Raw genomic sequence first — 57,671 nt, 5'->3', positions numbered from 1 at the left:
ATCGCCCGCTCGACGTCAGCCGTCTCCCCGAGCTGGAGGGCCGCGTCGGCGTAGTCGACGGCCCATAAGAGCTGCTCGAGATCGACCATCCCGGTGCGTTCGAAGATGGCCGCCACCTCCCGCAACGGCTCGATCGCGGCCTGCCAGTTCCGCGCGGAGGCCTCGACGAACCCGAGCTGCGCGAGGAATGCCGCACGCCAGTAGGTCGAGGCCCGGATCTCCGGGTCGTTCGCGGCGTTGCGAGCCAGCTCCCGCGCCTCGTCGAGGTTTCCGGCGTACTCCTGCACGAAGATCCGGACGATGTGTTCCTGCTGGCCCTGCGAGGGCGCCCAGGCACCCGCGCGGTCCGCCTCTGCCAACGCCAGCTGGGCATCGAGGATCCGGGACGCCCGGACGAGAACGACGACGAGCGCGGTGTAGAGGCCGGACAGGTCGCCGTACCGGCCGCTCTCGATCGCAGCGGCGATTCCGCGTCGGACGTACGTCTCGGCGTCGGGGTCGTCCCAGCGCGCATGGAATCCTCTGATCCAGGCCAGCTCGGCAGAGCGCGCGTCGAGACCCATCGTGATGGCGAGGCGGTCGATATCGCCAAGGGTGCTCTCCACGTCCCCGGTTCCCCAGTGACGCTCCGCCGACAGGCGTCCGGAGAGCGCCGCCAGACGGACCTCGTCGAGTCCCATCGCGGCTGCCTCTTCGACAGCTGCCCCCGACATCTCCATGGCCCGGCGACCTTCTCCCTGTAGTCGCTCCACGGAGCCGAGGAGGTGCTGCAGCCGCGGCCGTACGGCGGTCCCGACCGGCGCCACGGCCAGCGCCTCCTCCGCAAGGGACCGGGCCACGGCGACGTCGTCGGTGAGGGCGATCCGGCGCACCGCCAGTTCGGCCTGCTCCTCTCCGGACAGCGTCAGCGTCACGAGGCTGCTGTCGATGACCGCCTGCGCCGCCAGCCCGTCGCCGGCGGCCAGGTAGCAGTCGATGGCAGCGAACCAGCGGCCGAACGCGGCGCGACCTTCCCCCGGGGTGGCTCGGGCGGCCGCCTCCCACAGTTCGCCGGCGAGTGCCTGCGCTCCCCTGCTACGGGATGTCTCGGCGGCACGCTCGAGCTCCTCGGCCACAGATTCCAGCGGGGTCGTCACCGTCCGCGCCCGGTGTCGGGCGCGCTCGACGGGATCGCCGATCAGGTCGGCGAGAACCTTGTGCGCCCGCCGCCGCTCAGCCGGGGAAGCGGCGTCGTAGATGGCCGACGCCAGCATCGGGTGGGTGAACCCGACCACGGCACCCGGGCCGACGGTGGCGACCTCCCAGTCGGCGGCGGCGTCGAGGGCGTCGACCAGTTGCTTCTCGTCGAGGACGGCGGCCAGCTGCGCGACCGTCAACCGTCCCGCGGCCGAGACCAGGAGCAGCACCTCGCGGGCCGTGGCCGGCAGCAGCGAGACCTTCTCGCCGAGGATCTCGGCGAGGCTCGGAGGCACAGGGAAGACCGGGTCGCTGCCGTCGTGCGGGTTCCACCACCATTGCGACAGGTCGGACTGCATCGCCTGGGCGATCATCAGGCCCAGGAACGGGTTGCCACCGCTGGCTCGCGTCACGCCCCTGCTCATCGGCGGCGTCCAGCGCGCGCCGAGGTGCTCACGAAGCAGCTGACCCATCGCCCAGTCCTCCAGCGGCGCGAGCCGGATGTCGTTGACGGGCCCGGGAAGACCAGAGGTCAGCTCCGTACCGATCCCCGCGGCCGGCCGCGTCCCGACCAGGACGCTGAGCCGAGCGGCCTCCACGGCGAGCCGTCGCATCGCGAAGCCCAGGCTGGCGGCGCTCGCCGAGTCGAGCCATTGCAGGTCGTCGACGATGAGCGTCACCGAGCCGGAACCGCACAGCTCGGTAAGCAGCGTGCGCACCGCCAGCTGCACGGCGAGCGGGTCGGCCTCGTGCCCCTCGGAATCCTGCTGACGCAAGGCCACAGCGAGCGCGCGACGTTGCGGCTCGGGCAGTGCCCGGTCGACGCCCTTGGGGATCTGGGCGACGAGCTCGGCGAGTCCGGAGAACGGCAGACCGCGGTCGAACAGGGTCGGGGTGACCGCCAGGACCCGATGCGCGGCGCGCTGAGCCAGTTGGTCGGCGACCTTGAGCAAGCTGCTCTTGCCCAGCCCCGGCTCGCCGGTGACGACCACGCTGCCGCCCTCGAGGAGCGTCCGGTGCAACGACCGCAGCACCTCGTCCCGACCGAATAGCCCATAGGCGGCTGCCGACACGTCGTCCACCTCCGCATCATCCACCACTCCTCGCCCTGCGGGGAGGGTTTCGAGGGTCCTGGCGAGGGGTTCCCCCGATGCCTCGAGGGTCCCTCCCTTCATAGCTTCCTACCTGTCAACACCGACACCCCGAAACCAGGAGGAACCATGAACACCACACCGTCCGACACCAACCGGCCCGCCGTCGTCCTGATCCACGGTGGCTTCGTCGACGGATCGGGCTGGCGCGCGGTCTACGACCGGCTCCGTGCCGAGGGTCACCGAGTGGCGGTCGTCCAGCACCCGACGGTCTCACTCGCCGGTGACGTCGACGCCGTCAAGCACGTCCTCGACGAGATCGACGGCCCGGCCGTGCTCGTCGGCCACTCCTACGGCGGCGTGATCGTCACCGAAGCCGGCAACGACCCCCGCGTGACCGGCCTCGTCTACATCGCAGCGTTCGCCCCCGACAAGGGCGAGTCGGTCAACACCCTCATCGCCGACCCGGCTCCCGGAGCTCCGGTGCCGCCGATCCTGCCTCCGCGCGACGGCTTCCTGCACCTGGACCGCGACAAGTTCCACGAGTCCTTCGCCGGCGACCTGCCCGCCGACGAGGCCGACTTCATGGCCGACTCGCAGCTTCCGTGGGGCCTCGACGCCCTCGGTGGTGCCGTCAGCGACGCGGCCTGGCGCACCAAGCCGAGCTGGTACCTCGTAGCCGGCGACGACCGGATGATCCCCCCGCCGGCCCAGCGGGCCATGGCCGAGCGCGCCGGCGCCACCGTCCGCGAGGTCCCCGGCAGTCACTCCGTCTACGTGTCCCAGCCGCAGGCCGTGGCCGACCTCGTCGAGCAGGCCGTCGCCGCCGTCACCGCCTGATCCCGCCCCGTCCTCACCTGTCATCCCCAAGGAGAATCGTCATGCGCACTCTCATCCGGAGCCGGTACTCCGTCATCCCCACCCTGCTCGCCGCACTCTTCGCGGCCCTGTTCCTCACGACCGGCCCCTCGACCGCGGCGGGCCACGTCGCTCGCACCGCCCAGGCGGCGGAGTCCGGCACCAAGCCCACGATCGTCTTCGTCCATGGCGGCTGGGCCGACTCCTCCGGCTGGAACGCCGAGGTGGCCGCCTTCCAGGAAGCGGGGTACCCGGTGATCGCCCCCGCCAACCCCCTGCGAGGGCTGGCCTCCGATGCGGCGTACTTGCGCAGTGTCCTGGAGACGATCGAAGGCCCGATCGTGCTCGTCGGCCACTCCTACGGCGGCGCGGTGATCAGCAACGCCGCGACCGGCCTCGCGAACGTCGAGGCACTCGTCTACATCGCGGCCTTCGCCCCGGACGCCGGTGAGTCGCTGGCTCAGCTGGTCACGAAGTATCCCGGCACCCAGATCACGCCCGACGCCCTCATCGAGCGGCCGTACCCGACCGCCGACGGCGGCCAGGGTGTCGACCTCTATCTCAAGCCGGAGATCTTCCGCCAGGCCTTCGCCGGCGACCTGCCGCGCAGGGTGACCACCCTGATGCAGGCAACCCAGCGCCCGTTCTCCGTGGCAGCGTTCGGAGAGCCCTCCGCCGAGCCGGCCTGGAAGACCATCCCGTCCTGGTACCTCGTGGCCACCGCGGACCACGCCATCCCGCCCGCTGCCCAGGAGTTCATGGCCGACCGCGCCGATGCCACGGTCGCCCGAGTCAAGTCGTCCCACGTTCCGATGCAGTCACAGCCCGACGCGACCATCCGGATCATCCGTCAGGCGATCAGCTCGGTCGACTGACCCGCACCGCCGCGAGTGTCCCCGCCCGAGGGCGGGGACACTCGCACGTCCACAGCAGCCGTCGACGAGCTCGTCGACAAGTTTCCCAGCGCGTCCTTCAGCTCGCTCTCTCGTTCACCGCTGGCATCAGTAAGGGCGCAAGGGTCCCTCGCTCCTACCCCTTGTCGAATCTGCGATAGCACCTGGATCAGGGCGGATGTGCGATATTCCGATGCATTGAAGTATCGATATTGCGGTCAGCCGACAGCCTCGGCATCACTTTGCACAAGACGCAGCGGCGGGCGGACCTGCTGTCCCTTCAGCACTATGTCGACGATGTCAGCGATCAGCTCGTCGCCCGCCGACAGCAGGTGACCGTAGGTGTCGATGGTCGTGGTGATCGACTCGTGCCCGAGCCGCGCCTGGATGTGTGGGAGCGGGGCGCCGCGGGCGATGAGCCATGAGACATGGGTGTGGCGCAGGTCGTGGAACCGGAAGGGCGCCATCCCGTCCTCGCCAAGGTCATTCATCAGCGGCTGCCACACCCGGGTGTAGAAGTCGGCGTTGTGGATAGGCAGCCCCGTCGGAGAGACGAACACGAAGTCGTTGGCAGCCTTGCCCTCGATGAGTTTCTCGAGGATGGCTGCGATGCCGGGCGAGATGGAGACCGTACGCCGCGACTTCGGGGTCTTCGGGTTGCCCAGGTAGTGCTCCCGCATCGTGTGCTTGTCCCGCACCTGCTTCTTCAACCACGAGGGGATCTCGGTCTCACCGTTCTCCCCCACCCGCTTCCAGGCCTTGCTGACCCGGACTGTGCGGTTACGCAGGTCGACATCACTGACCCACAACGCGGTCACCTCACCGAACCGCAATCCAGTGCCGGCGGTCACCCGGATCAAGTCGGCGGCGTCGTACCCGTAGCCCACCGCCGTCACAGCAACCGTTCCGAACTCGTCCTCAGCCAGGAACCGCAGCTCGGCCTGCGATTGCTTGACCCGGCGCCGCTTCGGAGCAGTCCGCGCGCAGGGATTGACGGCAAGGAAGCCCTGCTCGACGGCATAGTTGAAGACGCCATACATCAAGCCGTGGTAGTTCGCCTTCGTCTTCAGCGCCCGGTCCCAGTCGATCAGCCATGCCTTGACATGCTGCTCCCCCACTGTCGTCACCTTCTGAGCGAACGGCATCGCGCCACGGATCTCTGTTGTCGCTAAGGTCGAAATCTGAGCGAGGTAGCGCTTGCGCTGGCCCGGCGTGATGTCGACGATCTGGCGTACGTACTCCTCCCCGATCACCTGAAACGTCGGCGCTTCCGCCATAGGGCCACCACCCGTCGTGCGCACGAACCCCTCACCCTTGACCCACCCGTCGGGCCAACGCTGCCCCGCGGACACGACCATCTTCAGGAAGCCTTCGGCCCGGGCGACGTTCTCCTCGCTCTTGCCCGCACTGAACGTCTCGATCTGACGCGCACCCGCGCGCCCACCGCCTAGCCGCCAGATCACATGCGCCGAGACGACCCCGTCCCCGCGCTTCTTCTTATCGATCCATGCCACGATCTGCACCTCCACCGGATAGGTGGGGATGCGTGCCCAACCGATGGGCACATCACCGGTCAGAACCGGAGGCAACAGTGCGCAACGGGAGCCTCATTCACGCCTGAAACCGCAGAATCTAGGCCTGACCTGGGCCGTTTGATCCGGTTCAAGTCCCCCCTCGCGCACAGAGAGAAACCCCAGGGAGACCTGGGGTTTCTCGCATTTCCGGGAAATCCCTCAGAGCTCCAGGGGAGCACATCCGGTCGAGCGGAGAGACGCGAGCTCACCGGCAAGAAGTCGAGTCGAAATCTGATGGCAGTACGACAGGGTTGGTGCCAATCTCGGTGCCATGAACGTCGAGGTACGCACCATCACCGCCGATGACTGGTCTCTCCTCCGCGACGTCAGCCTGCGCGCGCTGGCCGACTCACCCGATGCCTTCAGAACGACGCTGCCCGAGGCCAAGGCGTTCACGGACGACCTCTGGCTGCAGCGGGCCGAGGGGCCATCACCGATCCGGATGGTCCTCGAGGACGGCCGAGGAGTCGCGATGGGCGGCGCCTTCACTCCCCCGGACAGCACCGTCGCCTACATCTGGGGCATGTGGACCGCACCCGAGGCACGCGGCCGTGGGTACGCCGCCGGGCTCCTCACCGATCTCGTGAACTGGTGCCACGCCCGCGATCTCGGCGTACGTCTGCACGTGACCGAGGGCAACGACGCCGCGCGTCGGCTCTATGTCGTCCACGGCTTCAAGCCCACCGGTGTGTGGGAGCCGCTTCGGGAAGGATCCACGCTGCGGGTCGAGGAGCTACAGCTCGTGAAGTGACAACGTGCTTCGACGCCACGGCCGTGGGCGAGCCGACTCTGCACATGAAGAAGACCCCGATAGCGTCTGGGGGTGGCCAGTCCTCGCCGATCCAGTGCTCGTCGCCGCGGCGGGCGTCCGCGCCGGAGCGGGACGCGACAACCGAAGCGGCCGTTGCCGGCCGTCGGTCCGGGCGAGCGGCTGTGGGTGCTCGACGTCCCTTACGGCACCCAGGTCGAGGGCGCCACGTGGCACCCGGGGGTCAAGACCCATCTGTACGTCGGGCGCGCTGTGCCGGCGCATCTCGCGCCCTACGTTCCGGGTCCATACACGCTCGGTCGGTTCATCGAGAGCACCCTCAATCCCGACATTCCGACGCAGAGCCTCTGGGCGACCGACGCGCTCGAGCCGCGGCAGATCCAGTACGAGGCTGCTGACGCTATCGCGGCGCGCGCTACCGCGGGCGGACGGCTGTTCCTGCTGGCCGATGAGCCCGGCGTGGGCAAGACGATCTCGGCGGTCCTCGGGGCGACGGCGGTCGGCGACCTCCGCGGTGCGCGACGGGTGCTGGTCGTAGCCGACCGTCCCGCCGCGATCACGATCGGCCACTGGTGCCGCACGATCACGGCGCTGGGCGACGGCGGTCTCGAATGGGTCGTGATCACCTGGGACCGCCTGGAGAAGGTCAAGGATCACGCGTGGGACGTCATCATCGCGGACGAGGCCCATGCGCTGCGACGTACGACGACGAAACGGTGGAAGCTCTGGGCGCGGATCTCGGGCCACGGGCGGCCGCACGACAAGGCACCCTTCGTCATCGCGACGACCGCGACGCCCGGACACACGCCGCTCGACCTGCCATACCTCGCCCCGGCCTATGCACAGGTCCTCGGCGAGCCGATGCAGGAATGGACCTCGGCGACCCAACCCGGCGCAACGTTCGCCACCGCGCTCGAGCGCAACGGCGTCGGGGTCGAGCGGGGACGCTACGGCGCAACGTGGACCACCGACCCGGCGCGGCGCGCCGCGGACCTCAAACTGGTACGCGGCTGGCTCGAGGACGAGCGGCCGCCCGCGATGCTGCACCGCGCGGCGCCGTGGGGGCCGGTGCCGATCTCCGGCATGCCGGTGGCACTCACGCCGTCGGAGCGGGCGGCGTACGAGGCCGAATGGGGAGAGTTCTGCCGCGAGATGGACATCGCCCGGCGTGGCCGCAATGTCACAAAGGGGCGGGCAGCGCTGCTGCGCTTCCGGCAGAAGGCCGGGCTGATACGCGTCGATTCCACGGTCGCCTGGATCGTCCAGCAGGTCGAAGCCGAGCGACAGGTGGCGTGCTCGGTCGAGTTCGTCGCGACCGCCGCCGACCCGATCGCCGACCGGCTGCGTGAGTCCGGCCTCGAGGTCGCCACGATCTACGGCCGCGACCGATTCGACGCAGAGGCCGAACGGCTCCGGTTCCAGACCGGGCAGGCGAAGGTCTGCGTCTTCACCACGGTCGCCTCGATCAGCCTGCACGCCGGCGAAACCCTCGCCGACGGTCGCCGGGCGAGCAGCGAGCCGCGGGTCGGCGTCTTCCACCAGGCTCGCTTCTCGGGTATCGCCGGACGGCAGGTGACCGGCCGCACCCACCGCGACCACCAGCTCTCGCCGTGGCACATCGCCTACGCCGAGGGCACCGTCGAGGAGCAGGTCGGCAGGGTGATGGTCGAGCGGATCGCTGCGGCCTCTGCCACCGTGGGAAGCGACACCACCGGCCTCACCGCCCTCGCCCAGCTCCTCGGCGCCGACTGGCTTCCCTCCACGACCCTGACCGAGGACGGCGCCTGACCTCAGGCACACTGCAGGAGTGTCCGACCCTCTGCGCAATCTGCTCGCCGCGCCGCCCGATCTCCCGGTCACCGCCGGCTTGGCCGCTCTCGACGAGGCGCTTCGTGCCCGCGGAGTCGCGGTGGTCCACGCACCGCCGGGCACCGGCAAGACGACCTTGGTCCCGCCGGCGGTCGCCGAGGTCGTCGCCGGACGGGTCCTCGTCACGCAGCCCAGCCGCATCGCAGCCCGTGCTGCGGCCCGTCGGCTGGCGCACCTGCTGGGCGAACCGGTTGGCGAAACGGTCGGATACTCCGTGCGCGGGGACCGACGCACCAGTCGACGTACCCGTGTCGAGATCGTCACGACCGGCGTGCTGCTCCGGCGGATACAGCACGATCCCGAGTTGGTCGGCGTCGGTGCCGTCGTGCTGGACGAAGTACACGAGCGCCACCTCGACGCCGACCTGACCCTGGCGCTGCTCATCGACGTCCGGGCCCACCTGCGTGAGGACCTGTCCCTGGTGGCGATGTCGGCCACCATCGAGGCCGAACGGACCGCCGCGCTGCTCGGTGGGGTCGACACCGCTCCGGTGATCCGCGTCCTGGGTGCTCTACACCCGGTCCGAGCGGTCTGGTGCCCGCTGCCTGCTGGGGTGCGCCGCACCGACGACCGGGGCATCACCCCGGGCTTTCACGACCATGTCGCAGCGACCGTACGTCGTGCGCTCGTCGAGCACGAGGGTGACGTCCTGGTCTTCGTGCCGGGTGTCGCGGAGGTCGAGGCGATCGTACGCCGCCTTGCCGGCGTGGAGGCGGCCGTGCACGCCCTGCACGGACGGCTGTCCGGCGCCGAGCAGGATCGTGCGCTCACCGAGGGCCCGCGCCGACGAGTGATCGTCTCGACCGCGGTCGCCGAGTCTTCGCTGACGGTGCCCGGCGTACGTGTCGTGGTGGATGCCGGATTCTCACGCGAGCCGCGCACCGATCACCGTCGCGGACTGGCTTCTCTGGTCACAGTCGCGGTGAGCCGGGCAGCGGCCGAGCAGCGGGCGGGTCGGGCCGGCCGGCTGGGGCCGGGCGCCGTGCTGCGCTGTTGGTCCGAGGCGGAGCACGCGCACCTGGCCGCGCACCCGGAGCCCGAGATCGCGACCGCCGACCTGACGGCCTTCGCCTTGGAGGTGGCGTGCTGGGGCAGTCAGGAAGTACAGGACCTGGCGCTGCTCGACCAGCCGCCGGTGCACGCGATGGCGGCGGCCAAGGACGTGCTGGTGGATCTGGGGGCGATGACCGCCGACGGGAGAGCCACCTCGCGGGGCCGGGTGATCGCTGGCGTGCCGGCCGACCCCAGGCTGGCGCGTGCCCTCATCGACGGGGCTGGTCTCGTCGGGGCCAGGCGGGCCTCAGAGGTGGTCGCGATGCTGAGCGATGACGTACGCGCTCCCGGCGGGGACCTGGTTGCTGCGCTTCGGTCGCTCCGTGGCAACCAGCGCGCGGGCTCGTGGCGCAGCCAGGCCACCCGCCTGGAGAAGATCGTCGAGAAGCAGGGCCCCACGGGCGGCCGGAGCAGCGCGTCGGACCATACCCACGCAGCCCGAGCACTCACCGATGACGTGGCGGTGGGGCTGGTGGTGGCGCTGGCGCATCCGGACCGGATTGCGCGCAAGCGTTCGAGTGCCCCGAGCTACCTGATGGCGTCTGGGACGGGCGCGGCGCTCGACCCGCGTGCCCCGGGGCCCTTGGTCGGACTGGAGTGGCTCGCGGTCGGAGACGCGGAGCGGCGGCCCAGGCAACGTGACGCCCGGATCCGAGCGGCGGCCCCGCTCACCGAGGACCTCGCGCTGGAGGCGGCCGGGTCCCTGTGGACCGAGGTGGACGAGGTCACCTGGACCGAAGGGAGGGTGCTGGCTCGCCGACGTACGCTGCTGGGCGCGATCGAGCTCCGCTCCGTACCGCTCAGCGATCCACCGGCCGACGCCGTGACCGGCGCGATCCGAGAGGCGGTGGCGAGCGAGGGAATCGCTCTCTTCGCCTGGTCGGAGGCGGCGACGGCGCTGCGCGCCCGCCTTGACTTCCTGCACCGTGCGCTCGGCGACCCGTGGCCCGATGTGAGCGACGTGGCACTGACGCAGAACCTCCAGTCGTGGCTCGGGCCCCAGCTGGCGCGGGTTCGCTCGGCCCAGGATCTTCGTCGCGTCGACGTGGCTGCCGCGCTGCGGGCGATGGTGCCGTGGCCGCAGGCAGGCAGGCTGGACGATCTGGCTCCTGAGCGGGTGCAGGTCCCCAGTGGGTCGAGAGTGCGGGTCGACTACTCCGCCGAACAACCGGTGCTCGCTGTGCGAATCCAAGAGGTCTTCGGCTGGACCGCAGCGCCGGCCCTCGCGGACGGCCAGGTCCCGCTCCTGCTGCATCTGCTCTCCCCCGCGCGACGCCCCGCAGCCGTCACGGCAGACCTGGAGTCCTTCTGGGACAACGGCTACCCCGGCGTTCGTGCTGATTTGCGCGGGCGCTACCCCAAGCACGCCTGGCCGGAGGATCCCCGCAGCGCACCAGCCACCGCGCGTACGAACAAACCCCGCCGAAGGTGAGCGGCGGGTCGAGAGCTGGTCCTGACATGCTGAGCGCATGGACAACGCCTCGCTCGCTCCCGTCGGCACCCTCTTCGGGGTTCCCGCCCGCCCGGCGGACGCAACCAGCTCGGTCGCCGTCATGGGCGTGCCCTTCGACATGGGCTACCACCCGACCCGGGTCGGCGCGCGCTCGGGCCCGGCCCACGTACGCACCCACTCCGCCCTCGTCGCCGAGCACCTGGACGGCTTCGACGTCGACCTGCTGGGCGAGCTCGGCGTCGTCGACACGGGCGATGCGAAGGTGCTGCCGGGCAACGTCGAGCAGAGCTTCGACGCGGTCGAGGCCGGAGTCGCCGCGATCCTCGCCGCCGGCGCGACCCCACTGACCTTCGGTGGCGACGGCGCCGTGACGCTGCCGCAGCTGCGCGCGCTCAAGAAGACCCTCGGGCGCGAGTTCGCGGTGCTCCACTTCGACGCCCACACCGACGCCTACGAGGGCATCTACCCCTACGAGTACAACAACGCCAACACATTCGTGCACGCGGTCCGCGAGGGACTCATCGATCCGGCCGGGTCCCTGCACGTCGGGATGCGCGACACCGCCTACGACGGGCGCCCCGGCATCGTCGGCGTGGCGACCGATCTCGGCTACGAGGTGATCACGATGGACCGGATCGTCGCGATGGGGATCCCCGCGCTCGTCGCCCGCCTCCGGGAGCGGCTCGCCGGTGTGCCGATCTACCTCTGCTGGGACATGGACGTCTTCGACCCCTCGGTCTCGCCCGGCGTCGTCACCCCGTCCTGGGGCGGCATCACCGTACGCGAGGGGCTGACGATCCTGCGCGGACTGCGCGGGCTCGAGTTCGCGGCCTTCGACATCAACACCGTCAGCCCGCCGCACGACCACCTGGGCATCACCGCGAGCCTCGCCGCGCAGGTGGCGATGGAGTGCCTCTTCCTCCGCCACGCCGAGCTCGTCTAATGGCGGTCGACGTAGATGACTTCGATCGCGTTGTTCCCGTAGCCCAGGCGGTTCCACGGCGGTACGTCGGGCTGTACGTTCCCGGCGGCGTCGGTCGCTCTGGCCCGAAGGGTGTGCCGGCCGACGCCGATCCCGTCCCAGGTGAACCTCCAGTCCTGCCACCCGAAGTCGCCCGGGGCGGCCGGCTCGAGCTGAGCCGGCTGCCAGTCGCCCTCTCCCGTGAGGCTGACCTCGACCTTCGTGACCGGACCGGTTCCTGACCACGCCTTCCCACGGACGGTGCAGACGTCACGGGTGAGGACCGAGCCAGGCCTGGGGTCGGTGATGCGCGCGCGGACCCGCATGAGAGTCACCGGCTCATGGGGCCGGTCGGGCCATTCGTAGATGTAGTGACCGGTCTGGAACTCTCCGGTGTACGGCTCGGTGAGGACGTCGAGGCGTCGGAGCCACTTCACCGACGCGACGGCGTACCAGTGCGGGACGATCAGCCGGAACGGGGCGCCGTGGTCACCTCCGAGGGGCCGGCCGTTCATCTCGTAGGCGATGAGGATCCCGGAGTCGGGGTCGGTGGCCTGCGCCAGAGGCAGCGCGCGGGTGAAGGTGAGGTCGTCCTGGTCGGTCTCCGGAAGGACCGCCTGCAGGTGGTAGGGCCCGTGGTCGGCGCCGGTGGCGAGGAGCTCGACCCCGTCGACCGCCGGCTGGACCTTCGCGAGGACGTCGTGGAGCAGGGCTCCGGTCCACCGCGCCGTGGAGACGGCGAAGTCGCCCCACGGCTCCCCGGTCGGCAGCGGCCTCATCTCCAGACGGCCGTTGCCGGCGCACTCGAGGGTGACCGTGCGGTCGTAGGCGGGCATCGCACGAAGGTCCTCGAGCGTCAGAGTCGTGGGCTTGCCGACCGCGCCGCCGATCTCGAGGGTGCCGTCGTGGTCGGGCACCGCGAAGTTGCTGCGCACGTAGTGGAGCTCGGTCGGAGTGACGTCCGTGGTCAGGCCGGCCGGCGGCGCCTCGGCGTTGTACGGCGCGGGGTTGATCATCACCAGCGCGGCGCGGGCCGCCTCGAGCTCATCGGCAACGGTCATGGTGGTTCATCCTCCTTGGGGCGGATCGCGTATCGGGTCAGAAGTCGGAGTCGGCGAAGGTGGGTTCGCGGCCGTCGTTGAAGGCGCCGATGCCCTCGACCCGGTCGGGGTGGACCGCGGAGCGCCAGTGGGCATCCATCATGATCGCGACGGCCTCCTCGATCGGCTGCCCCTCACCCAGGTGCACCGCCCGCTTCACCGCCTGGACCGCGGTCGGCGAGTTCCCGGCGATCTTCTCCGCGATGCCCAGCGCCGCTGAGGCGAGGTCGCCGGGTTCGTGCAGCTCGTTGACCATGCCCAGCCGGTACGCCTCCGCCGAGGAGACCGGATCGCCGGTCATCAGCATCTGCAACGCCTTGCCGCGCGGCAGCAGGCGAGGCAGCAGCGCCGGCGAGCCGCCCCCGGCCGCCAGGCCGAGCATCGCCTCGGGCTGGCCGAACCTCGCGGTGGTCGAGGCGATGATGAAGTCGGTGCTCTGCGCCAGCTCGCAACCTCCGCCGTACGCGATGCCGTTGACCGCGGCGAAGATCGGCTTGCGCAGCTGACGCACGGTGTACAGGGTGCGGTCGAAGGCCTGGCGCTGACGCAGCCAGTCCTCCTTGGTCATCGCCTTGCGCTGTCGCAGGTCGCTACCGACCGAGAACGCGCGGTCCCCGGCACCCGTCAGGATGACGACACGTACGCCGGTTCGCACCGCGATCTCCTCGACGGCCTCGGTCAGCCGGGCGCCCATCTCGGTCGAGATCGCATTGTCGGCGTGAGGACGGTTGAGAGTGATCCGGGCGACGCTTCCGTCGGAGAGATAGTCGAGGAGGACCGGCGGTTCGGTCTCCTCGATGTCGGGGGCCGGTGGGGCGAAGTCGAGTGCGGCCCAGCGGTCGGTGCTCGAGGTGCTCATCTGCTTCCTCTCTGGGTTGCCGGGTCGTCAGGTTGCAGGTCCGCGAGCCAGCGCAGCGCGCTCAGGCTCGGGGCGAAGCAGTACTCGCCGCCGCGGGTGACCACGAACGGCGGCAGGTCCTGGAGCCGGCGCCGGATCGGTCGCTGCGGGATCGTGAACGTCCCGGCCTCGCCGTGAGGGCCGACGAGCGGGTCCGCCTCGAGCGGGGCGCCGATGAAGATCCCGTCGTTGAGCCATTGGGTCTTCACGAACTCGAACTGCCGTTTCAGGTGCGCACCGGCGAACACGAACATGATGCCGCGCTCGGCCCCGTCGTCCTCGAGCACGCCATCGGGCAGTGCCGGGCCATAGCTGGTGCCGCGGCGGATCATCCGGTGCAGCCGCACGTCGACGCTGCCCTCCTGGTCCAAGGCGTCGCGAGGGTTGGCGCGGCGCGCATGCGCACCGACCGGGCACTTGAAGCCGCGCGGGTCGTCGCCGTAGGCGAAGTCGTTGTTGCGGAGCGGGTCGCTCCCGAGCTCCGGGTCGTCGCGTTCCGGGGCGAGCGCGAGCGGGGCGCCGCTCTGCCAGCGACCGACCATCTTCGCCCCGAGCAGATTCTCCTCGGCGCGCGAGTGCGCCCGGCTTCGCAGATAAGACCGGTACGCCGCCACCTTGGTGTGCAGCTTGCGGAACACGACGTACGTCCCGTTTCGCCCCAGCACCTCAGGGAACGGCATCGGAGCGAGCTCGCCCGTCTCGTCGGGGTAGCCGAGGAGGATCTCTCCGGCTTTGAGCGGGGGCTCGCGCGAGTCGGTGGCAGGGCGGCCGCTGCCTTCGACCGCCGGTTGGCCGATGCCGTCCTTGAAGCCGAACGACGTACGTCCCGTCGCGAGCTGGTAGCAGTCCTGGCGCCAGATGAGCTCGATCCCGGGCAGCTCGGCATGGGCTCGGCGGGCCCGGTCGGCGACAGCCCGGAGCCGGTCCTCGTCCGGGGCGAGGACGGAGATGGCGACGTGCACGTCGGCGCTGCCCAGGGGTTTCTCCCAGTGGTCGGGACCACTCTCACCGACGTCGCCCAGGATCTCGGCCCGAGCCGCCATGCCCTGCCGGAACTCGGGGGCGAAGCTGTCGAGGGACTCCTCCGGCACGCCGAGCGCCTTCAGTCCGTGGTAGGTGAACGCGACGGTCAGCGAGGTCTCCCCCGCCTCGCTGGCCTCGCCGGCGGAGGCGAGGAGCCGGTGCAGCCGCCGGACCAGCTCGCGGCCGTCGCGGCCGTCGCGGATGCTGAGCAGCAGGTAGACACCGACGTACGGCGAGGGGCGCTCGAACAGCGCACCGGACTGGATGTCGTCCAGCTCGAGGGAGATCTCGTCCATGTCAGTGGTGCTCCGGAGGTTCAGGCGGGTCCGGGTTCGCCGCGACCAGATATGGGAACGCGACGGTGGCCGGGCGGCTTGCGGAGTCGACGCCGTCGCTGATCGTGGGGCCGAGGCCCGCGTTGACGAGCTGGGTGAAGAGCGCGTCCATCACGTCGTCGTTCAAGGCCCGTCCCCCGCACGTCCGGTGCGGCTCGCCACGTCGGGCGGCCAGCTCGATCTCGAGGAAGGACCCCTGCTCGGCGTACGGGAAGCTGGCGTCGACGACCAGGTAGTCGGCGAGGACGAGGTCGGTGAGCGGGTGGCTCCCGTCTTCTCCGAGAGGCCAGTCCCGCTTGCCGTCGAGGCAGTCCCAGAACGCGAGGTTGGCATCCAGGCGTGCCCGGAATGCCCCGTAGTACGACTCCCCGAGGTGGAAGGCGTCCTCCATGTTGTAGAGATCGCGGATCTCCAGATCCCGATTGACCTGGTCGAAGTCCTTCGGAGCCAGCATCATGTTCTTCACCTCGGGCCGGCCGACCCGCTCGATGCGGACGTTGAACTCGCCGCGGGTCAAGGTCTCGGCGACAACGCCCACGAGCATCCCACCGGGCAGCAGACCGGAGTCGATCTCGACCACGATGCTCAGCACGTTCTTGCCGTCCAGGAAGATCGAACCCTCCTCGGTGAAGGCGAGCTTCCGTGTCGCGATCGTGGCCAGCGCTGCGCGGGCGTCCATGATGAACGGATCCCAGCGCACCCCGGCGAAGACTCGTAGGCCGCCGCCGGTACCTCCGATCTCGTCGTTGACACCGAAGGTGACCGTCTCCCCGGTCGGAGTCACGCAGCTGCCCCGCTGCTCGTGGTCCGGTCGACCGGTATCCGGGTCCGTCACATGTTCCGGCGGGTCGAAGACGCAGTCGAGAACCACTTCGTCGTCGCCCGGGACGAACATCCAGCCGGCGGCAGGTGCGCTCAGCGGCCGCAGTCGGAAGCGGTAGAGCAACCCCGCTGAGAACAGGTCACCGGGCTTCGCCATCGGCAGCGTGTTCATCACGAGTACGAGGCGACCTGGAGAGTCAGGGCTCGGGAAGGCGTAGAAGTCGGTGATGTCCGCGATCGGATCGGCGAGGGCGCGCGGCCCTGAGATGTGGTCAGACACTGCTGCTCCTCGACCGGCCCGCGCGGCTAGTCGGCGGCCTCGTCGAGCAACGGCTGCATCGCGGGGTGCTCGAGGATCTCGGCAGCCTGCGGGTGGTCGAGGACCTCCTGGAAGGCGCTGTTCACGCGTTGCGCCTTGCGGATCTCCTTGACCGTGCCGCCGTAGTTTCGGGCGTACGCCGCGGCGCTCTGCTCGGCTCCCAGGACGAACGAGCGCACGGCCGCCAGGTCTGGCAGTCCGTCATACCCCTCGACGTGGCTGAAGATCACGTCGAAGAGGGCCAACGTCGGACCCGAGGTGAAGAAGTCCTCCATGTAGGCGTCCCACGGCCCGTCGAAGCTGGTGATGAACGCCAGCCGGGTGTCGTCGTCGAACAGGACGAATCGCGCCTCGTGGATCGTCTGGATCGCCATCCCGTAGTCGCCCGGCCGGTAGCCCGGCGTCTCCTGGAGGGCGTGCAACGCCTGGCGCAGGGAGGCCGCCTCACCGGGCTTGACCCGGAAGAACAAGCTGAACTCGCTCGTCGGCCCGACGCTCAGCCCAGGCTTGGGGGCGCTCACGTCTGATGTGGTCACGGTCTCCTCCAGGTCTCCGGCAGGTCGAACTCCAGCCGTCTGACCGTAGGAGCATGACCGCGCCGGTGACGTCACCCTCTGCGGATGAACCGACCCGGGCCCGGGCCACGGCGACGACTCACTGCGGCAGGAGGCCGAGCTCGCGTGCACGCCTGACGGCGGCGTTCCGGCGGCTGACACCCAGCTTGCGAAGGATGTTGCGTACGTGGGTGCGAATCGTGTTGACGGAGATGTACATGACGCCCGCGATCTCCTCGGTGGTGAGGAGGTTCGCCAGGTGACCCAGGACCTCCATCTCCTTCTCCGTGAGCTCTTCGAAGACGGGGGCGGGAGGACGCGCCGGGGTGGAGGCCGCGGCACCCTTCTGGACGGACGGCCTACGCGAGGGCGCCCCCGAGATCTCGAAGAGCCATTCGTGCTCGGCGCTCAGCTGCTTGTCCCGCACGAGCAGCTGTCGCACCACGGATGGCGCCTCGTGGAAAGGTCGTCGCACTCGTTCCGGCGAGGCCAGCGTGAGGGCCCGGTCGAGCGCCGCGTGTGCCCGCGCTGATGGTCCGTCGTGGAGCCGGCGCGCGCACTCCACCAGCCAGCCGGAGACCTGGACCGGCACAGCCGCCCGCTTGGACAGGACCGTGGACATCGCGGCGTCGGCGGCCTTCGCATCACCCAGGTGCAGCTGCATGAGCCCGACGACGAGGGCCGCCTCGGGCTGGTCGCCCAGGCCGTCGACCTCAACCGCCGCCGGCTCACCAGCGGCGACTCGAACGTGGGCGAGCTCGATGCGTAGCTGCTGACCGAGCCAACCACGCTCGTCCTTGGCTCCCGCGACCGCGTCCTCGAGTTTGCCGACCGCGCCGAGCCGGTCACCGTGCGCCACCTGCAGGCGCGCCCTGATCAAGGCCAGGAAGGCATGCGGAATCGGATCGCGCAGCGCCAGGTCCTGTCGCTCGACCGCCTGGACGTGATCGGCTGCGGCGCGCAGGTCGTACCGCTCCATCTCCACCCAGCCGAGCGCTATCCGGGCGGCGGCCGTCCGGTCTGCTGCGTTGACACCGATGCACTCGGCCGCGCCGATCGCTCGATCCCCGAGCCTCGCGGCCCTGGAGAGCTTGCCCCGGCAGCAGGCGATGACGGCCTGGTAGCCCAGACACTCCGCCACCACGGCCTCGGATCCGGCTCCCATGGCAGCTGCGACGCCGGACTTGAACATCGCATCAGCCGCCGCCAGCCTTCCCTGGCGCAGGGCCGCGATGCCCTTGCTGAGAAGGACGAGCGCAATCAGCTCGGGACGGGACGTCCCCTTCGGCCCGCGGTCCGGCGCTTCCAAAGCCTGTTCGGCCGCGGTGGCGAGGGACATCGCTTCGCTCGGGTCCGCCGACGCCCGCGCGCCCACGGCTTCCAGCACCCGGACAGCTACGTTCGTGGCCCATGGACGAGACCCTGAGGACGCACCCGGCTCGGTCCGCACCTGAGCCAGCTCGTTCGTGAAACCGGTGGTGTCGCCGGCGCCCAACGCGAGGGTCGCTCTCACGACGGTGGATGCGGGGTCCTCCAGCTCCGACGGGATCGACCGCAACGACTGGGTCAAGGCGCTCGTGCTGTCGTCGAGCAGCAGCTGGCCGACCGCCAGGTCGTCGACCACCTCTGCGGCCGCCTCTTCCCAGGCCTCGATCGCGACGAAGTGCCCGACGGACGCAGCGACCTGGCCGTCTCGGGCGTACCACTCGGCCGCCGCTCGCTGCAGCCGTCTCATCTCGTCAGGCGACTCATAGGCGAGCACGGCGCGTAGAAGGTCCCGGAAGAGCGGGTTGTAGCGGTAGCACCCAGGACGCTCCGACACCGGCTCGATGAGCACGTTGTCCCGGGTCAGAAGGTTCAGCGTACGTTCGGCCGTGGGACCGGCGAGCGCCTCGGCCAGTCCCGGTTGGATCGTGTCGGGAACGCTCGTCGCCAGCAGCAGGGCACGTACGTCTGGGCTCTGGGCGGCCAGCATCTCGCCCACGAGGTACTCAGCGATGTTTCCGGTGTCGCCGACGATCTCCGAGACGGTGTCATCCGGGTCCTGCCGCATCCGCAGCAGCTGTGCGCCGAAGCGCAACCCGGCTGCCCATCCCTTCGTCCGGAGGTTGAGCGCGTGCACGGACTCCGGTGTCAGAGTCAGTCCCACCCGCTGGGTCAGCTCACCGGCTTCCTCATCGGTGAAGGCCAGGTCCGACATCCGCACCTCGACGACCGTGTCGTCGAGCCGGTACCGGTACATCGGAAGCACCGGATCGGCCCGCGTCGCCAGCACCAGCCGGAGACGGTCGCCGGTATGTCGCAGCAGGAAGTCCAGATCTTCCGCCACCTCAGCAGAGAGCAGGTCGTGTCCGTCCACCACGACCGTCATCCGTGACGGGTGGTCACAGACCGCCTCCGCAACCGCCCGGCGAACCTGGCGGTCGAGCGAGCCCTCGTCCCTGCGGACCGTATCGGGTGACACCGCTACGCCCAGGCTTTCGAGGCACCCGAGGAGACCGGGCCAGAACGCAACATCCGTCTCCTCGAAGGTGATCCACGCTGTGCGATCCTGCTCCCCGCCTGCCGCGACCCAGTCCACCAGCAGGGCCGTCTTCCCGGTCCCAGCAGGGGCACTGACCAGCACGAACGGACAGTCGTCACTGCGATCGAGCATCTCCAGGAGACGGGGCCGCGGCACATATCCCGAGGGAACCGTCGGGACGCCGAACCAGCCATCGCCGGGGTGAGGTCCCATCGCGTCGACGCGCCTCCTAGATCGAACCAGTGCGCAAGAGCGCCCAACGGATTGAACAAGGGGGAACAGCGGACCCGAGGAACTCACCACGCTAGTACGGCATCCTGATGCCGTACATAGCCCGTATGCGTCAGCACGCCTGGGTCAGTGGAGAAGGACCTTCATCCAGGTCAGGCCCAGGCCGAGCAGCCCACAAGCCCCGGACGCGACCAAGGACCCAAACCACGAGCGGCCCGTCCGACGAAGCCAGAAGAGCGGGACCAGAACGAGGAGCACGACGCCGGACCACATGGACCAGGCGATGGCCCGTCCGTCCTCGATCCACCCGATCGCGCCGAGGAGCAGGATGAGCAGCGGAACGAAGACGCCCTCCACGATTCCGATCTCGTGACGCACGCCCGCGATGAGAACGCTGCGCCACGGTGCGAGCTCCGACCCCGATTCGGCCAGTATCGACGCGTAGACGTGCACGGACCAGATCACCACGCTGGAGACCACGGCGAAGGCGAAGACTCGGCCGGCAGAGTCGTCGAAGTGGGACGCTCCGACGATGACGGCGATCACCGAGACGAGACCGTAGACGGCACCGGCGACCGCCCGCGGCCCGCGTCCGAACCGCTGATCCTCGCTCGGGTGCGGCTCGCGGACCTCGCGACCCACATCCTCGCTGTTCATCGGAGCCCGGCCACACGGATGCTCTCCACCGTCAGCCCCTCCGCATCCAGCATGCCCACGAGGTCAGCCACGCCGAGACCCGCGCCGGCTGTGGCTCGAAAGGTGGTTGATGGCTGCCGCTCAACGGCATCCGGTTGCAACGCACAACGGAGCACCGGACCCAGCTCGCCCTCAACGGTCAGCTCGAACACCACCTCTGCGTCGGGCCCAGCCTCACTCATGCGTCACCTCCGGTCGGCTCCTCGTCCGCAGTCCCGGTGATGAGCCGCCGGACCTCCACGACATCGAGACCGAAGGTCCGAAGTCTCGCGAGCAACCCGTGGAGCTCGGCCTGGTCTCGACACCGGCAGATCAACACGGTCCTCATCTCGCGCGAGGAGGTTTCGACGTCGGCGAGCTGCAGCAGGACCCGCTGCGGGACCAGTCCGGCGACCCGTATCTCGAAGGCCTGGGCATCGGCGGCACCGGCGGCTCCCTGCTCCCGCGGGTTCTGATCCATGATCTCAACTCGACTTCCCGCGCTCGGTGCGTCCTCGTCAGCCATAGCTGAACCAAGCCTGGTATGGAAGCACCGATCGGACGTCGTCCGTGGTGGATGAGGACCACGGCACCACCGGTGCGGCTATGCGGTCAGTTCGCTCGCGAAGTACGCGAGCGCTGTCGCGGTCTTGGTCTGCTGGTCGCCCGAGATCTCCAGTCCGCGCCCGGCCAGGAACGCCTTCAGCTCCGCGGCGACCTGGAAGGCGTTCACGGGTGCGCATCTGGAGGAGAGCTCGAGGACTCGCGCGCCATCCGGGTAGAACCACAGCTCGGCGACCAGGCGGCCGGCGTACTCCTGTGGTCTCAGCTTCTGCTTCAGGACAGTGATCGGACCCAGCCGCACCAGATCATCGAGCTCGATGTCCGAGGCGGCGTTTGCCCGGAAGAAGCTCTGCTGTTCCTTCGTGTACAGCTTGTGGATCGGGCGCGTGCCCGCGGCGACCTCCTTGACGTCGGTCCGGCCACGGGTCGCCTTCATCGAGGCCGAACAGACGAAGCCTCCTGGCATCGCATCGACCTCGACGGTCAGGTTCTTGGACTTGCGCGCCGCCGAGAGCTCGGTCGGGTTGACCGGCCGCACCTTCACGACGGAGTCGTCGTTCCGTCCCTGGATCCGACGCGCGCGGACGACGAGCCCACGTTGGTTGAGCGCCAGGTCGGCGGTGTCGAAGAAGTACACCTGCCGGATCTGGGCGTCCAGGGGGTCGAGCCCCAGGGCGGCCACGGCCAGAGGCCGTTCGGCCTTCGGCACGGTCATCTTGAGCTCGACGCTGTCGGCCTGCTTGGTCAGCTCGAGCAGCTCACCGAGCTGTTCGGCGGAGAGCAGTCCCGGTGGCTGGGTACTTGTGGACATGGAATGTCACGTTTCCACGCCGACACGGCCGGGGCATCACCCCGGCCGGACGACTGCGCAGCAGATGTCGGTCAGGTGGCCATGGCCTTCGCCTTGAGGGCGGCGAACTCCTCCGGTGTGATCGTCCCGGCATCGAGCAGCTGCTGGGCCTTGGCGATCTCCTCCGCGGGAGATGAGCCGGCGACCGAGCGGATGTAGTCGTCCTGTGCCGCCCGGACGTCTTGGTACGCCTGGCCCTGACGCTCCGCCATCCCCTTACCCCGGACGATCAGGTAGATCACGGCGATGAGGAACGGCAGGAAGACCAGACCGATCATCCAGACGGCCTTGATCCACCCGGAGACCGACTTGTCCCGGAAGAGGTCGGTGACGATGTTGAACAGGATCATCAGGTAAGCCACGAAGGCGAAGGACACGATGATGAACCAGATGATGTCCCAGAAGCTCATGTGAGTAGTTCTCCTTCATTCGGGATGAGGCAGAGAATGCTGGCCAGCACCCGAGGTCGGCTCAGCAGCATGGACCCATGGTTGGGGTTCGGGCAGGAGTTCCCTTCACCCGCAACGGGTGATAGCCGACTCCGCTCAGTGGCGGGAACGACACGGGTGCCTCACCCGAGTCAGGTGAGGCGGCCCCGCGGCGGCAGCGATGCGATGGTGCGGTGCTGACCTGGCTGCGCGAGCGGGTGACTCTGCCTCGCCATCTCTTCGATCGGCGTACGGCACGACGCGATGCCGCTGCCGGAGCTGTGCTCGGCATCGAGTCGGTCCCGGACGGGCTCGCCAGCGGACTGCTCGCCGGGGTGAACCCGGTCGCGGGGCTCTACGGCTACCTGTTCGGGCTCGCCGGCGGGGCGCTGTTCACCGGGACCGCCGCGATGGCGATCCAGGGCACGGGGGCGATGGCGATCATCGTCGCCGACGTGGACCTCGACGCGTACGACGACCCGGTGCGGGCACTCGCCACCCTCTCGATCCTCACCGGCGTCGTCATGATCGTCGCCGGTGCCCTCCGCCTGGGCCGGCTGCTGCGGTTCGTGTCCAAGTCGGTGATGACGGGGTTCATCTCCGCGGTCGGGATCAGCATCGTGCTCGGACAGCTCGACAACCTCACCGGCTACGACTCCCAGGGAAGCAACCGCGTCACCGCGGCGCTGGACCTGCTCCTGCACCTTCGCGGGGTCGACCTCGCATCCCTGGTCGTCGGCCTGACCACTATCGCGGGCATCCTCGTCCTGCAGCGAACCCGCCTGGGCGCCACCGGGCTGGTGGTGGCCGTCGCCGTGGGCTCCGCGCTGGCCGCCGTGCTCAACGCGCTGGGAAGCGACACCGTGGCGCTGGTCGCCGACGTCGCCGAGGTCCCCGGCTCGCTGCCTCTTCCGGTGTTCCCCGACCTGTCGGCCACGCTCGACCTCCTCCTCCCTGCCGCAGCGCTCGCGTTCGTCGGGATGGTCCAGGGCGCCGGGGTCTCGGCGGGCTTCCCGAACCCGGACGGCACCACCAGCCCCTCGCGCGACTTCATCGGGCAGGGAGCGGGCAACATCGCCTCCGGCCTCTTCCGCGGCGTACCGGTGGGCGGGTCGATGTCGGCCACCTCGCTGGTCGTCGGCGCCGGCGCCCGGAACCGGTTCGCGCTCCTCGTCGCGGCAGCCGTCATGGCCGCCGTCATCGTTCTCTTCGCCGGCGTCGTCGAGCTCGTCGCCATGCCGGCGCTCGCCGGACTGCTGATCGTGGTCGGCGTCAGCACCGTCAAGCCGGCCAAGCTGATCGCGGTCGGCAAGACCGGGCCGGTGCCGCTGACGGTGATGCTGACGACGCTGGTGCTCACCTTGCTGATGCCGTTGCAGTACGCCGTGCTGGTCGGTGTCGGGCTCTCGGTGCTCCTCTTCGTGATCGGCCAGTCCTCACGGCTGGTGACGCGCCGGCTGGTGATGGGCGCGGACAACCGGGTCATCGAGACCAACCCGCCGGGGAGCCTCGGCGAGCGCGAGGTCGTGGTGCTCCAGCCGTACGGGCCGATCTTCTTCGCCACCGCCAGCTCGCTGCGTTCGCAGATGCCGGACCTGACACCGGCCTCGCGCAGGTCCGTGGTGATCCTGCGGCTGCGTGGCGCCGACGATGCCGGTGCCACCCTGCTCGAGGTGCTCGGGACGTACGCCGCCGGGCTCGCCGACCTCGGCAGCAGGCTGGTGATCGTCACCGACAACGAGCGGCTGGTGCGCCAGCTGCAGATCGACGACACGCTCGGCTCGGCAGGTTCCGTCTACCAGGGCACCGCGGTGATCTGGGAGGCGACCCGCGAAGCCTACGACGATGCCGTCGCCTGGGTGGCGCAGGACACCGAGGAGGCCGGCGACCGAGGGTGGCCGTCGACCGGGCGCACCTACCGCGACGCGCACGAGGGCGACTGGCCGCCGGACCAGATGGCCCTCTAGACCGAGCTGTTCGCACGGATCGGCTCGTTCACCCCTTTCCGGCGATCACCGACACCCCCCGGCGTACGCACCATGGGATCGTGACGACCACTGTGGCTCCTGAGCACTCGCGTACGGACTGGCGCGAGCTGATCGCGATCCTGTTGCTGTCCGTGACGGCGATCCTGACCGCCTGGACCGGCTTCCAGGCCAGCAAGTGGAGCGGCGCCATGTCTATCTCCTTCTCCCAGGCCTCGACGAACCGGATCGAGGCCGCCCGGATGGAGGCCACGGCCAACCGCAAGCTGTCGGTCCAGGTCTCCCTGTTCACGCAGTGGCTCCAGGCCTACCAGAGCGGTGACACCGAGCTCACGGAGTTTCTCCAGGCGCGCTTCCCGGAGCCGCTGGCCACGGTCTTCCCGGCGTGGCTCGACGCCCGGCCGCTCAAGGACCCCGACGCCCCCGCCACGCCGTTCGACATGGAGGAGTACGTCATCCCCGAGTCCGTTCAGGCCAGGGCCGCGGACGACACCGCCGACCGCAAGTTCGACCAGGCGCTCCGCAACAACCAGCGCGGCGACAACTACACGGTCCTGACCATCGGGTTCGCCTGCGTGCTCTTCTTCGCGGCCCTCTCCGAGCGCATGCGCCGCCGCCGCGCTCAGTGGGCCCTGCTCTGTGTCGGCGGAGTGGGTTTCGTGATTCTGGCGGTCGTCCTCATGACGTTTCCGAAGATGATCTGAACCCGGTCACCTGAAATAGGTGATCCTTCTCTATTTTTTGCCGTTTACTTTGAGTAGCATCGCAGGATGACCGGACGGGTATGCCGATCATCTACGGCGCTGTGACGCTCATCAGCACTCTCCCCCAACGAGCACACGACGCCGACGTGGTATCTGAGCTCTGACCGAGGGGAGAGGTTGTGCAGCGCAGCAGGCCGGCGCCCGCTACAGACCCGACGACAGCAGGACCCGCACCGATGTCGCGCCGTGAGGCGGCGGTGATACCCGCGGCCAGGGACGGGGACGCCGCGGCCAGCGCCCCCTGGCCCCGCCTCCCGAGGGTCTACGTGCCACGCCGCTCACTGTGGGCCGACCTCGACCGCTCTGCCGATGCCGCGATCACCCTGCTGATCGCACCCGCCGGCGCCGGCAAGACCCTGGGGGTCGCCGGATGGCTGCGGCAGCAGACCGACGACGGAGCTCCCCGCGCCCAGCGCTGGGTGGACGCCGACGGCACGATGACTCCCGACCAGCTCTCCGCGATGCTCGACGAGGCTGCTGAGGGCACGCCCCCTCGCATCGTCATCGACGACGCGCACCTGCTTCGCGCCGCCACGCACCGGATGCTCAACGAGCGGCTCAACAACGACCCCGACTCGATGCGGCTGGTGATGATCAGCCGTTGGGACCTGCCCTTCACCAGGCTCGTGCCCGAGCTGCTCGGCAACTTCTCGGTCGTGCGAGGCAACGTTCTGCAGCTGAGCGATGCCGAGGCCGAGGCGCTCATCGTCGAGCACGCCCGCACCCATTCCAGGCCTGTCATCGACGCCATCGTCCAGCAGGCCCGCGGCTGGTGCGCAGCGGTCGTGCTCGCGGCCCGGTCGGCCCATGTGAGCCCTCCGGGCAGGGCGGGCGAGACAGCCTTCGAGGACGGCACCATCGGTCTCGGTGACCGGGTGGCGAGCGAGGTGTTCGCGTCGCTGTCCGCACGCGCGCGGCATCTGCTGCTGTGCACGTCCGCCGAGACGCTGGTGACCGCCAGGACCGCCGCACACCTCTCCCAGAACCCGAGCGCCGGAGAGACGCTGACCGAGATGGAGAGCACCGGGCTGCTGGTGACCCGGGCGGTCCCGCTCGTCCCCGACGCCGGGGGTGAGGAGGCCTACCGGATCCATCCGCTGCTCGCCGAGGTCGTACGCCGCCGGCTGGTCGCCGGCGGCGTCGACGTCGCCAGGGCGCGATCGACGGTGGTGCGTGCCGTCCGGATCGACCGCACGCGCGGCGAGGCGCAGGGCGCACTGCGCCGCCTCGAGGCCGTCGGTGCCTACGAGGAGATGGCGGTCGTGCTCGCCGACGACGGAGTCAGGACGGCGATACGGGGCGACGGCGACCGCCTCCGCACCTTCGCACGCAACCTCGCCGAGCACGTCGAGACGACCCCGAGGGCCTGGTTCGCGCTCGCGGTCGAGGCCTGGCTCGACGGCGACGTACCCGAGGCCGAGCACTGGCTCGACAGGTGTGTGGCGGAGTCGGCGACGATGTCGGAGGAGGAGCTCGCCTGCATCGGGCTGATGCGGGCACGACTCGGCCTCGAGCCCCTGCGCGCCGCGGCCGACCGGGCGGCGGAGGTGGTCCGGGGCACGCACGGCGCCGGCGGCGAGGCCGACATCCTGCCGCAGCTGCTCATCGAGCTCGGCGTCACCCAGAGCTGGCTCGGTCAGCTGCTGGAGGCCGAGCAGAGCCTCACCTCGGCGATCGGGCTCGCCCGCACCTGGGACATGCCGGCGGTCGGGGCCGACGCCTCCAGCCACCTGGCGATGACCGAGTACATGCTGGGTCGCGAGGCCGCCTGCGGGGAGATCGCCGAAGAGGCCGCCACCCTGCTGGAGCGGGCCGACCACGGTCGGCCGCACGGCGCCCGTAGCAACTTCACCCGCACCCGGACGGCGCTGGCAGCGGCCCTGGCGCGCACCGCACGGCTCCCCTGGCTCGAGCTGGCGCCCGTCGCGGACGGCAAGCTTCATCCGGCAGACCTGTGCACCCGGTTCTGGATGAGGCTCCGGGAAGCACACATCACCCTGTCGAGTCACTCGGTCGTGCGCGCCCGCCAGATCCTCGGCGAGCCGTTGGACCTGCCCGGGGCCTTCCAGCTACCGGACCACCTGCAGGTCACTCTGCTGATCAACCTGGCCGAGCTGGCCGCGCTGGCGACCGACCGACGTTCGCTGAAGTCCGTCGAGGACGAGCTCACCGAGCACGGGATGACCGGCGAGGCGGCCCTGGCCAGGGCGCTGCGCGCGGACCTCGACGGAAACCGGCGCCTCGCCGCGGACCAGTTCGACGTCGCGGCGCAGCACGCGACCTGGTCCCAGCCGATGACCCGGGGGATCGCGCTCGTCGGGCGCGCGGAGCTGCTCCACGAGCTGGGGGACGCCGACGCGGCGGCCGAACATCTCCAGCAGGTCGCGATCGAGACCGAGGTGCGCCAGAACGCGATCCCGTTCCTCGGCTGGACCCGGCAGGGGACGCCTGTACAGACCATGCTCGGGCGGTTCCCTGCGCTCCGGCCGCATCGCTGGGTCGGCCGGATCTCGGCCGGCATCGCCGACATGCCCAGCCTGACGACCTACTTCGACCAGGGCACTCCCCGACCGGCCGAAGCGGTCGACGAGTCGGCCGGGCCGCTCCCCGGCCTGAGCGCCCGGGAACGGGACGTCCTTCGTGAGCTCGCCCGCGGATCGACGTACGCCGACATCAGCGCCGCGCTCTTCGTCTCCGAGAACACGGTGAAGACCCACGTCAGCAGCCTTTACGCCAAGCTCGGGGCCTCACGGCGCAGCGAGGCGCTGGCCGTGGCGCGGAGCCTGAACCTCATCTGAGGCTTGCGCCGGCTTACGCGGCGACTTCGACACGGAGCCGGCCGAGGCGATCGAGCTCGCTCTCGGCCGGACTGCCGTGTTCGCGAGGTCCCGGACCTCGCTCGTGCTGAATCTCAGCTCTTGGCCTCGGAACGGAGGCGGAAGGCCATCACGATGGCGATGATGCCGACGGCGATCAGCCAGATGCAGGAGACCAGCAGGAGCGCGCCCAGCGACAGCTCCGGGTTGATGAGGAGCACGGCGCCGGCGAGGACCGTGATGACACCGGCGGTGATGTCCCACACGCGCCGCCCAGGGGCCGGCCGGAGGATGGCGCCGATGATGTCGACGACGCCTCCGATGACCCACCAGACCCCGAGCAGGATGGTGACGATGAGCAGCGTCTGGACCGGGTCCCGCAGGAAGAGCAGGCCGACGACGATCGCCAGCGCCCCCGAGAAGCCGACGACCGCTCGCAGACCGCCGTCCATGGACCTGCCGGCCACCGCGGCGATGAGCCGGAACACTCCCGACACGATGATCTGGATCGCGACGATCACCGCAACGACGACGATCGTCTGCTTCGGCCAGACCGCCAGGATGACGCCGAGTGCCGTGGAGACCAGCCCGTAGGCCAGGACCACGCCCCAGTAGTCCCCGAGGCCCTCGAACACGGAGCCGGAGCCCACCGGACGCTCCTGGGTCGGTGTGGCCTCGTACGGATCCTGGCCGGCACCCGAGCTCCGTACGTCGGGGCCCGGAGGCTCCGAGCCGGAGACGTCGGGGCCCGGGATGTCGGAGCTGGCCATCTCAGAGCTCGGCACGACTCGACATCAGCTGCGCGAGCGACCAGATGACGAAGATGTAGAGCGCCAGCATCGCGAGCGCCCAGAACGGGTAGTAGGGCATGAAGGCGAAGGCGGAGATCGAGCCGATGACCGCGATCACGATGCCGGCGATACGGGCCCATGTCTGTCCGAGGAGCAAGCCGACGCCGACGGCTATCGCGATCGCGCCCAGGACGATGTGGATCCAGCCCCAGGCGGTGAGGTCGAACTGGTAGACGTAGTCGATGCCTTTGACGTAGACCTTGTCCTCGGCCACGGCAGCGATGCCGGTGAGGATCTGGAAGATGCCGACCGTCGTGAGGATGGTGCCTGCGAAGATCGCGCCGGAGAAGGCGAAGGCGGTCTTGACCGGAGAGTCGTAGCCTCCGCCTTGTGGTGTGGTGGTGCTCATGATGGGGTACTCCCTGTAGTCGTGAGCGGTTTTCTCGTCGACCCGCTTCAGTGCACCAGAAGTTAGGCCGCTTCGGCCCCGGCGGGCTCACCCGCAACGGGCGATCCTCCGGCACCGAAGACGTCATGCAGCGCTGCTTCCTGGCCGTCGGTCAGGTCGGTGAAGATCGGGTCGGACGGCAGTCGCCCTCCGATCGCGTCCCTGACCGAGTCGACGACGCTGTCCGTGGCCAGCACGAACAGGGCCGAGGTCCCCGGGGTGACCCGGTCCCGGACCCTGTTGATGAAGCCGTCGTCGATCCCGACGGCGCTCAGCGCGTCCGAGACCAGCCCGGTGGCGGTGCCCAGGGCGGCGCCGAGCAGCGGCACGAAGAAGATGAAGCCGAGCAAGAGACCCCAGAAGGACCCGCCCAACGCTCCCCCGGCCGCGCCCGAGGCTGGATGCAGCTCGGTCGTCCTCAGCTTCGTGCCGCTCGACGGCCAGGAGAGCGCCGCGGCGTCGTGGACGTCGATGACGCCCTCACGAGCCAGCTCCTCGAGCGCATGCATGGTCTCCTCGGCGCCCTCAGGAGTGTCGAAGCTCCACACGGCAAGAGTTCCTGTCGACATGTCCTCCCCCGCTCCCGGTGTCCGTCAGCCGAGCAGCTGCTGCTTGGCGGCTGCGAACTCCTCGTCGCTGAGCACCCCTTGGTCGTGCAGCTCCCCAAGTTGCTTCAGCTGCCCGATCAGGTCGCTCTGCGCCGGTGCCGCCGGTGCCGCCGGAGCGGGCGCCGGCGGAGGTGGCTGGGCCGCTGCGTACTGCTGTTGCTCGTACGCCTGTGCCTCGGCCTGTTCCTGGGCCTTGGCCGCCTGCCGGCGGTTGATGGCGTTCGAGGTGGCGGTGGCTGTGCCGGCGATGACGGCCGTACGTGCGGCGGCACCGATGAGACCGGGCCGGCCGATGCGTCTGCGCAACATGACGTGTCTCCTCTCTAGCGGGCGGCGGATGCGAAGGCGACGTCGACGTCCTCGGGTGGCACCCGCAAGAACAGCTCGACCTCGGCACCGACGCCCCGGATGCGTCCGACGGCCTCCCGCGCCCAGACCTGCTCGTAGACGACCGCGAGGCCGGCCTGGCCGGGCTCCAGGGCGGTGGCGAACGTTTCGATGTCGGCGTCGCTCAGCAGGTCGTTGGCGTCGATCTGAAGCCCCGACAGCTCCGCAGGCAGACCCTCCGCCTCTTCCAGGTCGAGGGCCCGGAAGCTGCCGCCGGTGTCCTTGGCCATCAGTACGCAGTCGATGATCCGGATCACTCCGCTCTCGACGGGTTGCCGAAGCACCGCCGCGAGGTCGCCGAGCTCGACATCCTCCGCCATCGAAAGAAACAGGATCTCGACCGGGCCGCGTTCCATCGTGCCTCCCACGTATCGCGCGCCTGCCGGACGGCAGGACGCTTCCGACGCTAGGACGCGTCGCGCCCGTGCTGATCACCCGCATCGGGTGACTTGGGCCGGTTCATTCCGGCCGGTCGGCGGGTGGCTCCTGCGACGCGACCACCGCAGCGTGCGTGGACTCCCCCAGGATCTGGGTGGCCGGCTCGATGTGGACCCCGCTGAGCCGTTGGAGCGTGCCGTCCGCCGACCAGCGCTCGACGAGGTCGGGGTCGACCCCGGACAGATACAGACGCGCGCCCGCTCCGTCCAGGTCCCGGGCGTAGTCCCCCACGACCTTCAAGAACGTGGCGCCCAGGGTCGTACGCCCTCGCAGCCGCAGCACCACCGCGGTGCCCGCCTCCTCGCCCCGGTTCGGCTCCGGCCCTTCGGGCGGGAGCGGCAGCCGACGCTGCAGCGTCCTCGCCCCGGCATAGAACAGCGAGCCGTAAGCCTCGAGCACGACGAGCTCGCCACGCCTCAGCGTCCGCGGCACCGGGCTCTCGATGAAGCGCCCCTCCTCGTCCCGCTCGATGCGCACGAGCCTGAGGTCCAGGGAGTCCTGTCGCAGCTGCAGCAGGAGCGAGGCGATCACGCCGATGCCGACCGCCTGCGCGACCGGCAGCAGGAGGACCGCGACGAAGGTCGCCGTCATCGCGACGGCGGGGATGACACCGGTCCGCGCGACGGCCACCACCTCGCGGGGGTGGATGGACGCGGCGCCGGCGTAGATGAGCACAGCGGCGAGGGTCGGCATCGCGACCTCGCCGACGACGCCGGAGAGCAGCACGAGGATCACCACCATCCAGATGCCCGCCCAGATCGCGCCCCAGCGGGAGACGGCGCCGGCCGTCGCGTTGAGGGCCGTCTGTCCCACGGACCCGCCGACCGGCTGGCCGCCGAAGAACCCCGAGGCGACGTTGGCGAGACCCTGAGCGGTGAAGTCGCGGCGCATCGAGGATCTGCTGCCGTCGAGGTTCGGGACGGCCTCGGCCACTCCTGCTCCCTGGATGAGGACGAGCGCAGCGATGGCGATCCCACCGGTCACCATGTCCATGTCGAGCAGGCTCAGGTCGGGCAGCTGCGGGACGGGCAGGCCCTGCGGGATCTTGCCGGAGTCCTTGACCCTGACGACGTCGGCCCCGGTCACCAGGACGGCGAGGGTCGGCAGGACGAGCGCGACCAGCGACGAGGCCACCGCCAGCCGGGTCGGAGCCAGCACCAGCAGCAGGAGCAGCGCCCCCAGCCCGGTCGCGACGGTGGGCAGACTGCTCTCGTCGAGCCGGGTCAGGAGGTCCCACGCCTTGGCCGCGGCGAAGGGCCCCTCGGCGTCCACGCCGGCGATGTCCGGGAGCTGGCCGAGCACGATGTTGACCGAGACCCCGGTGAGGAAGCCGAGCATCACCGAGTAGGACACGAACCTGATGTAGCGACTGAGCCTCAACAGTGCGGCCAGGAGCATCACCGCGCCCGCGACGATCGTCAGCAGCAGCATCGCCGCCGACCGGTCGTCGGCGTCGTGACCGGCCAGGACCGAGCCGGCGGCCAGCGCCGAGGCGCTGGTGGTCGTGACCACCATCATCCGGGTCGAGGAGGTCAGACCGCCCGCGATGGGACCGGCGAAGGAGGCGTAGAGCCCGTGGGTCGGGTTGACCCCGGCGAGCACGCTCGACGCCATCCCGTCGGGCACGCTGGCGATGGCCCCTGGCAGCCCGGCGACGAGGTCGCGGCGCCAGTGGCGCTTCTGCGGGGTGATCTCACGGACCTCTCTCCGCAGCACTCGTTGCGCACGTGCCTGGGCGCGACGCAGCGGCCCCGTGTAGAGCCGCTGCAGCGACGTACGACCGTCCGGGTCAGGTTCCATATCGCCCTTGGCCACCGGCGCTCCAATCCAGGCAGGAGGAAGGCGTACGGACGTCGGGCCCACGCCGTCAACGCATCCTCCACCGGCGGGGTGACCCCAGGCTCACCCCTTCCGGGCGATCCCGGAACGGGCCCGGCGTAGCAACCTCACCGATCGTGGCCAGACTCATCGCTCCGTCGTTCAGCGGCTACTCGCCGTCCTGGATCAGGTCCGACGTCCTCGCCGGGCTCACGGTCTGGGCCGTGCTCGTACCGGAGTCGTTGGCGTACGCCACCATCGCCGGCGTGCCGCCGGTCGTGGGCCTGTACGCGGCCGTGCCCGCTCTGGTGCTCTACTGCCTGCTCGGCTCCTCGCGGCACCTGATCGTCGCACCGATGTCGGCGACCGCGGCCCTCTCGGCCGGGATCGTGGCGGACTTCGCGTCCGGTGGGGCCGACGTCGTCGCGCTCACCGTCGGGCTGGCCATCGCGACTGGGATCGTCGCGCTCATCGCCGGCCTGATGCGCCTGGGTTTCCTGGCCGCCTTCATCAGCGAGCCGGTCCTGCGAGGCTTCATCATCGGGCTTGCACTGACGATCATCATCGGGCAGCTACCGGCGCTGGTGGGTGTAGAGAAGGGCTCGGGCAACTTCTTCGAGAAGGCCTGGGACCTGCTGCTCCACCTCGGTGACGTCGACGCCTTGACCATCGCCATCGGGGCGGGCAGCCTCGCTGTCCTGCTCGTCCTGCGGCGGATGGTGCCGCTCCTTCCCGCCTCCCTCATCGTCGCGCTGGTCTGCATCGGGCTCACCGCACTGCTCGGCCTCGACGAGCACGGGCTCGCCATCGTCGGCCACATCGACGCCGGCCTGCCCGCGATCGGCTTCCCGGATGTGTCGGCTCCCGAGTTCCGCGACCTCCTCGCGGCGGCCGTCGGCGTGATGCTCGTCGGGTTCGCGGAGGGCCTGGGCGCTGCGAAGACGTACGCCGCCAAGAGCGGCTACGACATCGACCCGAACCGCGAGCTGCTCGGTCTGGGCGTCTCCAACCTCGGCGCCGGCCTGGCCAGCGGCATGGTGGTCAACGGCTCGCTGTCCAAGACCGCCGTCAACGGCTCGGCCGGGGCGAGGTCGCAGCTCTCGGCAGTGACCGCCGCCGTCCTCACGCTGCTCACGCTGCTGTTCATGACCAAGCTCTTCGCCGACCTTCCCGAGGCTACCCTCGCGGCGATCGTGATCGCCGCGGTGATCGAGCTCGTCGACATCGCCGCGCTGCGCCGGCTGTGGCGGATCCGGACCGGACGGCTCACCAAGGTCTACCAGCTCACCGCGCGCGCCGACTTCGTGGGCGCCGTCGCGGCGCTGGTCGGCGTGCTCGTCTTCGACACCCTGCCCGGTCTCGTGATCGGCATCATCGCCTCCGTCGTTCTGCTCATCGCGCGGACCTCGCGGCCGCACATCGCGCCGCTGGCGCCCGTCGACGGTCCCGAGAACGGCGGCACCTCGCCGCACCGAGGCCTGTGGGTGGACCAGATCCGCAACCCGGCGTACGCGGGGGTCCCGGGCTTCCTGGTGGTCAGGGTCGAGGCGCCCCTGCTGTTCGTCAACGCCGACTTCGTACGCGAGCGGGTCCGCGACCTCGCCACGGGCGTGCCGGACCTTCGACTCGTCGTGCTGGACGGCCGGGCCACACCGTCGATCGACGTCACCGCCACCGAGATGCTGACCCAGCTGCGTGCCGATCTACAGCGTCTCGGCGCCGACCTGACGCTCGCCGGCGACGTGGGCCAGGTGCGCGATGTCCTGACCGAGGCCGCCGAGGAAGGACCGCCGTCGGTCTACCCGACCGTGGAGGCCGCCCTCGCGGCGGCCGCCGACAAGGCAGCTACTGAAGAGCCGCCGTCAGGCGCATGACGTTGTCGACGTACGCGGCCCCGCGCCCGCGTCGCGACCACTCCTCGGCGCTGAGCGTGCTCGACCGCTCCCGGTAGTCGTCGAGCACGCTCTGCAGGTCGTCGACCACCTGTTCGCTCTCGAGCAGCACGATGACCTCGTAGTTGAGCGCGAAGGAGCGGTAGTCCATGTTCGAGGAGCCGACGACGGCGATCGTGTCGTCGACCGTGAAGAACTTGGTGTGGAGGACGTACGGCGCCGGGTAGAGCCGGATCCGGACACCGGCGTCGAGGAGGTCGGCGTAGTAGGAGCGCTGAGCGTGGAAGACCATGAACTGGTCGGCGCCCTCGTTCACGAACAGCTCGACCTCGACACCGCGCTGGGCGGCGGTCGTGACGGCGTAGAGGAGCGACTCGTCCGGAACGAAGTAGGGGCTGACCAGGCAGATCCGCGACTGCGCGCCGTAGATCAGCGTGTTGAACAGGCGCAGGTTGTTCTCGGTCACGAAACCGGGACCGCTCGGCACGACCTGGCATGCCACCTTCTCGGCGGCTCGTTCCGTCTGCTCCACCTCCACAGGCGCACGTGGGACGAGCATGTCGCGGATGCTCTCGGCGGTCTCGGCGTACCAGTCGGTCGCGAAGACGACTGCCAGGTCCCGCACCGCCGGCCCCTCGATCCGGATCATCAGATCGACCCACTCGCGCCCAGCCTTGTGGTTCTTCGGCTTGTTGTAGCCGGGCTCGATGAGGTTCTGCGAGCCCGCGAACGCCACCACGCCGTCGACGACGAGGATCTTGCGATGGTTGCGCAGGTCCGGACGGCGGAGCTCACCGCGCAGCGGCCGGACCGGCAGCATCGGCGCCCACTTGATGCCGGAACCCTCGAGCCGCGACAGCATGTCCTGGTGGCCGGGGATGCCGCGCGAGCCGAGGTGGTCGAAGAGGAAGCGCACCTCCACCCCGCGGGCGACCGCGGCGACGAGTGCGTCGAAGAAGTCGCTGGTGGAATCGTCCCAGGCCGAGATGTAGAACTCGACGTGCACGAACCACCGGGCACCGCGTACGACCTCGGTCATGGCCGCGAACGTCCGCGCATAGTCAGGATGGACCTCGATCCGGTTGTCCCCGGTCAACGGCAGGGACCCCAGGCGCTCGTTGAGCCGCACTGCGCCGCCGGAGGGGCCCGCCGGAGCGGTCTGTGCCGCCGGGTCGTATCTGATCTCCGCGCTGACCAGCTCGTTGACCTGCCGCTGCCAGGCCCGGCGCTTGCGGCCGACGCTGGTGCTCCCGAAGAGCAGGAACGCGAGCAGACCGAACGCCGGCAGCGCCAGGATGAGGAACAGCCAGGCCAGGCCCGTGGACGGCTTCCGGCCGCCGGGGATGACGCCCAGAGCCACCACACAGATGGTGATGTGGGCGATGACAAGAGCTGCGCTGAGGAGGCTCGCGACCCAGGTCGCCCCGTCCATCAGAGCGAACCCACCCCGTCGCCGATCATCTTGACCCCGAGCACGACGAGGAGGACCGTCATGATGGCGGCGTTGTGGGCGATCATCCAGGCCTTGATGCCCTCCAGCAGCCTGGCCGCGCGCTCACCGGCCAGCAGGTAGATGCCGAACGGCACCAGCACGCCCAGGCTGGCGACGAGGGTGAAGACGGCCATCGCCACGATCCGCTCGCCGGTCACCGCTGTCGCCGTCGCGATCGTGCTGGCCCCCGAGACCACGAGCAGCAGGTTCTTGGGGTTGACCGATCCCAGGAGTACGCCCGTGCCGAACGCCTTGAACGCGTTGAACTCGTCCAGCGCCGCCATCCACGACGGCGTCGGCGCGGGCTCCCCCTCCGCCGGCCTGCCCCGCCAGCTGCGTACGGCGAGCAGGAGGAGCAGAGCTCCGAGCACGATCTTCAGCAGTGCCGCCCACGTCGGGGTGTCCGCGTCGCCCGATCCGGCCGCACCGACGAGCAGCGCGACGAGCGTGCCGAGCACGAAGATGCCCGACAGCCACCCGGCGACGAAGGCCGCCCCGTTGGAGCCGGCCCGGCGGCTGACCAGCATGAGGACCAGTGCGACGATCGGCATGGGGCTGACGAGCACACCCACGGCGATCGGCAGAGACTCGCCTATTGCTTCGCCCATGGACCGACTTCAGCGCGGACCGGCGTCGGCCGGCCTCACCTTTCCCGGGTGAGAAACGTACGCACCCGTTGCACGAACCAGGCGATGACCGGGTCCTCGACGAGCAGCCGGCCGAGCAACGCCCCGCCGACGACGATGCCGCCGAAGCCGATCAGCCAGGTCGAGAGCGCGAGGATCACACCGAGCATGCCGAACTGCTCGGCGTTCGACTCGACGTAGGCAGGCATCAGCCACGCCGAGCCTCGGCTGTAGAGGACCTGCACGACGCCGGTCAGCACCGCACCCGGGAGCAGCAGCCATCCACGGGTGCGTCCGAACAGCAGCACCCAGCTGCTCCCCCACCAGACCAGGCACGCTCCCAGGATCTGGAGCAACGTACGGAGCAGGTCCCCCGGATCGGTGAGCAGGCTGACGACCGTGTTGACCACCCCGAGGCAGGCCAGCCAGGCGACGACCCAGAGCAGACAGCGGCGGGCTCCGCGCAGGCCTCCGACGTGCTCCTGCTCCCAGACCCGCTCGAGCATCCGCTGCACGGCACGGCCGAAGGACGTCGCCGACACGATCGTGATCGCCAGGCCCAACGCACCGGTCTCGGAGCGCACCTGGTCCAGGTCGACCTCCCCCGACACCTGGCGTACGGCCTCGTCACCGACTCCGGTGACCTGCGAGACCTGCTCCAGGGCGTTCCCGGTGAGGTGGGGCAGGAAGGCCGCCAGCACGACCAGCATGGGCACCATGGCCAGGAGCGCCTGGGCGGCGATCAGCATGCACCGGTCGATGAACTCGATCCGAATGGTCTCCGTGGCCAGCTTCCGCAGCAGAGGGACGTGGGCGATGAAGGCGTCCACCCGGTCCCGCAGGTCAGCCACGTTCACGTGAGCAGTGTTCCCCGGGGCACGACGACTCACCCTCGCCCGTTTCCGGTGACCGCTCCGGGCACCCGGCCGCTTACCTTGGTCAGACCATCGTCCAGGCCACTGGCTGGAGCCAACCATGAACGAACACATGATCGACGTGATGCGCTCATGACCCGGATCCTCATCCGGGTGGGCTCATCGGTGTCGGACGACGTCATCGAGACCTTCCCCCACCTGACCCGGGCCACGCAGCGGGCGACCACCACTCTGGTCGGTGACCTCGCCGACGCCAAGGAGCTGCAGGGTGTGCTGGACCTACTCAGCTCTTTGGGGGTCGACGTCATCGAGATCGTCACCATCCCCGAGTAGCTCCACCGGAGCGCTTCCCGCGATGAGCGGCATCAGCCAGCGCTTCGCCGGGTCCGACTCCACGAAGACCGCGCGTACGAACAGGGTGAACGGGACCGCCATCACGGCACCGATCGGGCCCATGATCCACGACCAGAAGATCAGTGACAGGAACGTCAGCGTCACCGAGAGGCCCACCGCCTCACCGACGACCTTCGGCTGGATCACCGACTGGATCACCACGTTCAAGAGGCAGTAGACGGCGATGACCGCGAGCATCAGCGAGAGGTCGCCGTCGAGCAGCGCGAGAACCGCCGGCGGGATCAGCCCGATCACGAAGCCGATGTTCGGGATGTAGTTGGTCAGGAACGCGAGCAGGCCCCACACCAACGGCGCCGGGACACCGAGCAGGTAGAGCGCCAGCGTGTCGAGGGCAGCCACGATCAGTCCGAACACCGTGGAGACCAGCAGGTAGCGACGGGTTCCGACCGAGAACGATGACAGGGCACCGACGAGACCCGGGCGCCGGCGGCTGATCGAGTCCAGCTGGCGTGGCAGCGCCGTCGCGTCGATGGCCATGAACAGGCACAGAGCGATGATGAAGACCATCGTGGACAGCAGCCCGAACATGCCGTTGAGCGCACCCGAGACCAGGGAGAGCAGGTTCGAGAGGTCGAACGACTCGATGATCTTGAGCACCTCGTCCGTGCCGATGCCGACCTTGGAGAGCCAGTCGGTCAGATCATCGACACGCTCCGCGGCGACATCCCCGTAGGTGCCGAGCAAGGTGGCGAAGCGAGCCACCGCGAGCAGGACACACACTCCGAGACCGACGATCCCGACGACGACCGCGATGATGGACAGAGCGGTGGCGACGCCGGCCGGGAGGCGCTTGGCCAGCCAGTTCCGGGCCGGGTGGACGACGATGGTCAGCACCATCGCGAGGAACAGCGGTCCGATGATGCCGCTGGCTGCCTTCAACCCGGCCACGAGGATCACCACCGCCGCGGATCCCAGCAGGACCGCCAGGACTCTGAACTGCAGTGGCCAGCTCGTGGCCGTGTTTTCCGGGCTCTGTGTCCTGGGGCTCACAGCACCCATGGTCCAGACCGCCCGGCCCGGCTGTATCGCCCGATAAGGGTGATCGCCACGACCGTGCCACGCCTATGCCCCTCATGGTATCTGGGCCCTTTGCCCCCTTACTTGACTGGAATGCCGCTGATTGGATGGTCGTTGCCCGTAGAGTCTTCCCCGAAATGGGAAAAGCGAAAGTTTGCGGATGATAGACACCGGTTCTCGCGCCTACGTGGCGCCGACAAGGTTGCGCGTTCCGCGGATACTGCCCACGTTCGTCAGCCGGGACCGGTTGGTCGAGGACGCCGTCGGTCGGTGCCGGTTGACTCTGGTCTGTGCCCCCGCCGGTTACGGGAAGAGCATGCTCGTGGCCGACTGGGCCACCCGCGCCGCTACCCGCGGGGAGCCGGTGGCGTGGTTGTCGCTGCACAAGCAGGACGACAGCCCGTACGAGTTCTGGTCGGCGCTCATCGAGGCCCTCGTCCTGGCCGGACTGCCCGGGAGGACCGAACAGCTCGACGGGCTGACCCCGCCCGCACAGGGGACCGAACCTAGGTTCGTCACGAAGGTCGTCGAGTCGCTCCTGGTCGCGGGCGTGCGCTGGATCGTGCTGGACGACGTACATCTGCTCCACGACGACGAGGTGCTGCGCGGGCTCGACATCCTTCTCGCCGAGCTGCCGCCCGAGGTGGGGCTGGTGATGGCGTGCCGGTCCGAGCCCTCGATCGCCCTGCACCGGCTGCGGCTCGACGGGTCGCTCTCGGACGTACGCGGCAAGGACCTCGCCTTCACCGACGGCGAGGCGCTGGAGCTGTTCGCGGCCAGCGACCTGTCGATGACGGCGGACGCGATCTCCGATCTCGTCGGTCTGACCGAGGGCTGGGCCGCCCCGCTGCGGATGGCAGTGGTCGTGGCCACGATCGGTGGCGGCAACCCCGCAGAGGTCGTCGCGTCCTTCGACGGCGACGTCCGAGCGGTGATCGAGTACGTCCTGACCGAGGTCGTCCACCGGCTCGACCCGGAGCTGGTCGAGTTCCTCTACGCGACCTGCGCGCCCCACCACCTCTCCATCGACCTGGCTGCCCACCTCTCCGGCAGGCCCGACGCCGGCGCCCTGCTCGACCGGCTGTGTGCGGCGAACGCGCTCGTCAGCCAGTCGGGCGACTCGGCGTGGTACCGCTACCACGCCCTTCTGCGGAGCTGCCTGCTCGCCGCCCTGGCCCGTCGTGACGTCGATGCTCCGGCACGCCAGCACCGGGCCACCGCTGTCTGGCTCGCCGCCCACGGCGAACCCGCTACCGCGCTTCGACATGCGTTGCGGAGCGGCGACCGAGACCTGCTGAACCACCAGCTCCGGGCGCATGGGCTCCACATGGTCCTGTCGGGTCGCGGCGACGTCGTACGGGAGGCCGTCGCATCCCACGACTCGCTCGTCGCCGACCAGCGAGTCGCGATCATCGCCGCGCTGGCGGCGCTGGACGTCAGCGACTTCGCCGCCGCCGACGCCTGGCTGAGCGCCGCGTTGTCCAGGGATCTCCCGTCCGAGCCCACCTACGCTGCGATGCTCGCCGCTGCCGTCGTCCAGCGATCGCTCGCCGGGGGCGACGTCGTCGCGGCACTCCAGGACAGCGCGATCCTCGATATCGCCATGACCGGGGACGGAGACGTGAACCTGATCCTCCTGGCCCATCGCGGGCCCGCGCGGATGCGCACCGGCGACTATCCCGGCGCGATCGACGATCTCGAACAGGCACTCGCTCTTGCCCGGAGCCGGCGTTTCGACCAGATGGTGCTCGAGACCATGTCGCAGCTGGCCGGGATGACCGGGTCCATGTGCGACTTCAACGTGTCGCTCGACTGGGCCAATCAGGCGATCGCGTTCGCCACGCAGCACGGATGGCGAGACTCCCCCAGACTCGCCTACTCCTACCTCCTGGCCGCTTGGACGGCCTTTCAGACAGGCGATCCCCTGGCACAGAAGGGCTTCGCCGAGCTCGGCCTGCGGGCGTTGGAGGGCGTCAACAACGTCGAGGTCGAGGTCGGCGTACGCAGCATGCACGCACTGGCGACCTTCGAGGCCACGACCGGGCGCGACCGCACCGAAGCGGCCGAGACGTTCCGGCGGATCTGGCAGCTCGACTCCACCGACCATGTCTCCCCCGCGCTCATCAGCTTCTCCACCCCGCAGGAGGTCAGGCTGGCCCTCGCCGTCGGCCACGTCGACTGGGCGGCCGAGGCCGCCGCGCGTGTCCGTGACCAGATGCCGGGCAGCGCCGAGTACACGTTTCTGAACGCACAGATCCTTGCCGCCACCGGCGGGACGCGCGACGCCTTGGCCGAGCTCGGGCCGGTGCTCGACCGGGTCGTGCCGGCCCATGTACCGACGACGGTCGTTCATGCGCACGTGCTGGCCGCGGCGCTGGAGTCATCCCTGGGCAGCCACGTCCGCGCGTTCGACGCACTCAGGAAGGCGCTCTTGTGGGCCGTCCCCAACAACTTCCGCCGGCCGTTCATCGACCTGTGGCCGCATCTGGAGCCGCTGCTGTCGAGCAACCGCTCACGCTTCGGGCCCGCCGAGGACTTCGTCACGGCTCTGCTCACCGACCACGCCGACCCGGAGGACGGCAGCATCGGGGTGATCGGCACGCTGCTGAGCGCACGCGAGCTCGACGTGCTCCACGACCTCCCCTCGCGGCTGACGATCCCCGAGATCGCGCAGGCCGAAGGGGTCAGCGAGAACACCGTGAAGACACATATCCGCTCGATCTACCAGAAGCTCGGGGTCAACACGCGGTCGGCGGCGGTGAGATCTGCGCGCGAGCGCGGGCTGATCTGACGCCGAGCATCAGCTCTCCTTCCGGCCCCGCCTGCTTCCGGCGGCGAGAACCACGCTTCCGGCGAGCAATAGGGCCAGGCCCAGCAGACCAGCGACGGCGAGCCACGGGCCCGAACCGGTGTCCGGCAGGGAGCCGGTGCCCGGGCCGTCGTCGTCACCGCCGCCGCCCGAGGCCGGCGGGAAGTCGTTGACCACCTCGAGCGTGACCTGCGCGCCGTCCGCAACCGTCACCACACCGACCGTGGGGTCACCGTCGTTCGGAGTGATGGTGGTGGACCGTGCCCCGCCGTCGTCGGTCTCCTCGAGGGTGCACTCGGCGCCAGTGGGGAGGTCCTCGTACGTCGTGGTCATCGACCCCTTCTCCAAGGTGCGGATCGCGCCGCCCGGGATGTCGACATCGGTGGCGGTGCCGTCGACGTCATAGGTGCAGGCCAGCTCGACCTCAAAGGGTCCGTCCCCCGGGCCGTTCACCGTCTTCTCCACCTCCACAGAGCCGGTGTCGAAGGTGTTGGTGACCTCGAACTCCAGCGGCTCGACGGTGAGGTCCTCCCGGTTGGGGACCGGCTTCACCGTGAACTCGCTGACCTCGTTGCCGTCGGCGTCGGTGATCACCGAGCTGTTGGCACCGCCGGTCTGGGTCTCCTCGATGGTGCAGTTCGACCCGATCAGCAACGGGTAGTAGGTCGCCGTGTAGTCGTTGTCGGCGGACAACTCCCGGGTCTCACCGCCAGGGGTGTTGAGCGGCTTCTGCTCGCCGTTGACGTCGGTGTAGGTGCACGTCACGGTGACCTCGAACGGACCGGCACCGTAGGTTTCGGCGCCCGCGCCCTCCATCGCCTTGGTCACCGTGAGCTTGCCCGCGCCGAAGAAGTTGGTCACCACGGCCCGCTTCGTCTCCGGCTCGTGGGTCTCCTCGTCGGCGGAGATGGTGACCTTCTTCGGAGTGACGAGGTGCGCGTTGGCCGCGCCGTCGTCGGTCTCCTCGACGGTGCATTCCGCTCCCGCGGCGATGTTGTCGAGCCGGTAGTCGATCACGTCGTTCTCGACGTTGTCCTCATCCGGCAGCACGATCTCGTCGTCGACGTAGACGACCTCGCCGTCCGGATGAGAGGCATCGGTCAGGATGCAGGTCACCGAGAAGGTGAACGGGCCCTGGCTGATCGGGTAGTCCCGCACCTGCTCCGGCACGAACTTGCGCAGGTGCAGGGAGCCGACGTCGTAGGAGTTGTCGACCGAGACCTCGACCACGTCGCCATCACCGACCGTCACAGGCTGGTCGGGAGAGATCGTCACCCCGGTGGCGTCGGCCGAGTCCGGCTCGGTGACGGCGCACCTGGCTCCGGTCGGCAGGCCGGTGAACTCGACCGTCTCGCCGTCATCGATCGTGGCCGTCATCGGGTTCTCCTCGTAGCCGTCGGCTACGACGGGACGACCGTTGAAGGTGCAGGAGACCGCGACCTCGAACGGGCCGTAGGCGATCGGCTCGCCTTCCTGGTCGACCGCGTCGGTGGTGACCGACTTGGTGACCGCGAGGTCGCCGGTGGCGAAGGTGTTGGTCGCGGTCACCGTCACCGGCTCGGTGTTGTCGTCGCCGATGGTGGCCGGGCTTCCTTCGATCGTGTGGCTGGTGGCCCCGCCGTCGCCGGGTTCGGTCACCTCGCACGTCGCACCGGTCGGCAGGTTCTCGATGACGTAGTCGAGCTGGTCGTTGTCGACGTTGTCGTCGCGCGGCAGCAGGATCTGGTTGTCGTAGACCTGCTCACCGTCAGGGTGCGAGGTGTCGGTGAGGTCGCAGGTGATCCGGAACCGGAACGGCCCGTCAGCAAGCTGCGGGTTGTCCTCCAGCGCGCCACCGGTGGACTCCTTGACCAGCTCGAGCGAGCCGACGTCGTAGGAGTTGGTCACCGTGACGACCTGGGTCGGCTCCTCGTCCTCGCCGATGATGATCGGCTCCTGCGGCGAGATGCTGGTCTCCACCGCGTCCGCGGCGTCGGTCTCCGCCGTGATGCACTCGGCACCGACCGGAAGCCCACTGATCACCCAGGTCTCACCCGTGTTGATCCTCTGCGTCATCGGGCTCGACTCGAAGCCGTCGCCCCAGACGTCTTGGCCCTCGAAGGTGCAGGTGACCTGCATCTGGAAGGGGCCGTCGTAGGTGATCGGGTTGCCGTCCTCATCGACCGCGTCGGTGTCGACCTGCTTTGTGACCGCCATCCCGCCGGCTCCGAACGTGTTGGTGGCGGTCACCTCGACCGGCTCGGCCGGGTCGGTGCCGATGGTGACCCGGTTGGGGTCGACCGAGTGGCCGGTGGCCCCACCGTTGTCCGTCTCCACGATCACGCAGCTGGCTCCGCTGGGGAGGTCGTCGACCTGGTAGTCCATCTGCTCGTTGTCGACGTTGTCATCCTCGGGCAGCGTGATGCTCTGGTTGTAGACAACCTCGCCGTCGGGGCGGGTGGCGTCGGTGAGCCGGCAGGTGATCTGGAACGTGAACGGCCCGTTCGCGAGGTCGGGGTCGTTCTCCAGGGCGTCGCCGGTGACCTCCTTGAGGAGGTGCAGCGATCCGGTGTCGTAGACGTTCTCGACCTCGACCTGGACCGGGTTGGCCGGGTCACCGTCGGGGTCTTCCCGCGATCCGATGGTGACTTGTGCTCCGGGCACGTCCGGGTTCTCGTCAGGAGTGATGTTCACCTCGGCCGCGCCTGCGTTGTCGCGTTCGGTGATGGTGCACACCGCTCCGGTCGGAAGGTCGCCGACCGGGATGGTCTGATCGTCCCGGATCTGGACGGGTAGAGCACGGACCACCTCGCCGCCGTACCGGCAGATCACCTCGACCATGAACGGGCCGTAGGTGAGCGGGTCCCCGTTGGCGTCGACGGCGTCGGAGGTGACCGCCTTGGTGATCTCGAGGTCGCCCAGGGTGAACACGTTCTCCACCGTGATCAGCCCGATCTCGTCCTCCGGGCCGCCGACCGTGGCCGTGCCGATGGTCTGGTCGTACTGCCCCTGGTCGGTCTCGGTGGCGGTGCACTCCGCACCCCAGGGCAGGCCGTCGACCTGGGTCGGGTCCGCCCCCGGAGTCAGCGTGATCGGGTTGACGCCGGAGAGATCCATCGGTTCGGTCTGACCGGGAACGGTGCAGGTCAGGTCGACCGTGAAGGAGTCCGGTGCGTAGTCGGCACCCTCGCCGGAGACGATCTTCTCCAGCTGGATCGATCCGGTCGGGTAGGTGACGCCGACCTTGCGGCCTTCGGTGGGCAGCACGGTGCCGCGGGTGCCGTTGTCGTTGGAGGCACCACCTGTGGCGACGGTGTTCCACGCCACGGGATAGCCGACCTGCCCGGGGTCCGCCGGCGTGGTGCGGGTCTTGAACTGGATCGTCGCCGTCTCGCCCGGGGCGAAGAGGTCGGCCCCGTCGAAGGTGATGACGGTCTTGATGCTCTTCACCTGGGCCGGGTCGACACCGTCGTCGTACGGCAGCCACTCCCCCTCCGGACACGGGTCGCCGTCCAACGGGCTCAGGTCGGCGGTGCAGGGTTCGTAGGTGTTGGCGTAGAACGTCTGGAGAGTGGCGGGGTTGCCGCTGTCGTCGACCAGCTCGATCTCGTTGGCCCAGGTCGGGGTCCACTCCGAGTTGCGTGGCAGCGACACGATCACGCCGTTGTCGCCGACGTGCGGGAGTACGTCGACCGAGACCAGCTCGTCCAGCGGCAGCGTGCCGGAGTTGGTGATCGTGTAGCGCCAGGTCTCGGTGTCACCCGGATAGGTCACCGGAACGCAGGCGCCGCGGTAGAAGCCGTCCTCGTCGGCCTGGTCGTCGCAGTAGTCGTCCGGGAGGTCGGCCCCTTCGGGAAGCGCCCGGCGGTCGAGGTAGATCTCCGGGATCCCGGCCTCCTCGACCGGCACGTCGGCCTTGACCTTCTTCATCGTGCTCAACGCGGCCACGCGAACCGGGGAGACGCTGGTGTCGTCCCAGCACTCGCCGGTTTCGGCGTCGTAGTTGGGTGCGCAGCTGTCCGGGTCGAACGGCTCGTCGGCGATGATCTTGTCGGTGTTGGTGACCACGTCCTCAGGCGTCAAGCCCGGCCGCAGCATCAGCTCGATGGTGATCGTGTACGTCTGACCCGGCTCCAGCACGGTGCCCTCGGGCATCGCGAAGGTGATCGTGTCGCCGTCCTCGGTGATCGTGATCTGGTCCTGGTCGGTCGGCAGCGGATCACCGTTGGGCGGCTCCGGTGCGGCACCGGTCAGGTCGAAGCCGTAGGGCGAGGTGCCAGGTGCGGCGTCCGGGTCGAAGATCAGCTGGTTGCCGTCGGCGTCGGAGGGCAGCACGTCGGTGAAGACCGGGTTGGTCAGTGCGTGCTCGCCGGTGTTGGTGTAGGTCAGCTTGAACGGGATGACCTCACCGGGCTGCACCTGGCCGGTCGGGGTCTTGTCGACCTCGACCCCCACCGTGAGGTGCTCATAGGTGTAGGTCGCATCGGCGCTGTCATCGGCCTCGAGCCGGTCGTCGAGCCCGATCAGCACCGTGGTGCCGTGGACGTCGACGGAGTCGGTGAAGACACCGGCGTCCGCCTCACCCGGTGCGGCTTCCTGGTCGGACCGGGTCGTCGGCACCGGGCCGCCGCTGCGCAGCTCGTCGCGACGTACGACCTGGAAGGGCACCTGGATGTTCGGGTGGGTCGGGTTGACCCAGCCGTCCTCGTTGCCGGCCATGAACCTGAACCTGAGCCCGTGGATCTCACCGGCCGGGGCGGCAGCGAGGAAGTCCTTCGCCTGCTGCAGGGTGAGCTCGTCGTCGTCGAACGGCGGGCCGCCGCCGGGGATCTCCTGGCAGGTCCAGGTGCCACCGACACCGCCCTCGTCACCGGCCAGGCCGGTCTCGACGGTTGTCGGGATGAAGATGCCGCCGGTCAGGTAGCAGGCCTGGACGTGCTCGACCGGGGTGGGCAGCGCCCAGGAGGGGTCCATCTGGACGAAGTCCACCGCGTTCCAGAAGGTCGGGTCGTCGTCCTCCTGCTCCTCGATGTAGGGACGGGCCGAGCCGCTGCTCTGGCTGCCGACGGTCACAGTGATCGGGGACTTGTCACCCTCCTTCTGCGAAGCGGGCTGGATCGTCTTGGTCGCCTCGATGTCGTACGTCGCGTCCGCGATCTCGATGGTCGCCGTGCCGTTGTCGCAGGCGTACCGGTCGCCCTGGGCCGGCGGGCAGGGCTGGATCGCGTCGACGTCGGCGACGATGCCCTGCGCGGTGTTGGCGACCGGTGAGTCCTCCGGGGTGACCGGCTCGCCGGTGCTGCGGTTCTCCTGCCGGATCTGCATGTCCAGGGCGAGAACACCAGTGCCGGCGCTGGCGATCCGGCCGTCGAAGAGCACCTGCACCCCGGTGACGTCGCACGGCATCGTGCCAAGAGTGAGTGCGAGCGCTTCGTCGCGGGTGTATTCGCTGGTGCTGCCGTCCGGGCAGGTCAGGGTGACAGTGGTGCTCTCGGTGCCCTCGGGCTCGGTGACCCCGCTGATCTTGTAGAGCCGGAAGTAGTCGAACGGGTCCTGCTCGGTCGTCGTTCCCGGACCAGGGTCGGTGATCTGCAGCTGGTCGACCTTCGCCGGCGTGGTGTTCTCCGTGGTGACGGTCATCCGGCTGAGCGGATAGTCGTCCTCAGGGACGCCGGGACCGGGGACCGAGATCGGTCCGCCGTCCCAGGTCTTGTCGGTCGTGGTGGTGATCGGCGCGTCGTTGATCACCACGTCGTCGAAGTCGGTGTCGGAGACCGGGTCTCCGTCGGCCGGGAAGCCGGTGGCGTTGGCGGTGTTGCGCACCACGCCGGGGTCCGGCCGGTTGTAGTCGTCGACCGCGAGGGCGGGTGACCCGTCGGAGCGCTTGGTGTCGCGCACCTGCCAGACCAGGGTGAGCGACCGGTCGTCGTCGATCGAGCGGGCCACGCCCGAGCCGACCGGCGGGGCGTCGAGGTCGCCCTCGATGACGTCGGCACGGTTGGGGCTCTCGGCGTAGATCAGCTTGACCGCGAGGGTGGACTCCTGCTCGTCGGCGGTGAGGTCCATGCCCGGGAAGGTGCCGCCACAGGCGTCCGGGCACGGGTTGTTGGCGGCCGAGGTCCAGGTGGACCCGTCCCACAGCTGCACGTCGGTGATCTGGTCGTAGACCATGTAGGGATCGGTCTCCGGCGTGATCGGCTGGACCCGGATCAGGTTGAACGCGTCGTAGACGCTGTCGGCGACGGCGGTGTTCTCCGGGTCGTCGATGTCGGTCAGCTCGACGGTCTCGAAACCGGAGTAGCCACCGGTCGACCAGTGCAGGGTCGAGGGGATCGTGTCACCGGAGCGCTCGAAGACGGTCTTGTCACCGCCCGAGCTGGACTGGCCGAACTCCTTGTCCATCAGGTCGGCGGTGCCGGGGTCGGTCGGGATCAGCTCGACCTCAGGGCAGTCCTCCGGATCCATCTGGGCCTCGCCACCGGGTACACCGTCGGTCGACGCGGTGGCGCTGGACTGGGCGCAGTTCGGAATGAAGGTGTGGTCGGCGTCGGTGGGCTCGGCGTAGGCCGGGTCGGTGTAGCGACCGTCGTCCTGCGGACGCAGCGTGGCGGTGAAGTTCGGCTCCACGTCGGTGCCGGGAGCGAAGCCGTCGCCATCCCCGGTGTAGTCGTAGACGAACCGGACACCGCCGGCCACCTCGGAGACCTCTGCGGGGACGTCGGAGGAGTAGATGGTCGGACCGGCGATCGGACCGTCCAGGAGGACCCACTCCCCGGTGGTGGTGTCGTAGTACTCCACCGTCAGCGTCGCGTCAGCCGGGACCGGGGTCTGCGCGATCGTGTCCAGGTCGAACGCGTTCCACCACAGGTTGCCCTCGACCGGGTCCATCGGGTCCTGGACCACGATCTGGCTCGCGTCACCCGTGGTGCCGGTCGGGGTCTCCGGCGGGTTCGGACGCTCGGTGGTGCCGCCCTGCAGGCTGATGGTGACGACGTTGCCGGGGTAGGCCAGGATCTGGCTGGGACGGATCTGCTTGTCGATGTACGGCTCGATGACCTCGTCGTAGATGTAGAGGTCGTCGTCGGCGGTGGCATCGCCGGTGGCGCCGTCGTTCTCACCCTCGATGGCGACCTCGTTGTTCACGGTCTTCGGCAGGCCGCTGGCGTCCGGGTCGGTGTCGACGTCGAACGGCACCGAGGTCTCGGCGCCCGGCTCGATGTCACCCTCGAAGACGATCTGGAAGGAGGTCACCGACTCCGCTCCCCCCGTCGGCGGTGCAGGGGTCTCGCCGTCGGCGAAGGAGACCTCTTCCCCGGAGGGCTGGTAGACGACCGTGCCGGAGGTGGCGCCGCTCGGGTAGTCGACACCGCCGGTGAAACCGCCGAAGGTGTAGTCCTCCGGGAACGAGCCGGCGGACGGTTCGGTGATGGTCAGCGAGTCGATCGCGATGGCGGAGTCGTTGCTGCCGCCGATGGTCACGGTGCTGGACTCGCCGGCGACGACGACATCGGGGTCGAACACCTTCGTCGCGCCGGCGGTGATGGTGTTGGCCCGCAGGGTGAAGTCGGCCTCGGCATCGGCGGTCGCGTTGTCGCCCTCGCGGGTGACCTCGGTCTGGATCTGGTTGTTCACCACCGTGTCCTCGGAGACGCCGGCGGCCTCCTCGGTGGTCTCCAGGTCCAGATCGACGGACGCGGTGGCGCCTGCGGGGATGTCACCGGTGAAGGTGACTCGCGTGCCTTGCACGGCCGCGGGGTCGACGCCGGGACACGTCGGATCCGCGCACTCGATCCAGGCGCCGTCGACGTACACCTCGTACGTCGTGCCGGTGGCTCCCTCCGGTGGGGTGACCGGGCCGAAGCCGGTGAAGCCCAGGTAGGTGAACGGGTTGGGCGTGGCGGTCGGATCGGTGGGGTCTTGGACGACCAGGGTCTCGACCGCGCCGTTGGTCTCGTTGGTGCCACCGAGATGGGCGGTCACCGGGGTCCCGGCAGCAGCCAGCGCGGAGGTCGGCTCGAAGCTCTTGGTAGCGCTGGTCGCCAGCTCCAGCGGGATCGCGAGGGTGACGTCGGCCGCGTCGGTCACGTCGTTGGCGTTGGTCGCCTCGGCGGTGGCCTCGTTGGTGAGGGTGGCACCGTCCCACTGGTCGTGGTTGATGTCCTCGGGCACCTGGACGGTGATCTGCACCTGGCTGGTGGTGTTGTTGACCATGCCCTCGCCGCCGGAGTCGAGCGGCTCGGTCCAGTCGACCCGGACGTTCTGTCCGTCGATCACGGGCTCGGCGTGGCTGTTCGGGCCGGACGGTGTGACCTGCTGGACCACGAGCGGCTCCGGGATCACGTCGGTGGTGATCGCATCGCTGCAGTCCACACCCACGTCGATCGCGGAGCAGCCCACCTCGATGGTGTAGACGATCGTGTTGCCCGGACCGTACGGCCCGGGGTCCTCCACGCTCTTGGTGATGTCCAGCTGCGCGTTCGGACTCTCCGGGTTCGGCAGCTCGTCCGCCATGGCCGGCGCGGCGACCACGCCGACGGCGAGGACCCCAGCGAGTAGGACAGCAAGCCAGCTACGCCTGCCGTTCGACAGCTCCCGAGATGTCTGCATGGCTGGCTGTGTTCACCGGACCTCGGGAAGGACCGCGCTCCGAGCGACGTTCGACACCAGCGAGCCGATGGCGATCCCGATCACCAGGTTGATCAGCATGGTGACGAGCTTGGTGTCCAGCCCCGCGTCGGACGTGAAGGGCCACAGCGCCGCGATGACGGTGGCCAGGCCGACGATCCACCCGAAGAAGGTCCGCGGCTGCGGTGTGGTCAGGAGGAGCACATGGGCGACGGCCGTGGCCAGCAGCCCGGCGACCGCTGCCCAGACGGCGTACCACCACGTCGAGGCGTCTCCCCAGACCCCGTCGCCCTCGGGGGCGAGGATGGGTATGTCGAAGATGCCCCTCGCGATCACGATGCCGGCGACCGCGAGCAGCGCGGCCACGACCGCGGCGGCGGCGCCGCCCGCCCAGAGCCGGCCGGCGTTGACCGTGGGCTTCAGTCGTGCGGTGGGAGGTTGGTTCATCGCCATGATCAGTCTCCGTCGTCGGTCGGTTCTGTGGTCTCTGCGCGGAGGAGCTCCTCGAGCTCCTCGGCGACCTCGTCGTCCAGCTCGGCGTAGACGAGCGTGGGGTTTCCGTGCTTCATGGCCGCGGCGACCGCGTCCGGGTCCCCGCCGCTGCTCAGCACGACGAGTGCGGACTTGCCTGGCCCGAGATGGCCGGCGACCTCGGTGAGCAGCTCGTCACCGATCCCGGCCCGCCTCAGACGTTGAACCGCGGCCGCGGACGCCGCCCCCACAACGGCGCCCGCGACCGGGTTGAACACGAGGATCCCGAGAAGACCACCGACCAACGAGCCCTTGGCCGCGGCAGCCGTCGTACGGTGACGGAGGTGGCCGATCTGCGGCTCCTCCGCTCCCGGGAACCAGGTGAGCGTGATGGCGTCGTGAACCGTGAGCGCACCACGCTCCTGCAGGTCCTTGAGCCAGACCTCGGCGTCGGTGGCGCCCATGATCCGGTCGTAGACCCACGCGGTCAGGCTGGCCATGACGTCACTCGGCGAAGACCTCACGCAGCGCGGTCTCCTGCTCACTGCTGAGGTTGGTGAAGATCAGCTCGCCCTCGTGACCCTTCATCGCCTCGTGCACCTTGTCGATCACCGCGTCGGAGGTCATCAGGAACAGTGCCGAGGTGCCGGGAGTGACCTGGTCGCGGACCTTGTTGATGAAGGCGTCGTCGATGCCGACGTCGGTCAGCGAGCCGGTCAGGGCGCCGGTCGCAGCCCCGACCGCTGCTCCCAGCAGCGGTACGAAGAAGATGAGTCCGAAGAGCATGCCCCAGAAGGTGCCGCTCATCGCCCCCATGGCTTTGGTGCTGGTCAGCTGCCTGGTCTTCGGCTTCTTCTTGCCGACCTCCCAGCGCACGGTCGCGGCGTCCTCGAGAACGATGAGGCCCTGCTTGACGAGCCCCTCCAGGTTGTTCACAGCCTGGTCTGCGCCTTCGGTCGTGTCGTACTTCCATACCGTCAGGGTCGCCATCTCAAGTCCTTGCTGTCGTTGACTGCGTTCCTCCTCGACAATCCCGGCACGGCCGATGCCCAGCATCACCCGAATTCGGTGAACCACGGTGCCGGTGCGGTTCGTAGCGTGCCGTACGTGAGCAGTCGAGGAAGACCATGACGAGGGTCCTGATCAGGGTGAACGGTGAGCTCTCCAACGAGCTTCAGAAGGCATTCCCCCAGCTGTCCGTCCAGGCGCACCGCGAGCAGTCGACGCTCACCGGCGAGGTTCCCGACCAGGAGGCTCTGCAGGGCGTCCTGCACGCGCTGCGCGCCGATGACATCGACGTCATCGAGGTCGTCACCATCCCCGACTGACGCGGCTCGACCCCGACCGTCCAGTGACCCGCCGAGTCGGCGCTAACTGACAAGATTTCCCGCCGAGTCGGCTCGTCTTGACGAGCCGACTCGGCGGGAAATTCGGTCAGGATGAGCCGACTCGGCGAGTCAGTCGAAGATCGTCTCCCAGTCGCGAGCCATGCTGATCACGGTCCAGCCCAGCCGGGCGCCGACGTCGGTGATCGGCTCGGGATCGGTGAAGGTCTGCGCGGTACTGACGTAGGAGAACTCGCGCTCGGCGTCGTCGTGGTTGACGAGCAATGCGAGCGTCGGACCGTCGCCGCCCGCCGCCCACTCCAGCATCTCCCGGTCGCCGCCGGAGTTGCCGACGGCGAGGATCGGGCGCCGTCCTAGCTGGGTCTGGATGTTCGACACCTTGGCGGTGCCCTCGTTGGCGGCGCCGACCAGGCGCCCCGACCGGCTCAGACGCGGCGGGTCAGCCTCGTAGTCGTACTCGATGAGCGTGCCCACCACCGCCTCGGGCGGCACTCCGTAGAGCTCCTGGCTGACGGCCCGGACGAACTCGGTCCCTCCCCCGGTCACGACGGTCACCGAGAAGTCGCGGCGCCGCAGCTCGTCGATGAGCTCGAGCATCGGTACGTAGGTGCAGGTCCGATGCGGCCGCCCGAGGGTCGGGTGGTCGGCGCGAGCCATGAACTCGCGTGTCCGCGCGGTGAAGTCCTGGGGCGAGAGCCCTACGAAGAGGCCGGTGAGCGCCATCGCGATCCGCTCCAGGCCGATGTCGCCGATCGCCTGCTGGTCACCCGAGAGCAGCGCCGCGAACTCCGCCTGCTCCTTGACCGACGGGTCGGCCGCCGCGCTCGTGCGCAGCGCGTCGAGGAAGAAGTCGAGCTGGACGTAGGACGGGCGCTCGCACCACAGGGTGCCGTCGTTGTCGAAGCAGGCCACCCGGTCGGCCACGGGTACGTCCTCGGAGGCGTCGAGGAAGGCCAGGACGGCGTCGCGGGTGGCACCCGGACGCCAGGACGGCAGCAGTTGGTCGCTCACGGTGTCTCCTTCGGTTGCTGGGTCCCGGGGCGGCGTACGCATCGGAAGCCCATGTGGCTGGTGCCGGTGTCGACCATCTGCGGGCGACGGGCCGCTGGTCGGTAGCGCAGGCAGTAGGTGTCGGCGCACAGGTGCGAGCCGCCCTTGACCACCTTGCGCGCGATCCGGAACTGCGGCTGCGCGGGATCGAAGCTCTGCTCGGCGTCGCCACCGCGCGGGTCGACGGGTACGCAGCACGGCTTCGCGACCTCGTCGGGGTGCCGGTCGGTCCACCAGTCGCTGGTCCACTCCCACACGTTCCCGGCCATGTCGAAGAGCCCGAAGCCATTGGCCGGGAAGCTCCCGACCGGGGAGGTGCGGGAGAAGCCGCTCTCGCGGGTGTGCCGCCACGGGAAGTCCGGCCCGTCCCAGGTGTTGGCCATGATCCGGCCCTCCGGGCGCGGCTCGTCGCCCCAGGTGAAGGCGGCTCTTTCGAGCCCGCCGCGTGCGGCGTACTCCCACTCGGCCTCGGTGGGCAGGTCGCCGCCGGCCCAGGAGGCGTACGCCAGGGCATCCTCCAGCGCGACGTGGACGACCGGATGGTCGGGCCGGCGTTTGACCGAGCTGCCCGGCCCCTCCGGCGCCGACCAGCACGCCCCCGGCGTCCAGGTCCACCACTGGCTCACGTGCCGGAGGTCGACCGGCCCGGGGGTCGGCGCGAAGACGAGCGAGCCCGGCTGCAGGTTCTCCGGCGGCGCGCCGGGGAAATCGGCCGGGTCGACCGGCCGCTCGGCGACGGTGACGTAGCGGGTCTTGCGCACGAATCTCGCGAACTGCTCGTTGGTGACCTGGTGCGCGTCGATGGAGAACGCCCCGACCCGCACGCGGTGGGTCGGGGCCTCCTCCGGATAGTGGTCGTCCGACCCCATCGTGAAGGTGCCGCCGGGCAGGTCGACGACCGGATGCCTGGAGCTGGGCTGCCTGGTGAAGGGCCGGCTGGTGAGGGGCTGGCTGGTCATCAGCTGCTCGGCATGCCGGCCTTGAGCTTCTCCATCAGCTGGTCGACGCTGAACGTCGCCGGCGTCTGCCGGGGCGGGAACTCGACCAGCGAAGACAGCATCTGCGCGACGTACGTCTGAGCCGGGATGAGCAGCCAGGCGTGGTCGAGCATCCAGTCGAAGTAGGTGTTCGACGTACCCTCCGCCTTCTCGAACGGGTCCAGACGCAGGTTGTAGATCTTGGGGGCTCGCAGCTCCACCAACGGGTCCAGCCAGATGGCCAGCGTCCCGGTCCGACGCTGCTCGAGGAAGATGAACTTCCAGTTGTCGAACCGCATGCCCGCAAGATCGCCGTCGTCGGTGACGTAGAAGAAGTGCTTGCGCGGGCTCTCCTCGGCCTCGCCGGTGAAGTAGTCGAGCTGGTTGTGGCCGTCCAGGTGCACCTTGTACGTCGTGCCCGCCAGCTCGGTCCCGGTCTTGAGCCGTTCGGCGACGTCGGTGTCACCGGCCGCGGCGAGCAGCGTGACGAACCAGTCGTTGTGGCTGACGATCCCGTTGCGTACCTCGCCTGCGGGGATGCGGCCGGGCCAGCGGACCATGGCCGGGACCCGGTAGGCGCCCTCCCAGTTGGAGTTCTTCTCGTTGCGGAACGGCGTCATGCCGGCGTCGGGCCAGCTGTTCATGTGCGGGCCGTTGTCGGTGGAGTACATGACGATGGTGTTGTCGGCCAGCCCGTTCTCGTCGAGGAAGTCCAGGACCGACCCGACCAGCTCGTCGTGGTCCATCATCGTGTCGTGGTATTCGGACTGCCACCGGCCGGCCCTGCCGCGGCTGCCGTCCTTGACGTGGGTCCGGAAATGCATGTGGGTGGTGTTGAGCCACACGAAGAACGGGGTGTCGTTCGAGCTGGCGTCGCTCATGAACCGCAGCGCCTCGGGCACGACCTCGTCGTCGATCGTCTTCATCCGCTCCTTGGTGAGCGGGCCGGTGTCCTCGATGCGCTGGGTGCCGTCGCCGTTGGCCCACGAGTGGATGACCCCGCGCGGACCGAATCTCTTGCGGAAGTTGGGGAACTCGTCCTCCCGCGGGTAGTCGTACTGCTCCGGCTCCTCCTCGGCGTTGAGGTGGTAGAGGTTGCCGAAGAACTCGTCGAAGCCGTGCATGGTCGGGAGGAACTCGTCGCGGTCGCCGAAGTGGTTCTTGCCGAACTGCCCGGTCGCGTATCCCAGCGACTTCAGCGCCGTCGCGATGGTCGGGTCCTCGGCGCGCAGGCCGAGGTCAGCGCCGGGCATGCCGACCTTGGTCAGCCCCGTGCGGTAGGGGTTCTGCCCGGTGATGAACGCCGCGCGTCCCGCCGTACAGCTCTGCTCACCGTAGGAGTCGGTGAACCGGATGCCCTCGGCAGCGATCCGATCGATGTTGGGCGTGCGGTAGCCCATGAGCCCATCGCTGTAACAGCTCAAGTTGCTGATACCGATGTCGTCGCCCCAGATGATGAGGATGTTGGGCTTGTCGGACATGAAGAGCCTCCTCGGGTATGTATTCGGAGGCTAGGCAGGCCCTCACGCGCGCGACCTCCCCCGACTCGGGTGACCTGTCGGAGCACCCGATCGCGATGGAGTGGGGCCGTGAAGACATGGCTGATCCCGACGATGCGCGGCTATCACCGCTCGTGGCTGCGCGGCGATGTGCTCGCCGGGCTCGCGACGGGGACGGTCGTGATCCCCCAGGCGATGGCGTACGCCACGATCGCGGGCATGCCTGCCAGCGTCGGGCTCTACACGTGCCTGCTGCCGATGGCGGCATACGCCCTGCTCGGCGGCTCACGCGCGCTGAGCGTCTCGACCACGTCGACCATCTCCGTCCTGGTGGCCAGCTCGCTGGCCACCCTGCCCGAGCATGAACCCGACGAGCTCATGCGGGCCGCGTTCACGCTGACCTTCCTCGTGGGCGTGTGTCTGCTGGTGATGCGGCTGGCCCGGCTGGGCGCGCTGGTCGAGAGCATCTCCCCCGCCACCATGACCGGCATCCGGCTCGGCGTCGGCCTCACCGTCGTCGCCAGTCAGCTGCCGGCTCTGCTCGGCCTCTCGGCGGACCCGGAGGCGGAGGGCTTCGTCGAGGAGCTGGTCGCGGTCGCCCGCGAGCTCCCGGAGCTCTCGGCGGTGACCGCGGTCGTCGGGATCGCCGCGATCATGGTGCTCCTGGTGCTCCGGCGGGTGGCGCCGGCCGTGCCCGGGCCGCTCGTCGTCGTCGCGGCGGGCATCGCGCTGGTGGCCGCCAGCGGCGTGGAGGACCGCGGCCTCGCCCTCATCGACCCGGTGCCCACCGGGCTGCCGTCGCTGAGCCTGCCGGTCGTCGACGACGTGATCGGGCTGCTCCCCGGCGCGATAGCCATCGCGCTCATGTCGTTCCTGGAGACGGTGCTGGTGGCGCGGACCAACCGGCGCCGCCGGGAGCCGGCCATCGACGTGGACCGCGAGCTGGTCGCCACGGGCATCGGCGCCCTGGCCGGCGGGCTCACCCAGTCGCTGCCCCCGGCCGGCGGGTTCTCGCAGTCGGCCGTGAACCTCCGATCGGGCGCCCGCACACAGCTCGCCGGGCTGGTGACGGTCGGCCTGGCGCTGCTCGTCGCGCTCGCGCTGGCGCCCCTGCTGGCCGACCTGCCCCAGACCATCCTGGCCGCCATGGTGCTGGTGGCGGTGGCCGGTCTGCTCGATCCACGCGAGCTCAGGACGTACGCCGCTGTCGACCGGGCAGAGCTCTGGGTCGCCCTCGCCGTCGCTGCCGTCGGCCTGACCGGCGGGATGCTCCTCGGTGTCGCGGTCGGGGTCGGTCTCACCCTGCTGCTGGTCATCCGCGCGGTGAACCAGCCGCGGGTGCGACGGCTCGATCGCCCCTCGGCCTCGGCGGAGGTCCTCCCGCTCGTGCTCACCGGCGACCTCTACACCGGCAACGCCCAGGCCACCTACGACGCGGCGCTCGGGCTGATCCAGGCCTCCGGGCCCCGAACGGTCACCCTCGACGTCTCCGCGCTCACCCACGTCACCGTCCCGCTGCTCAACACTCTCCGCTCGCTGCGCGACGACCTCGCCTCCAACGGGACCGATCTGGTTCTCCTCGACGTGCCCGACGACGTGCTTCCCACTCTCCGCCAGGCGCCGTGGTTCGCGGAGGCGGAGCAGGCCGGGTTCGTGGGATGAGCGGCGCCGCACGGCTGATAAAGTGAAGGGGTGGGACTGATCGAGGTGGACAAGATCTAGCCACCGGACTTGCCGGTGGCTTCGCCCGTGCGGGCATCCCGCATCGGTGAACGATCACTTCTCGACGCACGCGCGCGTCCGCCCTTGCCGGGCGTCGCCGCGTGAAGCTCTCCGGCACGTTCGCGTTCCTGTCGACACGTACCTGATTCCCGTCGCGCCGCTCGGCGCTCGACGGGAGAGACGAGAGAACACAGCTATGTCCACCCCATCCGCCATCACCCTGCGCGACCTGAGCTTCGAGTGGCCCGACGGCAGCGTCGCGCTCGACCGCGTCAACGGCACCTTCGGCACCGACCGCACCGGTCTGATCGGTCGCAACGGCGCCGGCAAGTCCACCCTGCTCCGCCTCATCGCCGGCGAGCTCTCCCCGACGTCCGGTCACATCGACGCCGGGGGTGAGGTCGGCTACCTGCCGCAGACGCTCACGCTGCGGCGTGAGACCACGATCGCCGGCCTGCTCGGCATCGCCGGGATCCTCGCTGCGATCCGGGCGATCGAGTCCGGCGAGGTCGACCAGCGTCACTTCGACGCGATCGGCGACGACTGGGACATCGAGTCCCGCGCCGACGAGGCTCTTGACCAGATCGGCTTCTCCGCGGCTGACCTCGACCGTCGTGTCGCCGAGATCTCCGGCGGCGAGGGCATGCTGATCGCGATCACCGGCCTGCGCATCCGCCGGACCCCGATCACGCTGCTCGACGAGCCCACGAACAACCTGGACCGGGCCACCCGCGCCAAGCTCACCGAGTTCGTCGACCAGTGGCCGGGAACCCTCGTGGTCGTCAGCCACGACCTCGAGCTG

Annotated in this window: 45 protein-coding genes (2 of these 45 running past the window's edge); 15 read left to right on the top strand and 30 right to left on the bottom strand. The window is 69.5% G+C overall.

The genetic code is table 11. The annotated features are described in order from the left end of the window. A protein-coding gene (locus BLT25_RS15285; protein WP_176883924.1) for a helix-turn-helix transcriptional regulator crosses the window boundary here: on the bottom strand, positions 1-2,273 show its 5' portion. It extends 538 nt beyond the left edge of the window; the window shows 2,273 of its 2,811 coding nt (coding positions 1-2,273); it begins with the start codon at positions 2,271-2,273; its stop codon lies off the left edge, out of view. A gap of 123 nt (positions 2,274-2,396) precedes the next feature. Between BLT25_RS15285 and BLT25_RS15280 the strand changes: the two genes are divergently transcribed. Further along, positions 2,397-3,107 carry an alpha/beta fold hydrolase gene (locus tag BLT25_RS15280; RefSeq protein WP_091047417.1) on the top strand — a complete coding sequence of 237 codons (711 nt, stop codon included), beginning with the start codon at positions 2,397-2,399 and terminating at the stop codon, positions 3,105-3,107. Between the two features lie 41 nt (positions 3,108-3,148). Then, positions 3,149-4,000 carry an alpha/beta fold hydrolase gene (locus BLT25_RS15275; protein WP_091047415.1) on the top strand — a complete coding sequence of 284 codons (852 nt, stop codon included), beginning with the start codon at positions 3,149-3,151 and terminating at the stop codon, positions 3,998-4,000. Between the two features lie 236 nt (positions 4,001-4,236). Here the strand turns inward: BLT25_RS15275 and BLT25_RS15270 are convergent, their stop codons facing one another. Next, a complete protein-coding gene (locus BLT25_RS15270) occupies positions 4,237-5,547 on the bottom strand; it encodes a tyrosine-type recombinase/integrase (protein ID WP_143033766.1) in 1,311 nt (436 codons plus the stop codon). A 316-nt stretch (positions 5,548-5,863) separates the two neighbouring features. On the opposite strand from BLT25_RS15270, the gene BLT25_RS15265 reads away from it, so the two are divergent. The 4 genes from BLT25_RS15265 (at position 5,864) to BLT25_RS15250 (ending at position 11,679) form a co-directional block, all read left to right on the top strand. Then, positions 5,864-6,343, top strand: a complete 480-nt coding sequence (locus BLT25_RS15265; RefSeq protein WP_091047410.1) for a GNAT family N-acetyltransferase — start codon at positions 5,864-5,866, stop codon at positions 6,341-6,343. 153 nt (positions 6,344-6,496) lie between these two features. Continuing rightward, positions 6,497-8,149: a DEAD/DEAH box helicase gene (locus BLT25_RS15260; RefSeq protein ID WP_256328614.1), complete on the top strand. Its 1,653-nt coding sequence runs from the start codon at positions 6,497-6,499 to the stop codon at positions 8,147-8,149. Positions 8,150-8,168: 19 nt separating this feature from the next. Continuing rightward, entirely contained in the window at positions 8,169-10,715 is a 2,547-nt protein-coding gene (gene hrpB, locus BLT25_RS15255; RefSeq protein WP_256328613.1) for an ATP-dependent helicase HrpB, read from the top strand. Positions 10,716-10,752: 37 nt separating this feature from the next. Then, entirely contained in the window at positions 10,753-11,679 is a 927-nt protein-coding gene (locus tag BLT25_RS15250; RefSeq protein WP_091047405.1) for an arginase family protein, read from the top strand. On the opposite strand, the gene BLT25_RS15245 is transcribed toward BLT25_RS15250, so the two are convergent. The 11 genes from BLT25_RS15245 to BLT25_RS15195 form a co-directional block, all read right to left on the bottom strand. Then, a complete protein-coding gene (locus BLT25_RS15245) occupies positions 11,676-12,758 on the bottom strand; it encodes a sulfite oxidase (protein WP_091047404.1) in 1,083 nt (360 codons plus the stop codon). The two genes, BLT25_RS15250 and BLT25_RS15245, sit on opposite strands and share 4 nt — an antisense overlap. Before the next feature lie 37 nt (positions 12,759-12,795). Then, the gene (locus tag BLT25_RS15240) at positions 12,796-13,656 is read right to left on the bottom strand and encodes an enoyl-CoA hydratase/isomerase family protein (protein WP_091047401.1); all 861 of its coding nucleotides are present in this window, start codon (positions 13,654-13,656) and stop codon (positions 12,796-12,798) included. Then, complete coding sequence (locus tag BLT25_RS15235) at positions 13,653-15,014, bottom strand: Dyp-type peroxidase (RefSeq protein WP_091047400.1); 1,362 nt, start codon at positions 15,012-15,014, stop codon at positions 13,653-13,655. The genes BLT25_RS15240 and BLT25_RS15235 overlap by 4 nt, the downstream gene beginning before the upstream one ends. Before the next feature lies 1 nt (position 15,015). Beyond that, positions 15,016-16,155, bottom strand: coding sequence for a DUF4331 family protein (locus BLT25_RS15230; RefSeq protein ID WP_091047397.1), 1,140 nt, complete (start codon positions 16,153-16,155; stop codon positions 15,016-15,018). Between the two features lie 26 nt (positions 16,156-16,181). Continuing rightward, a complete protein-coding gene (locus BLT25_RS15225) occupies positions 16,182-16,730 on the bottom strand; it encodes a hypothetical protein (RefSeq protein WP_143033765.1) in 549 nt (182 codons plus the stop codon). Positions 16,731-16,848: 118 nt separating this feature from the next. After that, a complete protein-coding gene (locus BLT25_RS15220) occupies positions 16,849-19,404 on the bottom strand; it encodes a winged helix-turn-helix domain-containing protein (protein ID WP_143033764.1) in 2,556 nt (851 codons plus the stop codon). Positions 19,405-19,629: 225 nt separating this feature from the next. After that, complete coding sequence (locus tag BLT25_RS15215) at positions 19,630-20,160, bottom strand: hypothetical protein (protein ID WP_091047390.1); 531 nt, start codon at positions 20,158-20,160, stop codon at positions 19,630-19,632. Then, on the bottom strand, positions 20,157-20,381 hold the full coding sequence (locus BLT25_RS15210; RefSeq protein ID WP_091047387.1) for a hypothetical protein: 225 nt from the start codon (positions 20,379-20,381) through the stop codon (positions 20,157-20,159). Before BLT25_RS15210 ends, BLT25_RS15215 begins: the two co-directional genes overlap by 4 nt. Beyond that, positions 20,378-20,659: a hypothetical protein gene (locus BLT25_RS15205; protein ID WP_091047386.1), complete on the bottom strand. Its 282-nt coding sequence runs from the start codon at positions 20,657-20,659 to the stop codon at positions 20,378-20,380. Before BLT25_RS15205 ends, BLT25_RS15210 begins: the two co-directional genes overlap by 4 nt. Before the next feature lie 123 nt (positions 20,660-20,782). Beyond that, complete coding sequence (locus BLT25_RS15200; RefSeq protein ID WP_091047383.1) at positions 20,783-21,553, bottom strand: CYTH domain-containing protein; 771 nt, start codon at positions 21,551-21,553, stop codon at positions 20,783-20,785. A gap of 71 nt (positions 21,554-21,624) precedes the next feature. Then, positions 21,625-22,002 carry an SHOCT domain-containing protein gene (locus BLT25_RS15195; protein WP_091047382.1) on the bottom strand — a complete coding sequence of 126 codons (378 nt, stop codon included), beginning with the start codon at positions 22,000-22,002 and terminating at the stop codon, positions 21,625-21,627. Positions 22,003-22,214: 212 nt separating this feature from the next. Between BLT25_RS15195 and BLT25_RS15190 the strand changes: the two genes are divergently transcribed. From BLT25_RS15190 to BLT25_RS30465, 3 genes are all read left to right on the top strand, one after another. Then, complete coding sequence (locus BLT25_RS15190) at positions 22,215-23,987, top strand: SulP family inorganic anion transporter (RefSeq protein WP_218131350.1); 1,773 nt, start codon at positions 22,215-22,217, stop codon at positions 23,985-23,987. Positions 23,988-24,067: 80 nt separating this feature from the next. Further along, positions 24,068-24,709 carry a hypothetical protein gene (locus tag BLT25_RS15185; protein WP_143033763.1) on the top strand — a complete coding sequence of 214 codons (642 nt, stop codon included), beginning with the start codon at positions 24,068-24,070 and terminating at the stop codon, positions 24,707-24,709. A gap of 236 nt (positions 24,710-24,945) precedes the next feature. Continuing rightward, on the top strand, positions 24,946-27,567 hold the full coding sequence (locus BLT25_RS30465; protein WP_091047376.1) for a helix-turn-helix transcriptional regulator: 2,622 nt from the start codon (positions 24,946-24,948) through the stop codon (positions 27,565-27,567). Between the two features lie 113 nt (positions 27,568-27,680). Here the strand turns inward: BLT25_RS30465 and BLT25_RS15175 are convergent, their stop codons facing one another. The 6 genes from BLT25_RS15175 to BLT25_RS15150 all read right to left on the bottom strand — a co-directional run bounded on the left by BLT25_RS15175 (position 27,681) and on the right by BLT25_RS15150 (position 32,072). Beyond that, the gene (locus BLT25_RS15175; RefSeq protein WP_143033762.1) at positions 27,681-28,370 is read right to left on the bottom strand and encodes an HdeD family acid-resistance protein; all 690 of its coding nucleotides are present in this window, start codon (positions 28,368-28,370) and stop codon (positions 27,681-27,683) included. Next, complete coding sequence (locus tag BLT25_RS15170; protein ID WP_218131349.1) at positions 28,357-28,785, bottom strand: DUF7144 family membrane protein; 429 nt, start codon at positions 28,783-28,785, stop codon at positions 28,357-28,359. Before BLT25_RS15170 ends, BLT25_RS15175 begins: the two co-directional genes overlap by 14 nt. Positions 28,786-28,847: 62 nt before the next feature. Then, complete coding sequence (locus tag BLT25_RS15165; RefSeq protein ID WP_256328612.1) at positions 28,848-29,372, bottom strand: DUF1269 domain-containing protein; 525 nt, start codon at positions 29,370-29,372, stop codon at positions 28,848-28,850. A gap of 45 nt (positions 29,373-29,417) precedes the next feature. Next, on the bottom strand, positions 29,418-29,741 hold the full coding sequence (locus tag BLT25_RS15160; protein WP_091047370.1) for an SHOCT domain-containing protein: 324 nt from the start codon (positions 29,739-29,741) through the stop codon (positions 29,418-29,420). A 14-nt stretch (positions 29,742-29,755) separates the two neighbouring features. Next, entirely contained in the window at positions 29,756-30,175 is a 420-nt protein-coding gene (locus BLT25_RS15155; protein WP_091047368.1) for a DUF6325 family protein, read from the bottom strand. Between the two features lie 103 nt (positions 30,176-30,278). After that, positions 30,279-32,072, bottom strand: a complete 1,794-nt coding sequence (locus tag BLT25_RS15150) for a SulP family inorganic anion transporter (RefSeq protein WP_256328611.1) — start codon at positions 32,070-32,072, stop codon at positions 30,279-30,281. 140 nt (positions 32,073-32,212) lie between these two features. Between BLT25_RS15150 and BLT25_RS15145 the strand changes: the two genes are divergently transcribed. Next, on the top strand, positions 32,213-33,949 hold the full coding sequence (locus BLT25_RS15145; protein WP_091047364.1) for a SulP family inorganic anion transporter: 1,737 nt from the start codon (positions 32,213-32,215) through the stop codon (positions 33,947-33,949). On the opposite strand, the gene cls is transcribed toward BLT25_RS15145, so the two are convergent. From cls to BLT25_RS15130, 3 genes are read right to left on the bottom strand one after another with little or no spacing between them, the layout of a single operon-like run. Further along, a complete protein-coding gene (cls, locus tag BLT25_RS15140) occupies positions 33,921-35,399 on the bottom strand; it encodes a cardiolipin synthase (RefSeq protein WP_091047361.1) in 1,479 nt (492 codons plus the stop codon). The genes BLT25_RS15145 and cls overlap by 29 nt on opposite strands. Further along, positions 35,399-36,067: a GAP family protein gene (locus tag BLT25_RS15135; protein ID WP_091047358.1), complete on the bottom strand. Its 669-nt coding sequence runs from the start codon at positions 36,065-36,067 to the stop codon at positions 35,399-35,401. Before BLT25_RS15135 ends, cls begins: the two co-directional genes overlap by 1 nt. Positions 36,068-36,102: 35 nt before the next feature. Then, positions 36,103-36,942, bottom strand: coding sequence for a YhjD/YihY/BrkB family envelope integrity protein (locus BLT25_RS15130; RefSeq protein WP_176883922.1), 840 nt, complete (start codon positions 36,940-36,942; stop codon positions 36,103-36,105). A 150-nt stretch (positions 36,943-37,092) separates the two neighbouring features. Here BLT25_RS15130 and BLT25_RS15125 point away from each other — a divergent pair, with 150 nt between their 5' ends. Continuing rightward, a complete protein-coding gene (locus tag BLT25_RS15125) occupies positions 37,093-37,293 on the top strand; it encodes a hypothetical protein (RefSeq protein WP_091047354.1) in 201 nt (66 codons plus the stop codon). Here BLT25_RS15125 and BLT25_RS15120 read toward each other — a convergent pair. Beyond that, complete coding sequence (locus tag BLT25_RS15120) at positions 37,240-38,364, bottom strand: AI-2E family transporter (protein ID WP_176883920.1); 1,125 nt, start codon at positions 38,362-38,364, stop codon at positions 37,240-37,242. The genes BLT25_RS15125 and BLT25_RS15120 overlap by 54 nt on opposite strands. Positions 38,365-38,707: 343 nt before the next feature. Here BLT25_RS15120 and BLT25_RS30460 point away from each other — a divergent pair, with 343 nt between their 5' ends. Continuing rightward, entirely contained in the window at positions 38,708-41,182 is a 2,475-nt protein-coding gene (locus BLT25_RS30460) for a winged helix-turn-helix domain-containing protein (protein ID WP_091047349.1), read from the top strand. Between the two features lie 9 nt (positions 41,183-41,191). Here the strand turns inward: BLT25_RS30460 and BLT25_RS15110 are convergent, their stop codons facing one another. From BLT25_RS15110 to BLT25_RS15095, 4 genes are read right to left on the bottom strand one after another with little or no spacing between them, the layout of a single operon-like run. Next, on the bottom strand, positions 41,192-49,786 hold the full coding sequence (locus BLT25_RS15110) for a DUF5979 domain-containing protein (protein WP_143033761.1): 8,595 nt from the start codon (positions 49,784-49,786) through the stop codon (positions 41,192-41,194). Between the two features lie 12 nt (positions 49,787-49,798). Beyond that, on the bottom strand, positions 49,799-50,257 hold the full coding sequence (locus BLT25_RS15105) for a DUF6069 family protein (protein ID WP_218131348.1): 459 nt from the start codon (positions 50,255-50,257) through the stop codon (positions 49,799-49,801). A gap of 2 nt (positions 50,258-50,259) precedes the next feature. After that, positions 50,260-50,775 carry a DUF1269 domain-containing protein gene (locus BLT25_RS15100; RefSeq protein ID WP_091047344.1) on the bottom strand — a complete coding sequence of 172 codons (516 nt, stop codon included), beginning with the start codon at positions 50,773-50,775 and terminating at the stop codon, positions 50,260-50,262. A gap of 4 nt (positions 50,776-50,779) precedes the next feature. Continuing rightward, positions 50,780-51,265 carry a DUF1269 domain-containing protein gene (locus BLT25_RS15095; RefSeq protein ID WP_091047342.1) on the bottom strand — a complete coding sequence of 162 codons (486 nt, stop codon included), beginning with the start codon at positions 51,263-51,265 and terminating at the stop codon, positions 50,780-50,782. A gap of 137 nt (positions 51,266-51,402) precedes the next feature. Here BLT25_RS15095 and BLT25_RS15090 point away from each other — a divergent pair, with 137 nt between their 5' ends. Next, entirely contained in the window at positions 51,403-51,603 is a 201-nt protein-coding gene (locus BLT25_RS15090) for a hypothetical protein (RefSeq protein WP_091047340.1), read from the top strand. A 129-nt stretch (positions 51,604-51,732) separates the two neighbouring features. Here BLT25_RS15090 and BLT25_RS15085 read toward each other — a convergent pair whose 3' ends face one another. The 3 genes from BLT25_RS15085 to BLT25_RS15075 are packed head-to-tail and all read right to left on the bottom strand — an operon-like array spanning position 51,733 to position 55,129. After that, positions 51,733-52,632 carry an HAD family hydrolase gene (locus tag BLT25_RS15085; protein ID WP_091047338.1) on the bottom strand — a complete coding sequence of 300 codons (900 nt, stop codon included), beginning with the start codon at positions 52,630-52,632 and terminating at the stop codon, positions 51,733-51,735. Further along, positions 52,629-53,630 carry a formylglycine-generating enzyme family protein gene (locus tag BLT25_RS15080; protein WP_091047336.1) on the bottom strand — a complete coding sequence of 334 codons (1,002 nt, stop codon included), beginning with the start codon at positions 53,628-53,630 and terminating at the stop codon, positions 52,629-52,631. Before BLT25_RS15080 ends, BLT25_RS15085 begins: the two co-directional genes overlap by 4 nt. Continuing rightward, entirely contained in the window at positions 53,630-55,129 is a 1,500-nt protein-coding gene (locus BLT25_RS15075) for an arylsulfatase (protein WP_091047334.1), read from the bottom strand. Before BLT25_RS15075 ends, BLT25_RS15080 begins: the two co-directional genes overlap by 1 nt. A 108-nt stretch (positions 55,130-55,237) precedes the next feature. Here BLT25_RS15075 and BLT25_RS15070 point away from each other — a divergent pair, with 108 nt between their 5' ends. Both BLT25_RS15070 and BLT25_RS15065 read left to right on the top strand, forming a co-directional pair. Beyond that, positions 55,238-56,809: a SulP family inorganic anion transporter gene (locus tag BLT25_RS15070; protein WP_091047331.1), complete on the top strand. Its 1,572-nt coding sequence runs from the start codon at positions 55,238-55,240 to the stop codon at positions 56,807-56,809. 256 nt (positions 56,810-57,065) lie between these two features. Further along, positions 57,066-57,671, top strand: the beginning of a protein-coding gene (locus tag BLT25_RS15065; RefSeq protein WP_091047330.1) for an ABC-F family ATP-binding cassette domain-containing protein. 1,026 nt of this gene lie beyond the right edge of the window; only the first 606 of its 1,632 coding nucleotides appear in the window; its start codon is at positions 57,066-57,068; its stop codon lies off the right edge, out of view.

It is taken from the genome of Nocardioides sp. YR527, from assembly GCF_900101045.1.
GTDB lineage: Bacteria > Actinomycetota > Actinomycetes > Propionibacteriales > Nocardioidaceae > Nocardioides.
This window is presented reverse-complemented; position numbering and strand designations above follow the sequence as displayed.

Excerpts from the sequence above, each read along its gene's own strand:
- BLT25_RS15280 (WP_091047417.1), top strand. The coding sequence starts at position 2,397 with ATGAACACCACACCGTCCGACACCAACCGGCCCGCCGTCGTCCTGATC.
- BLT25_RS15275 (WP_091047415.1), top strand. The coding sequence starts at position 3,149 with ATGCGCACTCTCATCCGGAGCCGGTACTCCGTCATCCCCACCCTGCTC.
- BLT25_RS15265 (WP_091047410.1), top strand. The coding sequence starts at position 5,864 with ATGAACGTCGAGGTACGCACCATCACCGCCGATGACTGGTCTCTCCTC.
- BLT25_RS15250 (WP_091047405.1), top strand. The coding sequence starts at position 10,753 with ATGGACAACGCCTCGCTCGCTCCCGTCGGCACCCTCTTCGGGGTTCCC.
- BLT25_RS15245 (WP_091047404.1), bottom strand. The coding sequence starts at position 12,758 with ATGACCGTTGCCGATGAGCTCGAGGCGGCCCGCGCCGCGCTGGTGATG.
- BLT25_RS15240 (WP_091047401.1), bottom strand. The coding sequence starts at position 13,656 with ATGAGCACCTCGAGCACCGACCGCTGGGCCGCACTCGACTTCGCCCCA.
- BLT25_RS15235 (WP_091047400.1), bottom strand. The coding sequence starts at position 15,014 with ATGGACGAGATCTCCCTCGAGCTGGACGACATCCAGTCCGGTGCGCTG.
- BLT25_RS15220 (WP_143033764.1), bottom strand. The coding sequence starts at position 19,404 with ATGCTCGATCGCAGTGACGACTGTCCGTTCGTGCTGGTCAGTGCCCCT.
- BLT25_RS15215 (WP_091047390.1), bottom strand. The coding sequence starts at position 20,160 with ATGAACAGCGAGGATGTGGGTCGCGAGGTCCGCGAGCCGCACCCGAGC.
- BLT25_RS15210 (WP_091047387.1), bottom strand. The coding sequence starts at position 20,381 with ATGAGTGAGGCTGGGCCCGACGCAGAGGTGGTGTTCGAGCTGACCGTT.
- BLT25_RS15205 (WP_091047386.1), bottom strand. The coding sequence starts at position 20,659 with ATGGATCAGAACCCGCGGGAGCAGGGAGCCGCCGGTGCCGCCGATGCC.
- BLT25_RS15200 (WP_091047383.1), bottom strand. The coding sequence starts at position 21,553 with ATGTCCACAAGTACCCAGCCACCGGGACTGCTCTCCGCCGAACAGCTC.
- BLT25_RS15195 (WP_091047382.1), bottom strand. The coding sequence starts at position 22,002 with ATGAGCTTCTGGGACATCATCTGGTTCATCATCGTGTCCTTCGCCTTC.
- BLT25_RS30465 (WP_091047376.1), top strand. The coding sequence starts at position 24,946 with ATGTCGCGCCGTGAGGCGGCGGTGATACCCGCGGCCAGGGACGGGGAC.
- BLT25_RS15170 (WP_218131349.1), bottom strand. The coding sequence starts at position 28,785 with ATGAGCACCACCACACCACAAGGCGGAGGCTACGACTCTCCGGTCAAG.
- BLT25_RS15160 (WP_091047370.1), bottom strand. The coding sequence starts at position 29,741 with ATGTTGCGCAGACGCATCGGCCGGCCCGGTCTCATCGGTGCCGCCGCA.
- BLT25_RS15155 (WP_091047368.1), bottom strand. The coding sequence starts at position 30,175 with ATGGAACGCGGCCCGGTCGAGATCCTGTTTCTTTCGATGGCGGAGGAT.
- cls (WP_091047361.1), bottom strand. The coding sequence starts at position 35,399 with ATGGACGGGGCGACCTGGGTCGCGAGCCTCCTCAGCGCAGCTCTTGTC.
- BLT25_RS15135 (WP_091047358.1), bottom strand. The coding sequence starts at position 36,067 with ATGGGCGAAGCAATAGGCGAGTCTCTGCCGATCGCCGTGGGTGTGCTC.
- BLT25_RS15125 (WP_091047354.1), top strand. The coding sequence starts at position 37,093 with ATGACCCGGATCCTCATCCGGGTGGGCTCATCGGTGTCGGACGACGTC.
- BLT25_RS30460 (WP_091047349.1), top strand. The coding sequence starts at position 38,708 with ATGCTCGTGGCCGACTGGGCCACCCGCGCCGCTACCCGCGGGGAGCCG.
- BLT25_RS15110 (WP_143033761.1), bottom strand. The coding sequence starts at position 49,786 with ATGCAGACATCTCGGGAGCTGTCGAACGGCAGGCGTAGCTGGCTTGCT.
- BLT25_RS15105 (WP_218131348.1), bottom strand. The coding sequence starts at position 50,257 with ATGGCGATGAACCAACCTCCCACCGCACGACTGAAGCCCACGGTCAAC.
- BLT25_RS15100 (WP_091047344.1), bottom strand. The coding sequence starts at position 50,775 with ATGGCCAGCCTGACCGCGTGGGTCTACGACCGGATCATGGGCGCCACC.
- BLT25_RS15095 (WP_091047342.1), bottom strand. The coding sequence starts at position 51,265 with ATGGCGACCCTGACGGTATGGAAGTACGACACGACCGAAGGCGCAGAC.
- BLT25_RS15090 (WP_091047340.1), top strand. The coding sequence starts at position 51,403 with ATGACGAGGGTCCTGATCAGGGTGAACGGTGAGCTCTCCAACGAGCTT.
- BLT25_RS15080 (WP_091047336.1), bottom strand. The coding sequence starts at position 53,630 with ATGACCAGCCAGCCCCTCACCAGCCGGCCCTTCACCAGGCAGCCCAGC.
- BLT25_RS15075 (WP_091047334.1), bottom strand. The coding sequence starts at position 55,129 with ATGTCCGACAAGCCCAACATCCTCATCATCTGGGGCGACGACATCGGT.